Annotated in this window: 52 protein-coding genes, 1 tRNA gene, 1 pseudogene and 1 riboswitch (1 of these 55 only partly in view); of the genes and pseudogenes, 32 read left to right on the plus strand and 22 right to left on the minus strand. The window is 58.3% G+C overall.

Annotation, left to right across the window (positions count from 1 at the left end; all coding sequences use genetic code 11):
- The 5 genes and pseudogenes from ACR0JG_RS00005 to ACR0JG_RS00025 form a co-directional block, all read right to left on the minus strand.
- A pseudogene (locus ACR0JG_RS00005) lies at positions 1 to 145 on the minus strand (glutamine synthetase); the annotation flags it as partial.
- A gap of 90 nt (positions 146 to 235) precedes the next feature.
- On the minus strand, positions 236 to 1,270 hold the full coding sequence (locus tag ACR0JG_RS00010; protein ID WP_170391784.1) for a TRAP transporter substrate-binding protein: 1,035 nt from the start codon (positions 1,268 to 1,270) through the stop codon (positions 236 to 238).
- A gap of 51 nt (positions 1,271 to 1,321) precedes the next feature.
- Entirely contained in the window at positions 1,322 to 2,641 is a 1,320-nt protein-coding gene (locus ACR0JG_RS00015) for a TRAP transporter large permease (protein WP_170391787.1), read from the minus strand.
- The gene (locus tag ACR0JG_RS00020; protein WP_480567138.1) at positions 2,638 to 3,222 is read right to left on the minus strand and encodes a TRAP transporter small permease subunit; all 585 of its coding nucleotides are present in this window, start codon (positions 3,220 to 3,222) and stop codon (positions 2,638 to 2,640) included. Before ACR0JG_RS00020 ends, ACR0JG_RS00015 begins: the two co-directional genes overlap by 4 nt.
- Positions 3,219 to 4,010, minus strand: coding sequence for an N-formylglutamate amidohydrolase (locus ACR0JG_RS00025; RefSeq protein ID WP_170801825.1), 792 nt, complete (start codon positions 4,008 to 4,010; stop codon positions 3,219 to 3,221). Before ACR0JG_RS00025 ends, ACR0JG_RS00020 begins: the two co-directional genes overlap by 4 nt.
- A 128-nt stretch (positions 4,011 to 4,138) precedes the next feature.
- Here ACR0JG_RS00025 and ACR0JG_RS00030 point away from each other — a divergent pair, with 128 nt between their 5' ends.
- Positions 4,139 to 5,002, plus strand: coding sequence for a MurR/RpiR family transcriptional regulator (locus ACR0JG_RS00030; protein WP_255611699.1), 864 nt, complete (start codon positions 4,139 to 4,141; stop codon positions 5,000 to 5,002).
- Between the two features lie 844 nt (positions 5,003 to 5,846).
- Here the strand turns inward: ACR0JG_RS00030 and ACR0JG_RS00035 are convergent.
- On the minus strand, positions 5,847 to 6,521 hold the full coding sequence (locus ACR0JG_RS00035) for a TIGR04283 family arsenosugar biosynthesis glycosyltransferase (RefSeq protein WP_170401181.1): 675 nt from the start codon (positions 6,519 to 6,521) through the stop codon (positions 5,847 to 5,849).
- 73 nt (positions 6,522 to 6,594) lie between these two features.
- On the opposite strand from ACR0JG_RS00035, the gene ygfZ reads away from it, so the two are divergent.
- Complete coding sequence (ygfZ, locus tag ACR0JG_RS00040) at positions 6,595 to 7,332, plus strand: CAF17-like 4Fe-4S cluster assembly/insertion protein YgfZ (protein ID WP_480567139.1); 738 nt, start codon at positions 6,595 to 6,597, stop codon at positions 7,330 to 7,332.
- A 106-nt stretch (positions 7,333 to 7,438) separates the two neighbouring features.
- Positions 7,439 to 8,374 carry an ABC transporter transmembrane domain-containing protein gene (locus ACR0JG_RS00045; RefSeq protein ID WP_170391799.1) on the plus strand — a complete coding sequence of 312 codons (936 nt, stop codon included), beginning with the start codon at positions 7,439 to 7,441 and terminating at the stop codon, positions 8,372 to 8,374.
- 44 nt (positions 8,375 to 8,418) lie between these two features.
- Here ACR0JG_RS00045 and efp read toward each other — a convergent pair whose 3' ends face one another.
- Positions 8,419 to 8,982, minus strand: a complete 564-nt coding sequence (efp, locus tag ACR0JG_RS00050; protein WP_170391801.1) for an elongation factor P — start codon at positions 8,980 to 8,982, stop codon at positions 8,419 to 8,421.
- Between the two features lie 219 nt (positions 8,983 to 9,201).
- On the opposite strand from efp, the gene ACR0JG_RS00055 reads away from it, so the two are divergent.
- Positions 9,202 to 9,522, plus strand: coding sequence for a DUF6280 family protein (locus ACR0JG_RS00055; RefSeq protein ID WP_008757056.1), 321 nt, complete (start codon positions 9,202 to 9,204; stop codon positions 9,520 to 9,522).
- A 73-nt stretch (positions 9,523 to 9,595) separates the two neighbouring features.
- Here ACR0JG_RS00055 and ACR0JG_RS00060 read toward each other — a convergent pair whose 3' ends face one another.
- Positions 9,596 to 10,165 (minus strand): cobalamin biosynthesis protein CobQ, encoded by a 570-nt coding sequence (locus tag ACR0JG_RS00060; RefSeq protein WP_170391803.1) that lies wholly within the window; start codon positions 10,163 to 10,165, stop codon positions 9,596 to 9,598.
- Positions 10,166 to 10,225: 60 nt separating this feature from the next.
- Here ACR0JG_RS00060 and ACR0JG_RS00065 point away from each other — a divergent pair, with 60 nt between their 5' ends.
- Positions 10,226 to 11,683 (plus strand): cobyric acid synthase, encoded by a 1,458-nt coding sequence (locus tag ACR0JG_RS00065; protein WP_480567141.1) that lies wholly within the window; start codon positions 10,226 to 10,228, stop codon positions 11,681 to 11,683.
- Positions 11,684 to 11,686: 3 nt separating this feature from the next.
- Here the strand turns inward: ACR0JG_RS00065 and ACR0JG_RS00070 are convergent, their stop codons facing one another.
- The 3 genes from ACR0JG_RS00070 to ACR0JG_RS00080 all read right to left on the minus strand — a co-directional run bounded on the left by ACR0JG_RS00070 (position 11,687) and on the right by ACR0JG_RS00080 (position 14,665).
- Positions 11,687 to 12,424, minus strand: a complete 738-nt coding sequence (locus ACR0JG_RS00070) for a hypothetical protein (RefSeq protein WP_480567142.1) — start codon at positions 12,422 to 12,424, stop codon at positions 11,687 to 11,689.
- A gap of 73 nt (positions 12,425 to 12,497) precedes the next feature.
- Complete coding sequence (locus ACR0JG_RS00075; RefSeq protein WP_170391809.1) at positions 12,498 to 13,916, minus strand: TolC family outer membrane protein; 1,419 nt, start codon at positions 13,914 to 13,916, stop codon at positions 12,498 to 12,500.
- A gap of 95 nt (positions 13,917 to 14,011) precedes the next feature.
- Positions 14,012 to 14,665: a protein-L-isoaspartate O-methyltransferase family protein gene (locus ACR0JG_RS00080; RefSeq protein WP_170401191.1), complete on the minus strand. Its 654-nt coding sequence runs from the start codon at positions 14,663 to 14,665 to the stop codon at positions 14,012 to 14,014.
- 225 nt (positions 14,666 to 14,890) lie between these two features.
- Between ACR0JG_RS00080 and ACR0JG_RS00085 the strand changes: the two genes are divergently transcribed.
- A tRNA-Cys gene (locus ACR0JG_RS00085) sits at positions 14,891 to 14,964 on the plus strand.
- 263 nt (positions 14,965 to 15,227) lie between these two features.
- On the opposite strand, the gene ACR0JG_RS00090 is transcribed toward ACR0JG_RS00085, so the two are convergent.
- The 5 genes from ACR0JG_RS00090 to ACR0JG_RS00110 form a co-directional block, all read right to left on the minus strand.
- On the minus strand, positions 15,228 to 15,995 hold the full coding sequence (locus ACR0JG_RS00090; protein WP_480567143.1) for a citryl-CoA lyase: 768 nt from the start codon (positions 15,993 to 15,995) through the stop codon (positions 15,228 to 15,230).
- Positions 15,992 to 17,179: a CaiB/BaiF CoA transferase family protein gene (locus tag ACR0JG_RS00095; RefSeq protein ID WP_480567144.1), complete on the minus strand. Its 1,188-nt coding sequence runs from the start codon at positions 17,177 to 17,179 to the stop codon at positions 15,992 to 15,994. The genes ACR0JG_RS00090 and ACR0JG_RS00095 overlap by 4 nt, the downstream gene beginning before the upstream one ends.
- Positions 17,169 to 18,680 (minus strand): tripartite tricarboxylate transporter permease, encoded by a 1,512-nt coding sequence (locus tag ACR0JG_RS00100; protein WP_170391820.1) that lies wholly within the window; start codon positions 18,678 to 18,680, stop codon positions 17,169 to 17,171. Before ACR0JG_RS00100 ends, ACR0JG_RS00095 begins: the two co-directional genes overlap by 11 nt.
- A gap of 1 nt (position 18,681) precedes the next feature.
- Positions 18,682 to 19,164 carry a tripartite tricarboxylate transporter TctB family protein gene (locus ACR0JG_RS00105; protein ID WP_170401217.1) on the minus strand — a complete coding sequence of 161 codons (483 nt, stop codon included), beginning with the start codon at positions 19,162 to 19,164 and terminating at the stop codon, positions 18,682 to 18,684.
- Positions 19,165 to 19,230: 66 nt separating this feature from the next.
- On the minus strand, positions 19,231 to 20,208 hold the full coding sequence (locus ACR0JG_RS00110) for a tripartite tricarboxylate transporter substrate-binding protein (RefSeq protein WP_170391824.1): 978 nt from the start codon (positions 20,206 to 20,208) through the stop codon (positions 19,231 to 19,233).
- Positions 20,209 to 20,316: 108 nt separating this feature from the next.
- Between ACR0JG_RS00110 and ACR0JG_RS00115 the strand changes: the two genes are divergently transcribed.
- Genes ACR0JG_RS00115 through ACR0JG_RS00125 form a run of 3 tightly spaced genes read left to right on the plus strand, consistent with a single transcriptional unit; the run spans position 20,317 to position 23,319 of the window.
- Positions 20,317 to 20,985 (plus strand): response regulator transcription factor, encoded by a 669-nt coding sequence (locus tag ACR0JG_RS00115; protein WP_170420955.1) that lies wholly within the window; start codon positions 20,317 to 20,319, stop codon positions 20,983 to 20,985.
- Positions 20,975 to 22,342 (plus strand): sensor histidine kinase, encoded by a 1,368-nt coding sequence (locus tag ACR0JG_RS00120; RefSeq protein WP_480567145.1) that lies wholly within the window; start codon positions 20,975 to 20,977, stop codon positions 22,340 to 22,342. Before ACR0JG_RS00115 ends, ACR0JG_RS00120 begins: the two co-directional genes overlap by 11 nt.
- Entirely contained in the window at positions 22,321 to 23,319 is a 999-nt protein-coding gene (locus tag ACR0JG_RS00125; RefSeq protein ID WP_480567146.1) for an ABC transporter substrate-binding protein, read from the plus strand. The genes ACR0JG_RS00120 and ACR0JG_RS00125 overlap by 22 nt, the downstream gene beginning before the upstream one ends.
- Positions 23,320 to 23,443: 124 nt before the next feature.
- Here ACR0JG_RS00125 and ACR0JG_RS00130 read toward each other — a convergent pair whose 3' ends face one another.
- The 3 genes from ACR0JG_RS00130 to ACR0JG_RS00140 form a co-directional block, all read right to left on the minus strand.
- Entirely contained in the window at positions 23,444 to 24,055 is a 612-nt protein-coding gene (locus ACR0JG_RS00130) for a class I SAM-dependent methyltransferase (RefSeq protein ID WP_170420951.1), read from the minus strand.
- On the minus strand, positions 24,048 to 25,055 hold the full coding sequence (locus ACR0JG_RS00135; RefSeq protein ID WP_480567147.1) for a glycosyltransferase family 2 protein: 1,008 nt from the start codon (positions 25,053 to 25,055) through the stop codon (positions 24,048 to 24,050). The genes ACR0JG_RS00130 and ACR0JG_RS00135 overlap by 8 nt, the downstream gene beginning before the upstream one ends.
- 114 nt (positions 25,056 to 25,169) lie before the next feature.
- Positions 25,170 to 26,156: an NAD(P)-dependent oxidoreductase gene (locus ACR0JG_RS00140; RefSeq protein ID WP_480439222.1), complete on the minus strand. Its 987-nt coding sequence runs from the start codon at positions 26,154 to 26,156 to the stop codon at positions 25,170 to 25,172.
- 105 nt (positions 26,157 to 26,261) lie between these two features.
- Positions 26,262 to 26,468, plus strand: a riboswitch (cobalamin riboswitch).
- 86 nt (positions 26,469 to 26,554) lie between these two features.
- On the opposite strand from ACR0JG_RS00140, the gene ACR0JG_RS00145 reads away from it, so the two are divergent.
- The 7 genes from ACR0JG_RS00145 to cobJ are packed head-to-tail and all read left to right on the plus strand — an operon-like array spanning position 26,555 to position 34,519.
- Complete coding sequence (locus tag ACR0JG_RS00145; RefSeq protein WP_170391837.1) at positions 26,555 to 26,935, plus strand: DUF1636 family protein; 381 nt, start codon at positions 26,555 to 26,557, stop codon at positions 26,933 to 26,935.
- A complete protein-coding gene (gene cobW, locus ACR0JG_RS00150) occupies positions 26,932 to 27,987 on the plus strand; it encodes a cobalamin biosynthesis protein CobW (RefSeq protein WP_480567149.1) in 1,056 nt (351 codons plus the stop codon). The genes ACR0JG_RS00145 and cobW overlap by 4 nt, the downstream gene beginning before the upstream one ends.
- Positions 27,988 to 27,992: 5 nt before the next feature.
- A complete protein-coding gene (cobN, locus tag ACR0JG_RS00155) occupies positions 27,993 to 31,286 on the plus strand; it encodes a cobaltochelatase subunit CobN (RefSeq protein WP_480567150.1) in 3,294 nt (1,097 codons plus the stop codon).
- On the plus strand, positions 31,283 to 32,410 hold the full coding sequence (gene cobG, locus ACR0JG_RS00160) for a precorrin-3B synthase (protein ID WP_170594884.1): 1,128 nt from the start codon (positions 31,283 to 31,285) through the stop codon (positions 32,408 to 32,410). The genes cobN and cobG overlap by 4 nt, the downstream gene beginning before the upstream one ends.
- Complete coding sequence (locus tag ACR0JG_RS00165; RefSeq protein ID WP_170391845.1) at positions 32,410 to 33,039, plus strand: precorrin-8X methylmutase; 630 nt, start codon at positions 32,410 to 32,412, stop codon at positions 33,037 to 33,039. The genes cobG and ACR0JG_RS00165 overlap by 1 nt, the downstream gene beginning before the upstream one ends.
- Positions 33,036 to 33,764 (plus strand): precorrin-2 C(20)-methyltransferase, encoded by a 729-nt coding sequence (locus ACR0JG_RS00170; protein WP_170420941.1) that lies wholly within the window; start codon positions 33,036 to 33,038, stop codon positions 33,762 to 33,764. The genes ACR0JG_RS00165 and ACR0JG_RS00170 overlap by 4 nt, the downstream gene beginning before the upstream one ends.
- Positions 33,761 to 34,519, plus strand: coding sequence for a precorrin-3B C(17)-methyltransferase (gene cobJ, locus ACR0JG_RS00175; RefSeq protein ID WP_480567151.1), 759 nt, complete (start codon positions 33,761 to 33,763; stop codon positions 34,517 to 34,519). Before ACR0JG_RS00170 ends, cobJ begins: the two co-directional genes overlap by 4 nt.
- Here cobJ and ACR0JG_RS00180 read toward each other — a convergent pair.
- Entirely contained in the window at positions 34,516 to 35,247 is a 732-nt protein-coding gene (locus ACR0JG_RS00180; protein ID WP_170512165.1) for a cobalt-precorrin-6A reductase, read from the minus strand. The two genes, cobJ and ACR0JG_RS00180, sit on opposite strands and share 4 nt — an antisense overlap.
- Between ACR0JG_RS00180 and cbiE the strand changes: the two genes are divergently transcribed.
- The 13 genes from cbiE to mdoH all read left to right on the plus strand — a co-directional run bounded on the left by cbiE (position 35,246) and on the right by mdoH (position 49,948).
- Positions 35,246 to 36,445: a precorrin-6y C5,15-methyltransferase (decarboxylating) subunit CbiE gene (gene cbiE / locus ACR0JG_RS00185; RefSeq protein ID WP_480567152.1), complete on the plus strand. Its 1,200-nt coding sequence runs from the start codon at positions 35,246 to 35,248 to the stop codon at positions 36,443 to 36,445. The genes ACR0JG_RS00180 and cbiE overlap by 2 nt on opposite strands.
- Positions 36,442 to 36,810 carry a cobalamin biosynthesis protein gene (locus ACR0JG_RS00190; RefSeq protein ID WP_170391855.1) on the plus strand — a complete coding sequence of 123 codons (369 nt, stop codon included), beginning with the start codon at positions 36,442 to 36,444 and terminating at the stop codon, positions 36,808 to 36,810. Before cbiE ends, ACR0JG_RS00190 begins: the two co-directional genes overlap by 4 nt.
- Positions 36,807 to 37,601, plus strand: coding sequence for a precorrin-4 C(11)-methyltransferase (gene cobM, locus ACR0JG_RS00195; RefSeq protein WP_170391857.1), 795 nt, complete (start codon positions 36,807 to 36,809; stop codon positions 37,599 to 37,601). Before ACR0JG_RS00190 ends, cobM begins: the two co-directional genes overlap by 4 nt.
- Positions 37,588 to 38,910 (plus strand): cobyrinic acid a,c-diamide synthase CobB, encoded by a 1,323-nt coding sequence (locus ACR0JG_RS00200; RefSeq protein ID WP_480568976.1) that lies wholly within the window; start codon positions 37,588 to 37,590, stop codon positions 38,908 to 38,910. Before cobM ends, ACR0JG_RS00200 begins: the two co-directional genes overlap by 14 nt.
- Positions 38,907 to 39,635 carry a uroporphyrinogen-III C-methyltransferase gene (cobA, locus tag ACR0JG_RS00205; RefSeq protein WP_480567153.1) on the plus strand — a complete coding sequence of 243 codons (729 nt, stop codon included), beginning with the start codon at positions 38,907 to 38,909 and terminating at the stop codon, positions 39,633 to 39,635. The genes ACR0JG_RS00200 and cobA overlap by 4 nt, the downstream gene beginning before the upstream one ends.
- Positions 39,628 to 40,371, plus strand: a complete 744-nt coding sequence (gene cobF, locus ACR0JG_RS00210) for a precorrin-6A synthase (deacetylating) (RefSeq protein ID WP_480567154.1) — start codon at positions 39,628 to 39,630, stop codon at positions 40,369 to 40,371. The genes cobA and cobF overlap by 8 nt, the downstream gene beginning before the upstream one ends.
- A gap of 76 nt (positions 40,372 to 40,447) precedes the next feature.
- Positions 40,448 to 40,912 (plus strand): DUF302 domain-containing protein, encoded by a 465-nt coding sequence (locus tag ACR0JG_RS00215; RefSeq protein WP_480567155.1) that lies wholly within the window; start codon positions 40,448 to 40,450, stop codon positions 40,910 to 40,912.
- Between the two features lie 79 nt (positions 40,913 to 40,991).
- Positions 40,992 to 42,611 carry a thiamine pyrophosphate-binding protein gene (locus ACR0JG_RS00220; protein ID WP_480567156.1) on the plus strand — a complete coding sequence of 540 codons (1,620 nt, stop codon included), beginning with the start codon at positions 40,992 to 40,994 and terminating at the stop codon, positions 42,609 to 42,611.
- Positions 42,598 to 43,782: a CaiB/BaiF CoA transferase family protein gene (locus ACR0JG_RS00225; protein WP_480567157.1), complete on the plus strand. Its 1,185-nt coding sequence runs from the start codon at positions 42,598 to 42,600 to the stop codon at positions 43,780 to 43,782. The genes ACR0JG_RS00220 and ACR0JG_RS00225 overlap by 14 nt, the downstream gene beginning before the upstream one ends.
- A 180-nt stretch (positions 43,783 to 43,962) precedes the next feature.
- Positions 43,963 to 45,333 (plus strand): tetratricopeptide repeat protein, encoded by a 1,371-nt coding sequence (locus ACR0JG_RS00230; RefSeq protein ID WP_480567158.1) that lies wholly within the window; start codon positions 43,963 to 43,965, stop codon positions 45,331 to 45,333.
- A 33-nt stretch (positions 45,334 to 45,366) separates the two neighbouring features.
- Entirely contained in the window at positions 45,367 to 46,584 is a 1,218-nt protein-coding gene (locus tag ACR0JG_RS00235) for an OpgC family protein (protein WP_480567159.1), read from the plus strand.
- The gene (locus ACR0JG_RS00240) at positions 46,581 to 48,080 is read left to right on the plus strand and encodes an OpgD/OpgG family glucan biosynthesis protein (RefSeq protein ID WP_480567160.1); all 1,500 of its coding nucleotides are present in this window, start codon (positions 46,581 to 46,583) and stop codon (positions 48,078 to 48,080) included. The genes ACR0JG_RS00235 and ACR0JG_RS00240 overlap by 4 nt, the downstream gene beginning before the upstream one ends.
- Entirely contained in the window at positions 48,077 to 49,948 is a 1,872-nt protein-coding gene (gene mdoH, locus ACR0JG_RS00245) for a glucans biosynthesis glucosyltransferase MdoH (RefSeq protein WP_480567161.1), read from the plus strand. Before ACR0JG_RS00240 ends, mdoH begins: the two co-directional genes overlap by 4 nt.
- Here the strand turns inward: mdoH and ACR0JG_RS00250 are convergent, their stop codons facing one another.
- On the minus strand, positions 49,949 to 50,764 hold the full coding sequence (locus tag ACR0JG_RS00250) for a PHB depolymerase family esterase (protein ID WP_170391879.1): 816 nt from the start codon (positions 50,762 to 50,764) through the stop codon (positions 49,949 to 49,951). It lies immediately after the preceding gene.
- Entirely contained in the window at positions 50,761 to 51,234 is a 474-nt protein-coding gene (locus tag ACR0JG_RS00255; RefSeq protein ID WP_480567162.1) for a rhodanese-like domain-containing protein, read from the minus strand. Before ACR0JG_RS00255 ends, ACR0JG_RS00250 begins: the two co-directional genes overlap by 4 nt.
- Positions 51,235 to 51,454: 220 nt before the next feature.
- On the opposite strand from ACR0JG_RS00255, the gene ACR0JG_RS00260 reads away from it, so the two are divergent.
- The 3 genes in view from ACR0JG_RS00260 to ACR0JG_RS00270 are tightly spaced (each overlapping or abutting the next) and all read left to right on the plus strand, a layout consistent with a single transcriptional unit that may run on beyond the window.
- Entirely contained in the window at positions 51,455 to 54,325 is a 2,871-nt protein-coding gene (locus ACR0JG_RS00260; RefSeq protein WP_170401275.1) for a monovalent cation/H+ antiporter subunit A, read from the plus strand.
- On the plus strand, positions 54,325 to 54,684 hold the full coding sequence (locus ACR0JG_RS00265; protein WP_170391885.1) for a Na+/H+ antiporter subunit C: 360 nt from the start codon (positions 54,325 to 54,327) through the stop codon (positions 54,682 to 54,684). Before ACR0JG_RS00260 ends, ACR0JG_RS00265 begins: the two co-directional genes overlap by 1 nt.
- Positions 54,681 to 56,043, plus strand: partial view of a monovalent cation/H+ antiporter subunit D gene (locus ACR0JG_RS00270; protein ID WP_480567163.1) — the 5' portion only. It continues 176 nt past the right edge of the window; the window shows 1,363 of its 1,539 coding nt (coding positions 1-1,363); it begins with the start codon at positions 54,681 to 54,683; the stop codon falls past the right edge of the window. The genes ACR0JG_RS00265 and ACR0JG_RS00270 overlap by 4 nt, the downstream gene beginning before the upstream one ends.

Consider the following 56,043-nt stretch of genomic DNA (forward strand, 5'->3'; position numbering starts at 1 on the left):
GCGTCTCTTCCCACGCCCCCGCAACAAAATGACCCGCATGAAACCGCTTCCCCATCAAACGGCCCTGCATGTCAACCAGACAAACCAATACGGTGTCGATTTCCCCGGCAGAAATCTGCGCCTTAAGATGCTCGAATGTCAGCATGCAATACCTCTGTGATATGCGAGAATTTTCGACGAAAATTCTTTGTCCCTGTAACGACCGGCCCGCGAAAGAACGGGCCGGTCCAGTGTTTTATCCGTAACGATAGGGCCGCCCGGCCTTGAGCATTTCAGCGTTGTAGCGCTTGAAGATATCCACGACCTTTGCCTTGGTCTCGGATTCCGCAGCAATTTCGTCCCAGAACTTAACAGCAGCTTCTTCAACCGTCGCCCACTCTTCATCCGGGATGGTCGTCAATTGCATCTTGGTACCGTTAACCCGCAGGTTGGCCTCGCCGCCCCAATACCACCACTGGCGGTAGTAGTGCGACTGGTCACAGCAGACCTTGAACAGAGTTTGCAGATCTTCCGGCAGCTCGTTCCAGCGATCCATATTGGCAAAGAAGTGGCCGGCCCAGGCCCCCGAAATGTTGTTGGTTAGGAAGTAGTTAGTCACATCCGCCCAACCCACGGTGTAGTCTTCGGTGATGCCCGACCAGGCAATACCGTCCAACTCGCCGGTTTGAACTGCAACTTCGATGTCTTCCCACGGCAGCGTGACGGGAACAACGCCAAACTGGCTGAGGAACCGGCCTGCTGTCGGGAAGGTGAAGATGCGTTTGCCCTTCATATCCTCCAGCGAATTGATCGGATCCTTGGTCGCAAAGTGACACGGGTCCCACGCGCCGGCGCTGATGTGTTTAACGCCAACCTTCGAATACTCTTCGTCCCAGATTTCGTTCAAGCCCCACTGGTTGAACAGCACCGGTACGTCCAGCGAATAGCGCGAAGCGAACGGGAAGTAGCCGCCGAAAACAGTGACTTCGGTGGGCGAAGCCATCGAGTCATCATCCGATTGAACCGCGTCGATGGTTCCCTTCTGCATAGCGCGGAACAGCTCTCCGGTCGGGACCAGTTGATCGGCGTAGAACAGCTCGATCTGCATACGGTCACCAGCGATCTGGTTGAACATCTTGATAGCCGGGTCGATCACATGCTCGGCCAGTGCAGGACCGGCATATGTCTGCATCCGCCATGTAATCGTGCTTTGCGCCAGTGCAGGCGTTGCCAAAGGTGCCGCCGCAACCCCTACCCCCGCAGTTTTCAGAAACTTACGTCTTGTCGTCATGTCAATTTCCTCTCCGTTTAAGTTTGGGTACCCGTGTGTCGGGCCTTCTGGTTAATTTCCGTAAACATACCCGGGCAGCCACAAGGCGATCTCGGGGAATATCATGATTATTGCGAGCGCCAGGATCATCACCCCGACAAAGGGCACGATTGAGCGGTAGATGTCGCGCAGGCTGATTTCTGGCGGAGCCATTGCGCGCATCAGGAACAGGTTATAGCCGAAGGGCGGCGTCATGTACGCGATCTGGGTGGTGATGGTGTAAAGTACACCGTACCAGATCAGATCGAAACCAAGCGCCCCCACGAGCGGCACATAGAGTGGCGCCACGATGACGAGCATTGCGGTGTCGTCCAGGAACGTGCCCATGATGATAAAGCTGAGCTGCATCAGGATCAGGATCAGCCACGGTGACAGCCCCAACTGCTCGGTGAACAGGTTCTCGATGGCCTTGACCGCGCCCAGCCCGTCAAACACCGCGCCGAAGCCCAGCGCCGCAAGGATGATCCACATGAACATGCACGAGATAGCCAATGTTTGCTTGGTACAGTCCTCGAAAATCTTCCACGTCATCCGACGTTTGAGGACTGACGCCACAAGCGCCGCCAACGCTCCGATGGCCGAACTTTCTACCAATGAGGTCCAACCGTTCACGAACGGCAGCATCATCGCAGCGAAAATCATCAATGGCAGTGCCCCGGCCCAGAGCAGACGGAGTTTCTCGGACCTCGGGACCTCGTGCGCGTCTTCCATCGCTGGTCCCAGATGCGGTTGAAGCCGGCAACGAATCCAGATGTAGAGGATGAACAAAGACGCCATCAGCAGCCCCGGCACAATGCCTGCCAGCCAAAGTTGACCGACGGGTTGCCGCGCGATCATGGCATAAAGCACCAGAACTACCGAGGGCGGCACAAGAATGCCCAAGCTCGACCCGGCCTGAATGACCCCCGTCACCATGGTCTTGTCGTATCCGCGCCGCAGCAGTTCAGGCAGCGCAATCGTCGCCCCGATGGCCATACCTGCCACGCTGAGCCCGTTCATCGCCGAGACCAGCACCATCAGGCCGATGGTGCCGATGGCAAGCCCACCGTTCACCGGCCCCATCCAGACGTGGAACATGCGATAGAGGTCATCGGCCAGACGACTTTCGCTCAGGACATAGCCCATGAAGATGAACATCGGCAGGGTCAGCAGCGGGTACCATTTCATCAGCTTCATCGCCGCCGAAAACGGAATATCCTGCCCGCCTGTCCCCCAGAGCGCCAGTGCCGCAATAGCTGCGACGGCACCAATTGCACCAAAGACGCGCTGCCCGGTGAACAGCATCAGCATCATCGAAGCGAACATGAAGATTGCGATAAATTCCTGGCTCATGCCCGCGCTGCCCCGATCTCTTGCCCGTTGATCCGCGCAATGTCTTTGAAAAATTCTGATATCGCCTGCAGCAGCATCAGGAAGAAGCCGAAGACCATGATCGCCTTGACCGGCCAGATGTATGGCCGCCACGCGGTGGAGGATCGTTCTAGCCGTCCGACCTCTTCGCTGGCGGTCAGAAGGCCTGTGAAATAGGCGACAGGCTCATCACCCCAATAGCCCAGGCTGTACGCCGTGGATCCAAGCCCACCGTAGAACAGTACACCCAGATAAAGGATCAGCAGCAGTACCGTGAAGGCATCGAACCAGGCTTTCCGGCGATGGCTCCAATTATGATAAAACAGATCCATTCGCACGTTCGAACCCAGTTGGATCGAATACGGCCCCCCCATGATGTAATAGGTCACCATCGCAAACTGCGCCATTTCTAGCGTCCAGAGCGAAGGCAGAAAGAAGGTCTTCGAGATCGAGGACCACAGCAGGATGCCCATCATCACGAACAGGCCCCACATCATGACCCGCCCGATCCGGTAGTTCACCGCATCGACTACACGCACATATGCTGACATTGCCTTGATCATTCGCCCACCCCGCTACAGAACGGAGCAATGGTACGATTGATCCACGGGGCCAGACAATCGGCCATGACCCGCTGCTGCTCGGCTGTCTGAATCAGATCATTCCGGATCTCGATCATGACGTTTAACAATCCGTTGGGCGCTGCGTGAAGATCCAAAGTGTGCGCCACCCCGTCTGCCGCCGAATAGGGTTCGTTCAATCGAGTAACCAGGGGCAGCTCGTGCGCGGCGCTGGCCAACATCGCCTTGGCAAAGCGGGCGTCCTGGCCATGCAGCAAACCAAGCTCAACATCGCGCGGTGTTCCGCGGTATATCGGCGTGAAACTATGAACCGTCACCATGAGTTTTAGCGTGCGGTGATGACGGATCAGAACATCCTCCAGCCCTTGGCAAAACGGCACATATACGCCTTCGATCCGCTGCTGACGCGCATTGGCGCTCAGTTCAAGGTTCGCCGGGATCGGTGTGTCTTCACTGCATTCCGGCATAGCATCGGGGGCTTCGGGAGGGCGGTTGCAGTCATAAACCAGCCTCGACACCCCGCCATGCACCAGCACGCCGTTCAACTGCTGGGCCAGTGCCTTTGCAACCGGCAGCGCGCCCGGGTCCCACGCGATATGGCTGCGCAGGGCCTCGGCACTTAGTCCCATGTCCCCCAGTCCGTCCGGGATACGATGTGAGGCGTGTTCGCACACCACCACAACCGAAGGCTCTTCCGGCGCGTCGTCGATGTGAACGACGGGACCGAAATCAGGCTGAGCAGAGGTGAGAGTGGCGCTACGTGATTCCATTTGGAAAAAATTCCACAGAGGTTCTTAACCTGTCAATAAATTTCCTGTATAAAATTCCCCAAGTCAGATTGCATTGTCAAATTTTCCACATAAACATGGGTAGAAAGGGAAAGGAGTATTCCGTGCGAGTGACAGAAAGGCTCCTTGCGCATCGCGAAATGATGACACCGACCGAGCGGCAGTTGGTCAACGTGCTGCTGGATGATTACCCCATGGCAGGGCTTGGCAGCATTACCGAGCTGGCCAGTATCGCCTCGGTTTCGACCGCCACGGTTGCGCGGATGCTTCAGAAAACCGGCTTTGATGGCTATCCGCAGTTTCAGTCCGCGATACGCAGCGAAGTGAAAGAGATGATCTCGGGGCCCGTCGCCAAACGGGATGTCTGGCAGAATGACTTACCTGAAGAACACATTCTCAACCGCTACTCCCGCCAAGCGCTTGAGAACCAGCGGCGTTCGATTGATGAGGTCGACCCGGATGAGTTTGACAGTTTCTGCCGTATGCTTTGCGATCCCAAACGGCGTGTTTTCATCACCGGCGGACGCATAACCGGGACCCTGGCGCAATATCTCTACCTCCACCTGCAGATGATCCGTCCTGATGTGAAGCTGCTGTCAGATGCAGCGTCGTGGACTCACGATCTGCTCGAAGTGCGCGAAGGCGACGTGCTGGTGGCCTTGGATGTGCGGCGCTATGAGAACACCACTTTGCTGATCGGACAGCTTTGCCATGAACGCGGGGCCGAGGTTGTCCTGCTGACGGATCAATGGCGATCCCCCATCCACCGGCTGGCCAAACACACCTTTGCGGTAAGGATCGCAGTGCCTTCGGCCTGGGATTCCATGACTTCGCTGATGGTGCTATTGGAATGCGCCATTGCCGAAATGCAGGAACGTCTCTGGGACAGTGTCAAGCAGCGCACGGACGAGTTAGAGCAGGCCTTTGACCGGACGAAGCTGTTTCGCAAGTTCGGCCAAAGCTCGGGGTCCTGACGTCAGGTAGCGACGTTTCATAAGGTACAACTGCGCGTGAGCCCTGTTGTCAGATGCTGCGCAGACCGTACACTCCGGCGTATGACATTCATCGCTGAAAACCAATTACCTCTGCTGATACTGGCCTTTATGATCGGCCTGTTTGGCACAGGATTTCTGTTCCGCAAACCTGCAGGGCATCGGGCGTGGAAACTGGCGGATCTGGTCTGGGTCGTATTGGGTGGGATCGGTGCACTGGTCGCCGTGTTGGCCGGGCTTTACACCTCGGACAGTTCGCGGCTGGACCGGCAGATCGACGTTGCTTATGCCGCCACGCTTGCATTCGACCGTGATGCCGCGCGGTTTCGGCTGAGGTTCTGTGACCCCGCTTACGACCCGGATACAGCTGTTTTGTGCGAAAAGGTAGAGTTTCTGTCCGCCTCAACCGCAAGCAATGCCGATTTACCGTTGTTTATCGCGGTCACGAACGAAGTAGCCCCGCTTCAAGGCCTGCATTTTCTATTCGGCCGCACGTCGAGTGATGACATGGATGAGGCCCGCGAGATGGCCGCGAAAGCGGATGCCTTCAGCATCGATCAATTTCTCGTCTTCACATCTCTGGACGATGATACACAAACCGCAATTGACAACATGCGGCGCAAGGTGCCTGCGATTGCTGGTGATTATCTGATCCTGGCCCAAAGCTATGACGATCTGATCGAACAGGTCGGCAAGCTCAAGGATGAATGGGAATATCTGCAGGCGAATGCGCATATTTTGGTACTGCAGATCATTGCCCTATGTCTGGTAAGTTTTGCTGCACCGTTCCGTCTGGGCAAATCCATCGTTGAACTGCGCACCGCCTTCAACGCCGATACGACTGCGCCAGCAGATGCGGATCAGCCCCCAGAAAGTACCGCGCCAGAGTCCAAAGGTTCCGCGCGCCCCGCCGAATCCAACCCTGACGGATATAGCGTTCCGCACTCGTAACCGCGTCTGCTTTCAACAGCACCGGGCGCGGCAAAGCGCGGATCAAGGCGACATCCTCCATCAGTGGCTGATCTGGGAATCCTCCGACAGAGTCATAATCCCTGCGGCGTACCAACAGCCCCTGATCGCCGTAGGGCAAACCAAACACTCTGCTACGCAGGTTGGCCCAACCAGCAACCCAGCGGGCACCAATCCCACTGACGCGAAACCGCAATCGGAAGGCTGCTGGTCTGTGCGAACGCAGATGCTCTGCCACGATGGCGCTCCAGCCTGACTGCAACTCGGTGTCGGCATGCAGGATCAGCAGCCAGTCGCCAGATGCTTTGGCACACCCCCTTTGCAACTGCCCTCCCCTTGACGCCGGACCTGTTACGATCATGGCTCCGGCTTCATCCGCCATCTCAAGTGTTGGGTCATCTGAGCCGCCATCGGTCACGATTAACTCTCGGATCAGGCCTGAATGAAGCCCTTCCATCAAAGCCTGCAGCGTTCCCGGCAGGGAATGCCCCGAATTCAGGGTCGGAATCACGATGCTGATCGGGGCGGACACGTCTGAAACCCTCTGGTCATGGCGGCGCGATTTCCTATATCACGAAGCCAGACGAATTGACGAGGATCAACCCATGTCCAATCGCCGCATTCTGCGCCTGACCGGCAACGATACTGATAGCTTTCTGCAGGGGCTGATCACAAATGACGTGCAGCGGCTGGACGACGGGCTGGTCTACGCCGCCCTTCTGACCCCGCAGGGCAAGTACCTGGCTGACTTCTTTCTCAAACGAGACGGTGAGTCGGTGCTGCTGGATGTGGCCGAAGTGCTGGCCGACGGGCTTGCCAAACGACTGACGATGTACAAGCTGCGTGCAGATGTGACCATCGACCAGACCGACCTGAACGTACAACGCGGCACCGGCCCCGCGCCCGAGGGCGCCCTACCCGACCCGCGGCATCCTGATCTGGGATGGCGCGCTTATTCTACCGCTCTGGAAAGTGATGACGGTACGGACTGGGATGCGATCCGCGTCCGTCACTGTATCCCCGAAACCAGCATCGAACTGACGCCAGACAGCTATATTCTTGAGTCCGGGTTCGAGGCGCTGAATGGCTTGGACTTCAAGAAGGGCTGCTATGTCGGACAAGAGGTCACCGCGCGCATGAAGCACAAGACTGAGTTGCGCAAAGGTTTGCGCGTTGTCGAGATCGCGGGCACCGCTCCGGTCGGGACCGAGATTCACTCCAGTGGTAAACCCGCCGGGGTGTTGTTTACACAGTCTGGCGGAAAGGCGATCGCATACCTTCGGCTGGATCGCGCGGGGGACGACATGCAGGCGGGTGGCGCGACGCTAAAACTGCCAGGTTGATTTTGTTGCTGAACCGGCACGCCCATTCTTTTGAAACTGTTTGCGTATTTGACGCCGCCGGGCCGCGCGGTATCACTGACTGCAATTGGCCTAACGGGATACTTGCATGTTTCGCCTCTATACCGCGATATGGCGTGTCAGCGCCGGACGGCAAATCATCCTTATTCTGCTGTCATTGGCGGTGGCTGCGCTGGCGGCCGCTCCGCTTGAGTTCCAGCGCGACATCGTCAATCACCTGACATCTGATAGCATCGAAGTGGATCGCCTGCTGTTGCTGGGCGCCGGGATGATGGGCGTCATCCTGTTGAGCCTTACGTTGAAATGGGTGCTCGGGTATCGCTCTGGAACGCTGGGCGAGGACATCATCCGACTGATCCGGGGACGGTTGCTTGCCCGATCAATCGATCTCAGCGAAGAGGGGCAAGACCTTCGTTCGGGCACGATGACAACGGCCGTATCCGCTGAGGCGGAAGAGCTGGGCAAGTTCGCAGGCGGTGCATTTTCTGACCCCGTGGTGCAAATCGGCACATTGATCAGCGTAATCGGCTACATCTCTTCCACCCAACCGGGGTTGGGCTTGATTGCACTTTCCATGATCGTTCCGCAGATCATTATCGTTCTGGCCTCTCAGCGAAAAGTGAACATCTTCGTGGCCGAGCGTGTTCGAATCCTGCGCAGCGCGACCGACCGCTTGACGCACGAGGATATTGAGGCGGCATCGCGAGCGATTGAGAAACAGTTCGACGAGATATTCGAGACCCGCCGCAAGATGTTCATCTGGAAACTCTCGGCCAAGTTCCTGCTGAGTGTCATCAACGGCGCAGGGACTGTTGGGATTCTGATGCTGGGCGGCTGGCTAGTGTTGCAGGGTAAAACCGATGTCGGCACCGTCGTGGCCGCGATAAGCGGTCTCGGACGCATTCAAGGCCCGACCGCTTTCTTGATCGCGTTCTACCGACAGGTCAGCGCCAATCGCATCAAGTACGAACTGATGCTGGAGCTGTTTGGAGATCATCCCGAGCGCTATCGCATTCGGACCTAAAAAAGGGCCGCAGAGCGACCCTTTTGCACCGAACTATCGTCCGCTTACGCGCGTTCGGAATATTCCATGGTCTCGGTATTCACTACGATCATCTCATCCTGCCCGATAAAAGGCGGCACCATGACCTTGACGCCATTGTCCAGAACCGCTGGCTTAAACGAGTTCGCCGCAGTCTGACCCTTCACAACCGGCTCGGTCTCGACGATCTTGCAGGTCACTTTTTGGGGCAGCGTGGCGTTCAGCGCCTCGCTTTCATAAAACTCCACAACGATAGTCATGCCGTCCTGCAGAAACGGGCGGCGCTCACCCAGCAGTTCCGAAGGCAGTTCGATCTGCTCGTAGGTCTCGGAGTCCATGAACACCAGCATGCCATCGGATTCGTACAGGAACTGCTGATCCTTCTGCTCAAGGCGCACGCGTTCGACCTTGTCGGCCGAACGGAAGCGTTCGTTCAGCTTTGAGCCATTGCGCAGGTTGCGCAGCTCGACCTGGGCAAAAGCTCCGCCTTTGCCGGGCTTTACGTGATCCACTTTGACCGCCGCCCACAGTCCGTCATTATGCTCAAGCACATTGCCGGGGCGAATTTCGTTCCCATTTATCTTGGGCATGACTTAAATCCTTCACAAACGGTTGATGCGTCAGTTCTGGTCCCTATATCTGGCGTGACCACACCTGACAAGACAACGAAACCTAGTGCTGCACCTGCAGCGAGCCATGCAAATGACGCAACGCAACTATGCATTTTAGGTGTATCCGAATCGCATGTAATAGGTCATAAGGACCGTCACGCCGAAAATTGCAAGAGCAAGAAAAACAGGAAAGACGAGATGAGAGATTTCGTTGACGGCACTGCCTTTAACAACGAACAAGGCAATCGTGCACGCAAACTTTTCGCAGCCGTTGTACTGGCTGCTTTGGATGATGCCATCGCCGACGACAAGAAGTATGGCAACGGACCGGAACAAATTGCCCGTTGGGCGCGTTCGCGCGATGGGCGCGAAGTACTATCGTGCGCCGGCATCGACCCCAATGAGCGGGTTGTAGGCGGGCTGATGGAATTTGTTGGTCGCGGCGTACGGACGTCTGTCGCCCTGTCCCGCGAAGAAAGCGAACGCCGGAATGCGGCTCAGCAGGCCGAAGCTGCCTGATTGTTCCCCGCATCCGATTGAAAAAACGCGCCCTGACATCGGGGCGCGTTTTTCTTTGGGCTGATTGGTCAGATCAAAAATACATGATCCATTGCCACGCCACCCAAAGCTCGGCCGCCAGTAACAGCGCAAAGAACAGTTTTGCCGAAACCGACAGGCCGCGCTGCCAAAGCACCACATAGGCGGCAATGCAAATCGTCACTGAGATCGGCGCGATCCAAGCCGCATGATGTGTGCTGTCCCAATAGCTGATCGGACTGTGAAAGACCCATGAACTGATCGGCCAGAACTGTGGTCGGCCATCGCCTGCGTGCAATAAGAAATCCATCACCAAATGAAGTATCCCTGCGGATGCGCCAATGGTCAGCAGGTGCCAGCCGCGCCACAGCCCGAGTGCAAGTGCCACTCCCCACAAAATAAACGAGTTATCGATGGCGAATACGGTTTGCCACGCGGGTGAAAAGTAAAGCTGATCAAACACCACCTGTGCCGGGATGTTCAGGATGTGCAGCGAAACGCCGGCCATCAGGTATAGCGACAAATCCGGCAACAAGGACCCAAACAGAGCTGCCCATAGCGTCGCGCCCCGGGCCGGGCGGGCAAAAACAGCAGCACCAATCAAAAGATGCGCAGGCGTATTCATATGGGGCTTTTCCTTTGGCCTTAAATCAGATCATCTGCGCCCGAGCATAGGAGACAGGCCATGGCGCGGTCCATCATGATTCAAGGCACCGGCAGCAATGTCGGCAAATCGGTTTTAGTGGCCGGGTTGGCCCGCGCCTATACGCGACGCGGGTTGCGCGTGGCTCCGTTCAAGCCGCAGAACATGTCGAACAACGCCGCTGTTACGGAAAACGGCGGCGAAATCGGGCGCGCGCAAGCCCTGCAGGCGCGGGCGGCCAAACGACCGACGCATACGGATATGAACCCAATCCTGCTCAAACCCGAAACTGATACCGGCGCGCAGATCATTCTTCAGGGCCAGCGCGCAGGTACAATGAAGGCGGGCGATTATCGCAAGGACAAGTCTAAGCTACTGGGGGCGGCTCTGGAAAGCTTTGAAAGGCTTTGCTGCGACGCTGATCTGGTGTTGATCGAAGGCGCGGGTAGTCCGGCAGAAACTAATCTGCGCAAGGGTGACATCGCCAATATGGGATTTGCCTGTGCCGCACAGGTTCCGGTGGTTCTGGTGGGCGACATTCATCGGGGTGGCGTGATCGCTCAGATCGTGGGGACGCAAGCCGTCTTGGAGGCCGAGGACCTTGCGATGATCCGGGGTTTTGCAATCAACCGCTTCAAAGGCGATGTCTCCCTGTTCGATGAAGGGCGCGACGATATCGCATCCCGGACCGGCTGGCCCTGTATGGGCGTGGTGCCCTGGTTCCATGATGCATGGAAGCTGCCGGCAGAAGACATGATGGACATCCGCTCTCATACCGGAGGGGCATGCAAGATCGCTGTGCCTCAGCTTGAGCGGATGGCCAATTTCGACGATCTCGACCCGCTTTCCGCCGAACCGGGCGTTACGGTCGAGATCATCCCAGCAGGCCGTCCCCTGCCCGGAGATGCCGATCTGGTGCTGTTGCCGGGCAGCAAGTCTACAATCGGCGATCTGGCCTATTTCCGGGCGCAGGGCTGGGATATCGACCTTTATGCCCATGTCCGCCGCGGGGGTCATGTTCTGGGCCTGTGCGGGGGTTATCAGATGCTGGGCAAAACCATCTCGGACCCCGATGGCGTCGATGGACGCCCCGGTCAGGTCGAAGGGTTGGGATTGCTGGATGTCAGCACGACAATGGCCGGAGAAAAGCAGGTTATCCTGCGCTCAGCAACCGCCCTGCCCGGTCATGAACCCGTCAGCGGATATGAGATCCACATGGGCCGTACTGATGGCCCGGATTGCGCTCGGGCCTGGCTGCAGATCGAAGGTCGCCCGGAAGGTGCCGCCAGCGCCAATGGGCGCATACGCGGCAGCTATCTGCATGGGATTTTCACCTCGGACACGTTTCGCGCCAGCTATCTGGCAGAGCTGGGCGTGACATCGGAAACAGCTTACGAAGACGGCGTCGAACAAGTGCTGGACGACCTTGCCGACCATCTGGAACAGCATATGGATCTGGATCTGCTTCTCGCGATGGCGCAGACGCCACGCACCATTTAGACCTCAGTCAACATCCGCTGCGGCGATCGCCCGCGTGATCTCACGCCGAACCATCTTGCGCAGGTTTTTCGTGATCCGTTCGCCCAGCGCGCCCTGCAGCTCTTCCCGGACGATCTGGGCGACGAGTTCGCGCAATTCCTCTTCTCCGATTGTCACATCGGTCGGCTTCTGTGCCATATCTTCCACCACCTCCGGGTCGCGAATAAATGTGGCTTCGGGTTTTGGTTCAGCCGCCTGAGACTGCGCAAAAGCTCTGTCTGCCGGCCATTCAACAGCCTGCGTCTTAGTGCCAGAGTAGTCGTCATCGCTCTCGCCATCGGGCTCCCACTGATCCTCGGTGCGCGCGATAGCAGCTTCCAAAGCTTCAATCTTGGCGCTGAGGCTTCCCGCTAGGTCGCGCTTTGGTGCGTCTGCCTTGGCGTCGACATCACCAGCGCGCACAATATCGCTGGGTTGCAGCCGCATCGGTTCGGCAGGGTTACTTGGCGCATTTGCGGCCTGCTTTGGGGTACTGTCACCCGCGCTATGCTGGGGCATCAGTTTCAAGGGCCCGGCCTTCTTGGCGATCAGCGGTTCATTGCTGACGCGCAGCGCATCCGTTAAAACCAACCGGCCCGGCTTGGCAGCCGGGGCCGTCGGAACAAATATGAATTCTGATTCGTCATGCGCGTCCTCGTCGACCATTCGCTTAACCGACGAAAGAACGTCCTGAATATTGGCGCTTACAACACGATCTGACATTATTTTCTACCGCTCTAACCTAGGCCCGATTGTAGCCAATCTGAGCCAGCGCCACAACAGGTAGCGATGCCCTTTAGTCGCGGCGCAATGCCTTGAGCACTCGATCCAGATCGCGGCTTTGCTTACTGACCTGCGACGGCGCCTTTTTCACGAGGTTGTAATACAGGGTCGGATCATAGATTTGCACTGCAAGACCCAAACGCTCTGCCGTCAACAGCCCCTGGGCCTGCAGCAGTTCATATGCCGCCCGCGACCGCTCGGTCCGGGATGCTACCTCGGCCAATTGCGCGTCCAGCAAATCCTGCTGGGCATTCAGGACGTCCAAGGTCGTCCGTGCACCCAACGTTGCTTCTTCACGAATACCGTCAAACGCCACCTGCGAAGCACGAACCCGTTCCGTTGACGCCCGCAGGCTTGCAGTTGCCGCCTGAAACGCAGCATAGCGATCGGCAACACCTTGTGTGATGTCTTTCTGAACGTTCAGAAGGTTGGCACGCGACGCATCACGAGTTGCCATCGCACGACGCACCGCTGCCGCCAGACCGCCACCAGAATAGATCGGCTGATTGAAGTTCAGTGAGATCGTCGCATCGTTGATGTAATCGTCATTGTCGTAGCTCTCGGTAATGCCCGCATCCGCATTCAGGCTGACATTCGGACCCAGATTTGCACGCTGCTGCTGCACGATCAGGTCCAGCGCACGCACCTGATGCTGTGCGGAAAGAATCGCAGGGTGGTTACGCTGAGCCAAATTCACCGCATCCGCCTCTGAACGCGGCAGGTTGGGCAGCCTTGGCTGACCAGCTGTCCGCCCAGGTGTCTTGCCAACGGCGTTTACGTATTCAGCCTGCGCAATGCTCAGGTTACCACGTGCGACCGCCAAATCGGCCTGAGAGCTGGCCAATTGTGCCTCGGACAGGGCAACGTCGGTACGTGTAACCTCACCTACTTCAAAGCGATCCTGTGATGCGCGCAGTTCTTCCGCCGACACTTCCACGTTGTTCTGGCGGATCGCAACCGTTTCTTCCTGCAGCAGAACACCCAGATAGGCGTTCGCGGCTCTGATCAGGATTTGTTGTTCAATATCAATAAGAGACTGACGGGTGGATAGCACAGTTTCCTGCGCCGATTGCTTGCCAAGGATGGAAGCGCCACCGTCATAGATCAACTGGCTCAGCGTGAGACCGGAAAAAAAGCTCGAAGGCTCGCGCGTCGTGATCAAGCTGCTCGTATTGGTGCGCGTGTAATCCCGGCTCACCCGCACGGTCCAGTTGATGATCGGACGCAGCGCCGAGAGCGCAATGGCGACATCTTCATCCGCTGCGCGTAACAAGGCACGGTTCTGCTCAAGCAGGCCGCTGGTGTTATACGCGCCGATGAATGCATCGGTCAGATTATCTGCCCAAACCGACCTTCCGGGCATCACACTTAATGCAACACCAGCAGCCAAAGTCAGGCCTTTGACCAGCTTTCCTGTCGTCGTCCCGCGCATAACTAAGTCCTCTCAAATCGAAATTACGCAACCACCAGCGCAGTTTGCGCCGGTGTTTTCAAGTAATCAAGGCATCAAAATACTTCTATTACCAACTATAGCGAAAATGCACACTCAGCGCAAAATGCGGGCAAAATCGGTGCGCTAGCATTGAATGCAAATCGCCACGAGACACGGCCTGAGGACTTGAGACCCATACGAACCGTGCCAAGATCACCCTCCATGAACAGGCAAATGATCCGGCCCCCATCCTTGAGTTGATCCAGCAAAGTGTCTGAAAGCTGCTCGACCCCACCCTGAATCATGATCACATCGTAGGGTCCATGCTCAACCGCGCCTTGTTCAAGCGGTCCTTCATGAACAATGGCGTTGTCTACATCAGCTTCCATCAGAAGCGTCTGAGCTTCAGCCGCCAATGCCGGGTCGGATTCCACGGCCACAACCAACTCTGCCATTCGCGCGGCAATTGCGGTTGAGTAACCCAGCCCCGGCGCGATATCCAGCACCACTTCATCATTGGAAATGTTGACTGCGTCCAACATCTTAGCCAGCGTCCTGGGCTCAAGCAAACAACGTCCATCACCCAACTCGACCAGATCACCAACATAGGCTGCCTCACGTTGCGCATCAGGCACGAAATTTTCGCGCGCAACGCTCAGCATCGCATCAATGATAGGGAACTTGGTCACATCCGAGGGCCTGACCTGAGTATCAACCATCGTAAGGCGCCGGGCTGCGAAATCTGTCATGTGATCGCTCATTCCTTATCAGACTGTTATCTGGCTTTTGCCACATCCGCCTGCCTGCAGCAACGGGCCAGATTGCATTTCCGGGCGCGGCAAAAACGTACCATTGGGGTATTGTCAAATTTCCAAACAAGACAGAAATAATCGCCCTCAAGGCTATGGACGTTCAACCTGAAAGCTGATAGAACGCCCCTCACACCACGGCAAGTTATTGATATTGCTTAAAAAGGCGAGTTGGCGGAGTGGTGACGCAGCGGATTGCAAATCCGTGTACACCGGTTCGATTCCGGTACTCGCCTCCAATTCAATCTAGATCATTGACTTAGGGCGATTACGTTTTCCGCCTTGTGCGCATTTTCCTGGAAAACGACAACACGCTATGCCAGTCCTAACTGTGTCAGCTGCGACGTCACTTCACCCAAATTATCCAGCTCCTGTACTACGCAGTTCTGGACGGTGTTGGCTGCAAGGCGAAGGCGCTGGCGACAAACTATGTCGCCGTGTTTCAGAATCTGGATAAAAGGAATCCGAAGCCATGAGGAACGACAGGCGGCATACCTCAACTTCAATCGCCTAGATAAGTCCAGCGGTAGTGGGGCGGCGTAGGACCTTTGTTGCGTCCCCCTTGCTGGGTCTGCTCCCAGGCATGGGCCAGAATACCGACCGACCGCGAAAGGCAAAACAAGCCTCGTGCCAATGGCGGGGCAAAGCCTAGCTCTGCATAGATCACTGCCGTGACACCATCGATATTCATCGGCACCGGCTTGCCTTTCCGGCGCATCAGGTCGGTTTCCAAGGCTTGCCCGACTTTCATGAACCGACCCTCACAGGCGTCCTGTTCGACCGCATCAGCAACCAGGGCCATTAGCCGGGGTGCGCGCGGGTCCGTCGGTGTATGGAACCGATGCCCGAAACCCGGCAGTATCTTCCCTCGTTCGGCGATCCAGTCGTCCAATGCCTGTTCTGGGCCTTCGGCATGGGCGTCTACAAAGTGATAAAGCTCCATCGCCTGCTCGCCGGCACCACCATGGATGTCACCCAGCATGTTAACAGCACTCGCCATCGCGTTGTTAAGAGACAGCCCGCAGGTCACCGCCATTCGTGCAGCCGCGATCGAGGGGGCTTGCGGGCCGTGATCCACGGCGGCGACCAAAGCGGCCTCGAACAATCGAGCCTGCGCAGGTGTCGGTCTGTCACCCCGCACCATCAACCAAATCATTTCAGCGAAACCCAGATTGCCGATCAGGTCTTGAATCGGCTGGCCACGCAGTTCAATGCGCCCGGGCTCCATATCGATGATGGCGGTGTGCCACCAATCGGCAACATCGCTCATATCACCCTCTCATGTCGCAACGTTTCGATCTCTGCGTCCGACAGTCCAAGCTCGGCCCAAATCGAGAGGTTGTCGGCCCCAATATCCGGTGGTGCGGATCGTGGCATGCAGCGTGCGCCATCAATGACCACTGGGCTGCCCGCAAGGCGTAAACTCTCTCCGTGCGCCGACAGAGTTCCAATCAGCCCGCGACCTGAGAGTTGGTCGTCGGACAAAGCCTGCGGCACCGTCATCACCGGCCCGGCCGGTACACCCAACGCATTCAACTCTTGGACCCAATCACTGGCTGGACGGGTAGAAAGAGTGCGTTCCAGTTCTTGGCGCAATTCATGCCGGTTGGTCTTGCGATCCTCGCGGGTTAGATAGTCCGGATGCGTCAAAAGGTCGGCGCGGCCCAGATGTTGGGCGAGCGCATGCCATTGTTCGTCGCGATTGGCGGCGATATTAATAGGGTTGTCGGATGTGGCAAAAGTTCCGGACGGGGCCGAGGTTGTGTTTTCGTTCCCATGCGGCGCAGGAGTCACACCACCGACCAGATAGTTGGACACCACCCACCCCATGGTCGAAACCACCGCCTCGCTCATTGCGACATCAAGGAATGCCCCGCGCGGGTTGGCATTCAAGGCCGCGCTTATGGCAAAGGCCGCCGTCATCCCGCCGACGGTATCTGCCAGAGGATAGCCGACCCGGTAAGGCGCGGTATCCGACGCACCTGTGATTGACATGACACCGCTGATCCCCTGCACGATCTGGTCATAGGCCGGGTCATCCCGGCGTGGTCCATCCTGACCAAACCCGCTGATGGCACAATAAATCAGTCTGGGGTTCTCGGCACGCAGAACCTGATACCCCAGCCCAAGCCGGTCCATCACGCCGGGCCGGAAGTTCTCGACCAGCACATCGGCAGTCTTGACCAGCCGATTGAGCAGAGCCTTTCCCCGATCAGCCTTCATATCCAAAGTCACGGATTTCTTGTCTGCATTCTGCGCCAGAAAGCTGATGCCCATGCCGGCCTTGTTCCGATCAGGATCCGCCCCCAGCACACGGGCCAGATCTCCGCTGCCGGGGCGTTCGACCTTGATCACTTCGGCCCCCATCAGGGCCAGTTGGTAGCAACAATACGGCCCGGCCAGGACATTAGTCAGGTCAAGAACCCGGATGCCTGAAAGTGGCTCAGTCGCCATCGGCCACGCCTGCCGCTCGAGCCTTGGCGCGACGTGCGCGGTAACTGGGCAACAGCACCAGAAGGAGGGCAATCACCAACAGGCCCAGCGTCATCGGACGTTCCCAGATAAAGGCGATGCCGTCATACAGCTGCATGGAGCGGGCAAAGTTATCCTCCATCATGCCACCAAGGATGAAACCGATCAGCAGCGGTGCCAGAGGGTAATCGGCAAATTTCAGTGCCGTGGCGCAGACGCCAAAGCCCACCAATATCAGCAGTTCCGTGGCATTGTTCTGCCCGATATAGGCCCCCATGAGGGTGAAGAACAAAATGAACGGGATCAGATAGTTGCGCGGTACTGCAAGCACCTTGGCGATATAGGGGATCAACGGCAGGTTCAGGATCAGCAGCACCAGATTGCCAATGAACATCGACATGATGACAGCCCAGAATACCTGTGGCTCGTCGATCATCAGGCGCGGACCCGGTGTCACATTCAGCGCGATCAGTGCGCCCAACAAAATGGCCGTAGTTCCGGAACCTGGAATGCCGAGCGTCAGCAACGGAACAAAGGAACCGGTACAGGCAGCATTGTTAGCTGTCTCGGGTGCTGCCAGACCTTTGATCGAGCCTTTGCCGAACTCTTCCTGCTCTTCTTTCGGGGCAATATTGCGTTCAACCGCATAGCCAAGGAAACTGGCAATCGTTGCCCCCGCCCCCGGAAGCACACCGATAAAGAAACCCTGCACAGATTGGCGACCAACCACCGGAGCGATGGCCTTTGCCTCGGATCCTGTGATGCGCAGGTCCTTGATTTCGCCTTCGTCGCCTTGCAGGTCCTTGGGTTTGAGAACCAGAAACAGCGCTTCGGGCAGGGCAAACATCGCCATTGCAAGCGTGATGAAACCAAAGCCGGACTGCAGATCCATGATCCCCATCGTGAAACGCGGCAAGTTGAACAGCGCGCCCTCGCCGACGGTGGCCATGATCAGCCCGAGAATGGTCATGACAATTGCCTTGGCCACCTGTCCGGTTCCCGCAAAAGCGGCGATGGCGGACAGACCCACTACCATCAAGGCAAAGTACTCAGCCGAGTGGAACAGCAGTGCGACCGAGGATAATGCAGGCGCAAAGACCATCAGTAGCAGCGCGCCTATCGTACCCCCGGCGAAACTGGCGATAGCGGCAACTGTGAGCGCCTTCCCGGCTTTGCCCTGACGAGCCATCGGATAGCCGTCGAAGCTTGAGGCCACGGTTCCCGCGACCCCCGGCGCGTTCAGAAGAATGGAAGATGTCGAGCCACCAAAGATCGCGCCGTAATAGACACCGGCAAGCAGGATCAATGCGGCGGACGGATCGCCCATCGAAATGGCGACCGGAATCATAATGGCGATGATCGACATCGGCCCAAGACCGGGCAGCATGCCGATGAATGTACCAATCAGACAGCCCGCTATGACCATCAACAGGTTTTGGATGGAGAATGCCGTTTGTAGGCCGATCAACAATCCTTCAAGCATGTCAGCCTCCGAAAACGCCCGGCAAGGGTCGCATGTAGATGCCAAGAACCTCTTGCACGAGGTACCAGACTGAACCTGTAGCGATTACGGCAACCGGCAGCATGACGTGCCATTTGCGTTCGCCCAGAATGAAAGAACCGAGGATCAGGAACCCGGATGTCGAGATCAGAAATCCAACCGGACGCAGGCACAGCGCATAGGCAACCATCAAAGCCAGTAACAGCAGCGCCTGGCCTAGGTGATATTCGCCCAGCCTCCGATAATCGATATCAGCCTCTTTGGGCTCAGCCTTTTCAAAGCCCAGCAGAATAATCGTTGTGGCAATTATCCCCAAAATCGACAGCACCTTGGGAAAGGTGCTCGGCCAAATGGGGTTGCGCTGCATGAAGGGGGGCAGACTGCCATCCATCGTGAACCAGGCGGTGTAGCCATATGTCAGGCATATGCCCAGCAAAACGAGCGCGATCCAGCGATCCAACGCCATGTTTCCCCCTCCTTTGATTTATTGTTGGTTGAGGCAGAGCGGTTGCCCGCTCTGCCCGAGGTATCCTTACAGGAAACCCAACTTTTTCATCAGATCGCCGATCTGCTTTTCCTGCTGTTCCAGGAACGATTGGAAATCAGCACCCGAGTTGTGGATGTTCACCCAACCGTTACGGGCGCGGACCTCTTCCCACTCAGGTGTGTCATACATCTTGGCGATGGCTTCTTGATAAGCGACCAGCTTGTCCTCGGGCAGACCAGGAGCAGCAAAGAACCCACGCCAGTTCACGAAAGTTGTGTCGATGCCCTGCTCTTTCATGGTCTGCGCATCAGGGGCTGCATCCACGCGCTCTTCCGCGGTGACGCCAATGATCTTCACCTCACCCGCATTCGCCAGATCGACAGCCTCCGAGAAACCGGTCGACAGCGCGGCAATCTCACCGGACAGAAGCGCGGCCATCGCTTTGCCACCTGCATCATAGGGGATGTACTTCACGCCCAAAGCGTCCTTGCCTGCCGCTTCCATAACCATGGCCGCGACCAGATGGTCCATCCCACCCGGCACAGAACCGCCGCCAATGGCCGTTGTACTTGGATCGGCGTCATACGCGGCTAGCAGGTCCGCCATTGAATTGATGGGGCTGTCTTTGCCCACAACAATCGCGGCGTAATCGCCAATCGTGCCCGAGACCAGTGTCAGGTCGCGGAAATTGTGCGGGAACACTCCGGTCAGAGAGCGGATCACGATCGGGGTCGAGTTGACCATAAGCGTGCCGTGGTTGCTGTCGGCGTTTTCGATCAGATATCCTATGGCTTTACCACCGCCGCCGCCCGACATGTTTTCGTAGGATGCAGTTCCCACGAGACCCGCATTCGTCAGCGCCTCACCGGTGCCACGGGCCGTGCCGTCCCAGCCGCCTCCTGCGCCACCGGGGATCAGAAAGTGGATGCTATCTACGACCTCTTCAGCGAAAGTCGGTCCAGCCAGACCAATAGCGGTCACAGCCGCGATCAGGGCGCGACGGCCCAGTTTGATTGTCGTCATGAATTCCTCCCGTTTGACAACCGGCCGCAGTGCGGCTCAGATTATTCGAAACCTAAACACATCAACCTGACATCAACCTGTCATGGGTGAAATTACTATTGGATCCCGATGAAATTCCTCTTGGTCGAAGACAATCTGGACCTCGCCAATGCCATAAGTTCGCGCATGCGACTGGACGGGCATGTGGTTGATCACGCAGAGAAAATAGAAGATGCTGTGGCCTTTGTTGAAATCGATGAGTATGACCTGATCCTGCTGGACATCATGCTTCCCGACGGGGACGGGCGCGATTTCCTCAAACGGCATCGCGCCAGCCATCTGGACACACCTGTCATCGTTCTGACCGCCCGCAGTCAAGTGTCGGATCGAATCGGCTCACTCGATCTTGGGGCGGACGATTATGTCACCAAGCCCTTCGACCATGCCGAACTTGAGGCGCGCTGCCGCGCAGTGCTTAGACGCAAATCCGGCAAGACCAAAACGACGATTGAAATTGGCGGCGTCGTCTTTGATCCGGTTGCGGGTCATTTGACGGTGGGCGACGACATCGTCTCGCTTCGCAACCGCGAACTGCGCTTGTTGGAACTGCTGATCAACGCCCCCGGTCAGGTGTTTTCTAAGCAGAAGCTGGCGGACCGGTTGTTCTCCTACGACGACAATGTTTCGGACAATGCCATCGAGGTCTATGTCGGCCGACTGCGAAAGCATCTGGAAAAATCGGACCTCAGGATCACAACGTTGCGCGGTTTGGGCTACAGGCTGGATCATGGCAACTAATCCAAACGTTTCCGGATCACTACGAAACCGTCTTGCGCTAACGCTAATCGGCGGTGCCGCGATTCTGGCCCTTGTGCTGTTCTTTGCTGTCCGCGACTATGCAGTTCAGGTTGCCCAGCAAGGTCAGGACAACATTCTGGGTGCCTCAGTCACCTCGATCCTCGACGCCGCGGCGCTGCGCGGAGGCGAGCTTGAAGTCGATATCCCCTATGCTGCCTTTTCAATGCTGAGCACGCCGTCGGACGACCGGGTGTTTTATGCGATCTTTCAGGATGGCGAGTTCCTGTCCGGCTACGAAGACCTGACCCCAACTCAAGGACCCGCTGATGGAAAGTGGACCTTTCGCTTCGGTGAGGTGCGTGGTGAAAACGTTCGTCAGGTCAGTGCCAGCCGCACACTGGTCGGGCTGGGAAATCAGACAGAAATCGAAGTGGCCTTGGGACAGACCCAAGATGCGCTGTCGGAGACGCTGGATCAAATCTCACGCAATGCCGGCCTTTTGGGATTGGGGTTCTTTGTGCTTGCGGCTGTATTGTCCTTCTGGGTGAGTTCGGCCACCATTGGTCAGCTCGACAGATTAACGACATCCGTCACCCGTCGGGGACCGCAAGATCTCAGCCCATTCAAAAAACCAGTACCGCGTGAAATGGCGCCTTTGGTGTCATCGCTGAATTCGCTTATGGGACGCCTGGACCAGTCTCTCAGCCAATCCGAGGACTTTATCGCCGAGGCCGCCCATAGGGTCCGCACCCCGCTGGCAACGGTCAGGTCTTATGCCGAGGCGACGCTGCAACGGGTCGAGAGAGAAGACAACCGCGAGGCGTTAAGATCAATGATGCGCGCCATCGACGAAAGCTCTAGGGCTGCGGGGCAACTACTGGATCACGCCATGATCACATTCCGCGCCGACCATCTGGAGCGCGAGGATATCGATCTGGTGACTCTGATCCGAGAGCTTGTCCAGCGCTTGACGCCCATCGCTGAAATGAAAGACCTTTCGCTTGCTTTGACCGGCGATCCGCAGGTCATGTATTCGGGCGACCCCATCCTCATCCAAAATGCGGTGCGGAACATGGTAGACAATGCGCTTAAATATGCGCCAGCGGACAGTACCGTGGTCATCGATGTCGCAGGATCACCCAGAGCCCGGATCACGGTCAGCGACCAGGGGCCAGGCTTTCCGCCCGATGAAATCGAAACGCTCACAAGACGTTTCGAACGTGGTCAGAACGCGGCAGGAACCATCGGATCGGGCCTCGGGCTAACCATTGCCCAGGACGTCGCGGTCGCCCATGGTGGCACGCTGGTACTGTCAAACAAAGCGGAGGGCGGCGCATGCGTTATCTTGTCACTCTGATCCTATGCCTGTTCGCCAGCGGCGCAGGGGCTCAGGATTGGGAAGACCGACAAATATTCAACGAAAGTGCCGACGGCCCCCGACTGCGGGTCATTTCCAGCACCGATACCGCCCTGTTTGCGCCGCTGATCGAGGATTTCGTCGCCCAGAATCCAGCGATATCGGTCGAATATCTGGTGACCGGCACGGCCGATATCGACCGACGCGTCCGAGCCACGCCAGAAGCGTTCGACATTGTCGTTTCCAGCGCGATGGACCTGCAACTGAAGCTCGCGAATGACGGATATGCGCTGGCGCTTAACGATCTTCCGCACCCCCCTTGGGCGCAATGGCATCAAAGCCTGTTCGCCTTCACTTCGGAACCCGCAACCATCGTTGTCAACCGCACCGCGTTCGAAGGACAACCAATGCCGCAAACGCGGCAGGAACTGATCGAAGCGCTGCGTGCCCGCCCGGATGATTTTCGGGGCAAGGTCGGCACTTATGACGTGCGCCAGTCGGGATTGGGCTATTTGTTCGCGACGCAGGACGCCCGCGCCTCGGAGACCTATTGGCGACTGATGGAGGTATTGGGCGGCCTGGATGTGCGGCTTTATTGTTGTTCGGGCGACATGATTAACGACCTGGCGGATGGTACAATCGCGGTGGCCTACAACGTGCTTGGCAGTTATGCGGCGGTACGAACAGAAGGAAAGGATGCCCTTCAGATCATTCTGCCTTCGGATTTTCAGACGACGATGATGCGAACCGCCATGGTAACTGGCAAAAGCCGCTTGCCGGAGGAAGCGGAAACCTTTGTCCGGCACCTGACCACGCTGAATCCGGAATCACTGGCAGCACTGCCACTTCTGGACACGCAGGACTCCACGACCGAAAGCGCAGCGATAGCGCTGGACCCTGCGTTGTTGACGTTCCTCGATGCGCTGAAGCGCAGAAAGTTCCTGTCTGCCTGGGAAAGTGCCGCTATTCAAAGATGATCGGACTTAGACAACAACCCTATCCGTCATCGCTGAACTTGTTGCTTAACACTGTTGACGCTGGAAGACACTAGCCAGCCTGGGTTACGTCGCACGAATCTATAATCAGAAAAATGATCTCGGCTCAAAGTTTCTCGACGGCCACCTGCGCCCCCATGATGGCCTTGAGCCGCAGCCCCGCAGAATTTGCCCCGAGGAATTCGTGGAACGCACGCATCACGTCATCTTTCCACCAACCGCGCCTGTGATAATCGTCAAGCATGATTACGCCGCCTTCGATCATCTTGGGCAGCAAAGCATCCAGATCCGTTTTTACGCCCTCGTAGGAATGGTCGCCGTCCAAATAGGCAAACCCGATGCTCTGATCTTCAAACAGGCTTAGCGCCGGTCGCGAATAGTCGCGAATGATCGAAATTTGCCCCTTGGCGATCTCGGTGCTGTATTTACCCGTTACTGCCTCGTATATTCGATCCATATCCTTCTGCGTGCGCGCTCCGGCAAGCGAAGCACCGCCATCTGGGTCTTGCTGTACTTGCCAGGGATCGATGAGGCACAATTTCGAGGGCTGCAGCTCTTCCAGCAGAATCCGCGAAAATTCGCCCTTCCAAACGCCAATTTCAACGCTCAGCCGTCCATGCGGCATGGTCTTGAGCATTTCGCGCCGCAGGGAATCCTTCCGCTCGCGCTGCTCAGCTTGCTTCTTGCGGCGATCCTCAGCAGATACAGCTTCACCCATAGACGTCTTCTCCGGTTGAGGAATTTTGCAACGCTTCAACCAGATCAACCCAGTCCGGTCTGGCTCTCAATTCTTCGGCTTTCGACCTGTGCCACTCACATGCTTGGTGATGGAGGTCTGCCAATTGCGGATCTGCCATCATCTCAGCTTTGATGTCGTGCATAGCCGGCATATGTTCCAGAATTGAGCGATCCTCAACATCATTGTGGTTCATCATGAGCCAGTATTTGAGCCCTTGATCCTGCCCCACATGATTGGTGCGCCCACGGTCGCGCTTGACCAAAAAGCTATCAGTGCTGCGCACAGCATAATGATGAATGCGCGCGAATTCATGGCTGAAACCACGCCATGCTTTCCATTTCACTTGGTCTGCTGGGTAGAGGTTCCCGCCCGAATCCCGCCACAACACGCCTTCGTATGGCGCGTCAGGGTTCGGTGCATCTTCTGGATTGATCCTGGGACGATGGGCGCGAAAACGGCTGAATTTTCCGTTGTTGCGGAACAGCGTTTTGAACCCTTTGGTCCGGTGATGCGGATAGCCGTCTTCCGTGGCGGCCAGAAAGAAAGTCTCAGGTACAGGTCGATCAACGAAATCGTTCTGACCCGCGTTTCCGAACATGCGCCAGCAGATCGAGATCGCATCCGCCACGCCGCTGGCCTCAACGAGGCTTCTTATATCACTATTGGGCAAACGGATATTGATATACTCGTCCACATCCAAACTTAGAATCCAATCCGATGACAGATAGCTTGGGTGATTCCGCGCAAGCGAAAATGCACGAACCTGCGGCGCAGCGCGCGGACCCAGTCTGTTTCGTTGGTGGTGAGCCCAGCCAAGCACTTGCAACCGTTCGCCCATGGCATCGGTACCATCAGCGCAATCATTGGTATAAATCAGAATGTCATCAAAGCCGATTGCGTGGTTGTAGGCCACCCAATCGATCATGAAAGGCCCTTCGTTTTTCATCGTTGTTACGATGAGAAAGGTCTCATTCGTCATAAGTTGTTCTCTTGCCTGTGCCGGTGTCGGACTCCTGTCGACCTATTTAGAATAGCACCAGAATTTTGTCCAACCAGGTCGCCAGACAGCCGCAATGCTTGCCGATTAATCTATCTACCGATTCTGTGGGATCACCTCGTAACCCGGTTCTTCTGGCTCGTCGTCCAGCATCTCGGTTGGAAACCCTGGCGCCTGGATCTCCAGTCCGGTCGCGTCCTCTAGCCGCCTGATGATGTTCGGGGACAGTTCACGCTCACCATATCGCGCGATGCCATCTTCGAAAATCTTGATCATCAATGGGTTTATCTCAAGGGGAACTCCGGCACGGTCGGCGACCTCCTGAAACAGACCGATATCTTTTTTCACCAGGTCCATGGTGAAGGAAATATCGCGCGAGCCGTTCAGGATGACCTGACTTTCGGTCTCGTGCACGAAGGATGTGCCTGACGATATCTTGATCGCCTCATAGGTGGTTCCAAGGTCCATGCCGGCGGCCTTGGCTGTCACCAATGCCTCGGCGCAGGTGATCAGGTTGGCGGTCGCCAGATAATTGGTCAACACCTTCAGAACAGAGGCCGAGCCCAGATCGCCCGTGTGCAAAATGCGCCGCCCCATGGTGGTCAGGAATGGCAGGATACGTTCAAAAGTCTCGCGATCACAGCCTGCGAAGATCGAGATATTACCCGTCGCTGCCCGGTGACATCCGCCCGAAACCGGGCAATCCACCGCTGCGCCGCCTCGTTCGATGACCATTGCGCCAAGGCGTTTGACTTCGGCTTCGTCAGTGGTCGACATTTCCATCCAGATTTTGCCAGGGCCGACCTCTGGCAACATTTCCTGCATCACCGCATCCGAGGCCGCAGGAGAAGGCAAACAGGTTATAACAGCATCGCAATCGCGCATCAGTTGCGCCGGGCTTTTGGCGGCTTTGGCACCCTTGGCGACGAATTCGGTCACCAGATCCGGGTTCAGGTCATGAACCGTCAGATCGATACCGTTTCGTAGCAGCGATCCAGATAGCTTGCCCCCTACATTCCCCAGCCCGATAAACCCTACTTTCATGCGCGGTATCCTCCTGTTCGCATCTTGCTGCCATGCCAGCACGTCGTTGCAGAAGTATCATGCCGCCCAGCGACCCCGACAGGTCGCTTTTTATCCGCTTTTTCACGGATCGGCGCGACTCGCTTGACAAGCAACCCTGCCCTGCCGCATGTCCCTTTCGTTGGTGTCTGCGAGAGCAGATGAAAAGGGAATGCGTCAGCGGTTTTTGCCGTCAAACGCAGCCGCCCCCGCGACCGTGACCGGAGAGGGTGCCCAAAGCCACTGGCAGTATGGCCGGGAAGGCGGGACATCCGACAGAGGCCTCCTCTGACATCCGCAAGCCGGGAGACCTGCCAACGCCCGAAGATGAAACCGGACGGGGTGTTCCGGTGTGGGGCTGTGATCGGCCCGCATGAAACCCCGTCCCCCACGAAGAGGATTTTGGGGGGATGAGAGACATGACCGAGACCGCACCGGTCGAACTGCTGGTTTGCACTACCTGCCGTCGCGGGCTGCCTGTCGAGGATGACGCCCAGCGCCCCGGCACGTTGCTGCACAAGGCGCTTGAACAGGCGGGCCTGCCCGAAGGCATTACCTTGAAAGCTGTGGAATGCCTGTCGAATTGCGATGAAGGCTGCTCGATCGTGCTACGCGGAGGACCGGATCGCTGGACTTTCGTGTATGAGCATCTGAACGAGATCGACCATGTCGAAACCATCGTCGAAGGCGCAGCCAAATACCTCGCCACCGAGGACGGTTTGGTCAAATGGCGCGAACGTCCCGAACATTTCCGCAAAAACTGTGCGGCCCGCATTCCCCCGATTGGAGCCCTGAAATGAGCAATCTCGAGAAACTCCCCGTCACTGTGATCACCGGCTTTTTGGGCTCGGGCAAAACCACACTGGTGCGCCATCTGATGCAGAACCCGCAGGGCAAGCGTCTGGCGGTGGTCGTCAACGAATTCGGCGATGTCGGCGTCGATGGCGATATCCTGAAGTCCTGCGCCATTCCTGATTGCCCCGCGGAAAACATCATGGAACTGGCCAATGGTTGCATCTGCTGCACCGTGGCCGATGATTTCATCCCGACCATTGAAGCCCTGATGGCACTAGAGCCGCGCCCCGATCACATCCTGATCGAAACCTCCGGTCTTGCCCTGCCTAAACCGTTGTTGAAGGCGTTCGACTGGCCCGATATCCGCTCGAAAATAACCGTCGATGGCGTGATTGCTCTGGCCGACGCCGAGGCCGTGGCCGCTGGTCGGTTCGCTCCGAATGTCGAGGCGGTGGATGCGCAACGCATGGCAGATGACTCGATTGATCATGAAACTCCCTTGTCCGAGGTGTTCGAGGATCAGATTTCCTGCGCCGACATCATTCTGCTGACCAAGCCTGATCTGGCTGGCCCGGAAGGCGTTGCGAAAGCGAAAGAGATCATCGCCGCCGAAGCGCCCCGCCCCCTGCCCGTAGTCGAAGTGGCTGAGGGTGCCGTGGACGTCCGCGTCGTGCTGGGTCTAGAAGCCGCGGCCGAGGATGACATGGACGCGCGTCCCAGCCATCACGACGGCCATCACGATCACGAGCATGACGATTTCGAAAGCATCATCGTTGAACTGCCCGAGCAAACCGATCCGATTGATCTGGTCGCCAAGATTGAACGATTGGCCAACGAGTTGAATATCCTGCGCGTCAAAGGCTATGCCGCCGTTCAGGGCAAGCCCATGCGCCTACTGGTTCAGGCCGTCGGTGCGCGCGTGCGTCACCAATATGACCGCCCATGGGAGCCCCGCGAAGACCGTCGCTCGCGCCTTGTGGTCATTGCCGAGCATGACGATATCAAAGAGGCCGAGATCCGGGATATCCTCGTGGGTGTAACCGAGGCTGCCGAGTAAGACTTATGCACGTCGTCTTCCGCGAAAGCCATGGGCTCGAACAAACCGAGACCCCGACCGATCTGGGTCAGAGCCCGGCGGACCTGGTGGTGCTGTCCTTTTCCGACAGTGACCTTGGCGCTTTCGCGGCGGGATGGCATCGTGGAGGTGGGCCTGAAAGACGCATGCCAACGATGCGGCTGGCCAATCTGACGGCGCTGAAGCATCCCCTCTCAGTCGACACATATGTCGAGCAGACACTGGAGGGCGCAAAGGGCATTCTGATCCGTCTGATCGGTGGAGTGCCCTATTGGGCCTACGGCTTGCAGCAGGTTCTGGCGCTGGCGCAGGCCAAAGGGATTGCACTGGCCGTGCTGCCCGCAGACGGTCGCGAGGATACGCGGCTGGATGATTACTCTACCCTGCCTGTCTCGACCCTGCGGCGGCTGGCGCATCTGTGCGAAACCGGCGGAGAGGTCGCAGCGCAGGCCGCACTGGCGCAGATGGCACTGGCTGCGGGGTTGTATGCAGGTCCGGTCATGGGCGCGAAGACCATCCCCGAATGCGGCGCCTGGTGCCCAGATCGCGGTGTGATCCCGGCAGAAAACGCTCTGTCAGGTGATACGAAACGTATCATCGTGACCTTTTATCGCGCATACCTGACCTCGGCAGATACCGCCCCAATTGCGGCGTTGATCCGCAGCTTGCGGGCGCGGGGTTTTGAGGCCGTCGGCCTGTTTGCCCCGTCGCTCAAAGCACCAAATGCCGCCGATTGGCTGCGCGAGACTATTGTGGCGCTGAAGCCTTCGGCGATCGTCAACGCCACCTCATTCTCAGGCAAGGGCGCATCAGGCACCTCACCTCTCGATGTGGCAGAGGTGCCGGTCTTTCAGGTGGCGCTGGCCACCTCACGCCGCAAAGCGTGGGCCGAAGCGGAACGTGGCCTTTCACCAGCTGATCTTGCCATGCATGTGGTCCTTCCGGAAGTGGACGGGCGGATCAACGCGGGCATCGTATCCTTCAAAGAGCCGGGCAAACGCGATCCACATCTCGAATATTCCCGTTTTGCTCATCGGGCTGAACCGGAACGGATCGAAGCCATCATCAACCGCATCTCCGGCTGGCTGAACCTTCACGACAAACCCAAAGCGGAGCAGGTTCCGGCGCTGGTGCTATCGACCTATCCCGGCAAAGACTGGCAGATGGCCCATGCGGTGGGTCTGGATGCGCTGGCCTCGGCCGAGGCAATGTTGCTCGATCTGCAAGGCGAAGGGTATGACACCGCACCTGCCGAGCCGATTGCTGAAACTCTTCTTGATACCCGGATTTCATGGCCGCTAGAGGATTATCAGGCGGCGCTGGCGGCGCTGCCGGAAACACTCCGCGCCGATCTCAATAAGGTTTGGGGCACTCCCGAAGACGACCCTGCTTTCACAAACGGCGCGTTCCATTTCACGGCACTGCGTCGTGGAAAAGCGCTGATCGCGCTGCAGCCCGAGCGCGGTACACCCGAACTGCGCGATGACGACTATCACGATCTGTCGCGCACACCGCGCCACGCCTACGTCGCCTTTTACTTATGGCTGCGCAAAGGATTGGTCGCGGATACGCTGATCCATATCGGCGCGCATGGCACGCTGGAATGGTTGCCGGGAAAATCAGTCGCCTTGTGCAACGAGTGTTGGCCCGAGGCGTTAATCGGCGATTTGCCGGTGATCTATCCCTTCATCGTCAACGACCCCGGCGAGGCCGCGCAGGCCAAGCGTCGGATCGGGGCGGTCACGTTGGGCCATATCCCACCCCCGATGAAGGAAAGCGGCACACCGGATCGCATGGTACGGCTGGAATCGCTGTTGGACGAGTTCTCGAACGCGGACGGGCTAGACCCCAAACGCCGTGATCGCCTGCAGGAAGATATCCGGGACGAGGCGCAGGCCATCGGGCTAGAAAGCGATCTTGGCCTCGATCAGGCCACCTGTACCGCCGAGGCGATCACGCGCATTGACCGATTTGTCTGCGACATCAAGGAAAGCCAGTTCGGTGATGGGCTGCATATCTTTGGGCGCGTCCCCGATGAGACGGGCAATTTCGACGCTGCCCCCTCAGCCCAAGCTGAACGCTCTGCCCTGATTGACGCTTTAGCGGGCAAATGGATCGAGGCCGGGCCGTCCGGATCCCCCTATCGCGGGCGTACGGATGTTTTGCCGACCGGGCGGAATCTATATACGACCGACCCACGCTCGGTTCCCACGCGCGCGGCCTACACACAAGGCGTCAAGCTCGCCGAAGAGCTGGTTCGGCGGCATCTGCAGGAAGAAGGCGACTACCCCAAGGGCTTGATCGTCGATCTATGGGGTTCGGCCACTATGCGCACAGCGGGCGAGGAATTCGCCATGGCGCTACACCTGCTGGGAGTGAAGCCGGTTTGGGATAAAGGGTCTGAGCGGGTCTCGGGCATCGAAGTGTTGCCGATCACCGATCTCAGCCGCCCGCGTCTGGACGTAACACTGCGCGTCTCTGGCCTGTTCCGGGACGTGTTCCCGACGCTTTCAGCGCTTTACGGTCAGGCTGTCCGCGCATTGACCAAACGAGATGAAGCACCCGACTGGAATCCTTACGCCGGTCAGGAGCCTGCGGCGCGGGTCTATGGGCCAGCCCCCGGCAGCTATGGTCTGAACATGACTCATCTGTCCGAAACCTATACGGATGAGGCACGCGTGCAAGCGGGTGAGGCTTGGCTTGATGCCAGTTCCTTCGCTTTGGAAGGTGAACACATCGCGCAGGATAAGGACGGTATCTCGCAACGCGTCGCCAACGCCGACAGCTTTGTGCACCTACAGGACCTGACCGAGACGGACTTGCTGCTGGCCAATGATTATGCAACGCACGAGGCCGGATTTGCCGCCGCCAAGAAAATCACCGGCGGTACTGCGCAGCTTTATCATCTGGACAATACCAACCCGGACAACCCGCGCGCCCGCACCCTGCCCGAGGAAATCAGCCGCGTCGTCTATGCCCGCGCCGCCAACCCGGGCTGGATTGCCGGAATGCAGCGGCACGGGTTCCGGGGCGCCGCTGAAATCGCGGCGACGCTGGATCATATGGCATCTTTCGCGCATCTGTCCGGCACAGTCGCACCGCATCTGTTCGATCTGTACCACGACGCCACGCTGGGCAATGAAGAGGTCGACGCCTTCCTGCAACAGGCAAACCCGCAAGCACATCAGGCCATGCAGGATCGGTTCCGGGCACTGCTGGAGGCAGGGCTATGGCATACCCGCCGGAACTCGATCCGCGCCGACCTGGAGGGGTTGGGATGAGTGCGCCCATCGTGCAGGGCTGGTGCCCCGGTGCCCATCGCCCGATGATGTCCGGTGATGGGCTGGTCGTGCGTGTGCGCCCTCGGCTGGCGCGCCTGGATGCCCAACAGGCGATAGGGCTGTGCGAATTGGCGGAACGGTTCGGCAATGGCACGATCGACCTTACCAACCGCGCCAACCTTCAGCTGCGTGGAGTAAAGGAAACCGACCATCAATCCTTGTTGGCCGCGCTTTCCTCGCTGAACCTGCTGGACGCCGAACCCGGAATCGAAATTCGCCGCAACATTCTGGTCTCGCCACTCTATGAAGCCGGTGATCTGACCGCTCGGCTGACCCAGGAATTGATCCAGCGTCTGGCCGAGCTTCCGGATTTACCTGCCAAGTTCGGCTTTGCCATCGACACAGGTTCCGAGCGTTTATTGGCCGATGACTCGGCGGATATCCGGCTTGAACTCGGTTCGGGCAGCCTGATCCTGCGCGCGGACGGGGCCGAAACCGGGCGAGTGGTGTCGGAAGCTCAAGCCATCGACCAAGTGATCGCGTTGGCGAAGTGGTTTGCGCAAACCCACACAACCGAGACCCGCCGCATGGCGCGGACCGTTGCCACATATGGTTTGCCCAACGAGTGGCAAGGCAGCGCGCCCGGCCCCATTGGCGTGCCTCTTCAACCGGGAGCCTGCGTGCAGGGGACACTCTATGGCGCTGCATTTGGGCAGCTACCGGCGCGGCAACTCCATTTGCTGATCGAAAACAGCAACGCCACTGCCCTGCGGGTCACACCATGGCGGCTGTTCCTGTTGGAAGGCGGGGCGGCGATACCCGCCCTTGACTTTGTCACAGATGGCACCGACCCGCTGAGAACAACCGACGCCTGCCCCGGCGCGCCATACTGCCCGCAGGCGCAGGTCGAAACCCGCGGTGTGGCGCGCGCCCTGGCCGCGCGCGTTGCAGGCAGCCTGCATGTATCGGGCTGCGCCAAGGGATGCGCCCGAATGGGTCCGGCCGATGTCACTTTGGTTGGCAATTCCGGACGATTTGACCTTGTCAAACAAGGCCGTGCGGGGGATGAGCCCTGCCAACGCGGCCTGACCGAAGAAACACTCATGACCATGGACTTCACCTGATGCCCTATGAATACGAAACCGACGGCGCGGCGATCTACAAGCAGAGCTTTGCCACCATCCGATCCGAGGCTGATCTGGCCCGGTTCGATGCCGATGAAGAACAGGTCGCCGTTCGGATGATCCACGCCGCAGGGATGGTCGGGCTGGAAGAGTTCGTCCATTTCTCGGACGGTTTTGTCTCGGCAGCGCGTTCCGCGCTGGAAAATGGCGCGCCGATCCTGTGTGATGCCCGCATGGTCAGCGAAGGCGTCACCCGCTTTCGCCTGCCCGCTGATAACGAAGTGATCTGCACCCTGCATGACGAGCGCGTGCGCCCTCTGGCTGCCGAAATGAGCAACACGCGCTCTGCCGCCGCGCTAGAGCTGTGGCGTCCGCATCTGGAAGGAGCACTGGTCGCGATCGGTAACGCCCCTACCGCGCTTTTCCACCTGCTGAACATGTTGGAAGATCCCGACTGCCCACGCCCCGCTGCCATTATCGGCTGCCCGGTGGGCTTCGTCGGAGCGGTCGAGTCCAAGGATGCCTTGTGGGAAGCGCAGCCCGTACCCTCCTGCATCGTCAAAGGCCGTTTGGGAGGCAGTGCGATCACAGTTGCTGCCATCAATGCTATCGCGAGCCGCACGGAATGAGCGGGGGTAAAATATACGGCGTGGGCCTCGGCCCCGGCGATCCGGACCTGATGAGTGTCCGTGCGGACCGCCTGCTGCGCAATGCCCGCCATGTGGCGTTTTTTCGCAAACCTGGCCGCACAGGTCAGGCCCGCAAGATCGTCAATGGAATGATCCCCGGCGATGCCATCGAGTTTCCAATGGAGTACCCGGTAACCACCGAAATCCCGGTGACGGATCCAAGGTATAATGAACTCCTTTCGGTGTTTTACGAAGACTGTGCCGCACATCTGAAGTCGCTTACCGAAAATGGTGAGGATGTAGTGGTCCTGTGCGAAGGCGATCCGTTCTTCTATGGATCATTTATGCACCTTTACAATCGACTACGAGACATATCTGAAGTCGAAGTCGTACCTGCCATAACCGGGATGTCCGGCGCTTGGACCGCGACCGGTGACCCGATAACTTGGGGCGACGATGTCCTCACGGTTCTTGTTGGAACCTTGCCCGAGGATACGCTGACTGAACGCATGACCCAGACCGACGCGCTGGTTGTCATGAAGATCGGGCGGAACTTCGACAAGGTAAAGCGCGCGCTGAGACAGGCCGGGCTTTATGATCGCGCGTGGATCGTCGAATACGCTCAGATGCCGAACCAACGGGTCTGCAAACTGTCTGACAATTGCGAAGGGATCACGCCCTATTTCTCAATCATTCTGGTTCATGGACAGGGACGCCGACCATGAGCGGTTGGGTCAAGATCGCTGGCATTGGGCCTGGAAACGAAGCACTGGTCACTCCCGAAGTCACTGCCGCGCTTGCAGAAGCGACAGACGTGGTTGGCTACATCCCTTATGTTGCTCGGGTGGCCGAGCGTGAGGGGTTGACCCTGCACGCCAGCGATAACCGGGTCGAGATCGACCGCTCTCAGCACGCTTTGCAAATGGCAGCCGACGGTAAACGCGTCGTTGTGGTTTCATCTGGCGATCCCGGCGTGTTTGCGATGGCCGCAGCGGTGTTTGAAGCGCTTGAAAACGGGCCGAATGACTGGCGCGACATACAGATCGAAGTGTTGCCAGGGATCACTGCGATGCTGGCGGCTTCGGCCCGTGCCGGGGCACCGTTAGGGCATGATTTCTGCGCCATCAACCTGAGCGACAACCTGAAGCCATGGCCACTGATCGAAAAGCGCCTGCGACTTGCCGCGCAGGGCGATTTCGCCATGGCGTTCTATAACCCTCGCTCGAAGTCTCGACCGGAAGGGTTTGAAAAAACGCTGGAAATCCTGCGGGAAGAATGTGAGCCGGAACGCCTGATCCTGTTTGCACGCGCTGTATCCCGCGAGGATGAGGCTTTGCGGATTTCAACTCTGGAAGAAGCCACGGCAGATATGGCGGACATGCAGACCGTCGTCATCGTCGGCTCGTCCCTGACCCGCATAGTCGAGCGCAACAGCGCCCCGATCGTCTACACCCCGAGATTCACGCTGGCCAAGGATTAAGTATGCGCCAGCCAGTCCAAGACCTGCGTGGCATTTGCCAACTCGGTCCGCTTCGGCAGGGTCGGACGGTCTATCATCAGAACCGGCAAGCCCAGCGCCCTGGCGGCATCGAGTTTGGCCCGCGCGCCGGTGCCACCCGCATTCTTGGATACAATCAATTGCGTATGGTGACGTTCCATCAAGGCCCGGTCCTCTTCAACAGAAAACGGGCCCCGCGAAACGATCACATCGCTTTTCGGAAGCGGCAATGCGTCCGGATCGTCTACAAGCCGCAAAAGATAGTGATGCTGAGGTTGGGCTGCGAAGTCATGAAGATGCATGCGGCCAACTGCCAGGAAGACGCGGCGGGCTGGACCGGCCAGAGCTTCAACCGCACCTTCAATATCCGGTACGTGCTGCCAGTTGTCCCCGTCTTGCGCTACCCAAGCAGGTCGCGTCAAAGCGGCCAAGGGCGTTGCGCCCCCCGCACAGGCTTCCACCGCATTTCGGCTCATCTGCGCCGCAAAGGGATGAGTCGCATCGACAACATGGCTGACGCCGTGCTCGTGAATGTACCGCGCCAGTCCCGCTGCACCGCCAAACCCGCCCACGCGCATCGGCACGGGTTGCGAGCGCGGGTTATCGACACGTCCAGCGTAGGAATATGTAGCGGGAATGCCTTGATCGGCAACCGATTTTGCCAGAGCATTCGCCTCGGTCGTGCCACCAAGAATCAGGAGGTTGGGCATGTCTGAAACTCCGTGGCTGACTGTATTGGGTTTGGGCGAAGATGGACTGGATGGCCTGTCCCCTGCAAGCCGTCAAGTGCTGGACCGCGCTGAGATTGTCATGGGCCCGACACGCCACCTGTCGTTGATACCAGACAGCGCGGCGGAACGGATTGAATGGCCGGTCCCATTTGCCGATGGCCTGCCAATTCTGACCGGATTGCGCGGTCAGCAAACCGTTGTGCTGGCCTCGGGTGATCCGTTTTGGTTCGGGGCCGGGTCCGTTATCGCGCGTAATTTCGATGCGAACGAATGGATTGCCCTACCCGGCCAGTCGACCTTTTCGCTTGCTGCTGCGCGGCTTGGTTGGCCGCTTGAAAACACGTTGACCTTCGGGCTACATGCCGCGCCTCTTACGCGCCTTCGCCCTCACTTGGCACCCGGCCTGCGCGCGATTCTCTTGCTGCGCGACGGCAAAGCCGTAGCTGAGCTTGCGACCTATCTGGGCGAAACCGATTTTGCCGATTGCACTCTGCACGTCATGGAAGCGCTCGGTGGCCCCCGTGAACGCGCGCGCAGCGTGTCGCTGACCGAGGCGTTGCTTGGAACATTCGAACATCCGGTTTGTGTCGGTCTTGATGTCGCGGGTACTGGGCGTGCCTTTCCCAAAGCCTCGGGAAAGCCCGATGACATCTTTGAAACCGACGGCCAGATCACCAAGCGCCCCATTCGCGCGCTAACCCTGTCGGCGCTTGCTCCTCAGCGGGGTGAGCATCTGTGGGATATTGGCGGCGGCACCGGTTCGATCAGCATCGAATGGCTGATGTGCGATCCGACGCTAACTGCAACGACTATCGAGCCGCGTGCTGATCGGGCCGAACGCATTCGCCGCAATGCCAATACGTTAGGGCAGGATCGGTTGTGCGTTGTGCACGGTTCTGCACCAGAGTCGTTGGCTGATCTTGACCGACCCGATGTGGTGTTCATCGGTGGCGGTCTGAGTTCGGATCTGCTGAACTGGCTACACGCTAATCTTCAGGCCGGCACGCGGCTGATCGCCAACGCGGTGACATTGGAAAGCGAAGCGTTACTAGCTGAATGGCACGACAAGCTGGGCGGAGACCTGCTGCGTATCGAACTTGCGCAGGCAGCTGCGCTTGGTCCGCGGCGAGGATGGAAATCTGCATATCCCGTGGTGCAGTGGAGCCTCACGTTATGATCGTCGCGGGGTTAGGTTTCTCATCCTCTGCTACGCTGGCCAGTCTTCGTGCCGCTTTCGAGCTTGCCTCGACAGGAAAAACTGTCGATGCCCTTGCGACTGTTGCGGACAAGGACGGACACACCGCACTTGCCGCGCTTGCAGAAGCAACTGAGCTGCCGGTACATTTCATTCCGGCAAATGATCTTGCCGAACAACGCACACTTACTTGCTCAACCCGCAGTCGCGCCACATATGGCACCGGCAGCGTGGCCGAAGCATCCGCTCTTGCTGCCGCCGGACATGGCGCGCGGCTGATTTCACCCAGACAAATCTCGGACGACCGGCTTGCAACCTGCGCCGTCGCCATCGGAGGACAGACATGACCGTTCATTTCATCGGCGCCGGACCGGGCGCCGCCGACCTGCTAACCCTGCGCGGGCGCGATATCATCGGCTCCTGCCCGGTGTGCCTCTATGCGGGTTCATTGGTACCCGAGGAGATTCTGGGCCACTGCCCCGAAGGCGCGAAGATCGTAAACACCGCACCCATGGATCTGGATCAGATCATGGCCGAAATCGAAGCAGCGCATAAAGCTGGACAGGACGTGGCGCGGCTGCATTCCGGGGACCTCTCGGTCTGGTCGGCGATGGGTGAGCAAATCAGACGTCTGAAAGAGATGGGTGTCCCGGTCAGCGTCACGCCCGGTGTACCCTCGTTTGCGGCTGCGGCTGCAGCGCTCGGGACCGAGCTGACATTGCCCGGTCTGGCGCAATCAGTGGTCTTGACCCGCACGCCCGGGCGTGCGTCTTCGATGCCGGAAGGCGAGACACTGAAAAACTTCGCTAAAACAGGTGCGACTTTGGCTATCCACCTTTCGATCGGAAATCTGGACAACGTCATCGCCGACCTGACACCTGCCTATGGGGCAGACTGCCCGGTCGCCGTGGTCTACCGCGCTAGTTGGCCAGATGAGAAGATCATCCGCGCAACGCTTGCCACGTTGAAGGAGGCGCTGGACAACAGCATCTCGCGCACCGCACTGATCATGGTTGGTCCGGCGCTTGCAGGTGAAGGGTTTGACGAAAGCTGTCTGTATTCCAAGACATATGACCGCCGCTATCGCCCTCAAAGCGCCGACAGTCCGTGGTCGAGCTGGAGCCATGGTGATGACTAACCCCCCCGGAATACTGATTTCCGCTCCGTCGTCGGGTACAGGCAAGACCACTGTCATGCTGGGATTGCTCCGGGCTTTGGCCGAGGACGGCTTGACCGTACAACCGTTCAAAAGCGGACCGGACTACATCGACCCGGCTTTTCACCGGGCTGCGGCAGGCCGTGCCTCGTTCAATCTGGATAGCTGGGCGATGGGGGAGCCGCTGCTAAGCGCGATCTCTGAGCAGGCGACGGGCGCGGATATTGTGGTGGCCGAAGGCTCAATGGGTCTGTTTGATGGTGTCGCCAATCCCGGAGAGCTGGGGCATGGGTCAAGCGCTGAAACGGCGCTGCGCATGGGATGGCCGGTCGTTCTGGTCCTGGATGTCGGAGGACAGGCGCAATCGGCGGCGGCGACCGCGCTTGGCTTTCGGATGTATAACCCCGATCTACCTTTTGCCGGGGTGATCCTGAACCGCTGTGCCAGCCCAAGACATGAGCGGCTGACGCGGCTGGGCATGGAACGGGCTGGATTGCCGGTTCTGGGCGTTCTTCCGCGCCGAGGTGATCTGACCCTGCCCGAAAGACATCTAGGCCTGATCCAGGCGGTTGAGCATCCGGATCTGGAAACGGCAATCGCCGGATATGCCGCATTCCTGCGTGAACATGTCGATTTGGTTGCGATCAAACGGGCGGCCTCCTCAGGCCCTGCTGGGCCATCGTCAGCCGCGCTGCCGCGACCCCCGGCGCAGCGGATCGCACTGGCCCGTGATGCAGCGTTTTCATTTACCTACCCGCATCTGCTGGAAGGGTGGCGCAGCGCCGGTGCAGAAATACTGCCCTTTTCGCCACTGGCAAACGAAGCGCCAGCTGCAGACGCTGAACTGGTCTGGCTACCAGGGGGCTATCCCGAGCTTCACGCAGGAATATTGGCGGCAGCAGATACTTTCTTGTCGGGGCTGCGCAAACACGCGGAAACGCGGCCCGTGCATGGTGAATGCGGGGGGTACATGGCATTGGGGGAAGTTCTGGTCGACAAGGAAGGCGCGCCACATCAGATGGCGGGGTTGTTGGGTCTGCAAACCTCATACCAAAAGCGCAAATTCAACCTTGGCTATCGTAGGGCTGAACTTTTGGCGTCGATGCCTGGCTTTGCCAAGGGTACCGCCTTGCGCGGACATGAGTTCCACTATTCCTCGATCATCGAACAACCTGACGCTCCTCTTGCGCGAGTCTTCGATGCCGAGGGGGCCGAAGGCCCTCAGACAGGATCGCGACGTGGCAATGTCACCGGCACATTTTTCCATCTTATTGCAGAGGCCTCGGCATGACCGGTTTTGTCTCTTTCATTGGCTCCGGTCCGGGTGATCCGGAGCTACTAACGCTCAAGGCCGTGGACCGGATGCAGAAGGCCGATGCAGTGCTGTTTGATGATCTCAGCAGCGGCCCGATCCTGACCCATGCGCGTAACGATGCTGATCTGGTTGGTGTTGGCAAACGCGCCGGTCGCCCTTCGCCCAAGCAGGATCACGTCAGCCGATTGTTGGTGGAGTATGCGCAGACCGGTCAGCAGGTGGTACGCCTGAAATCCGGTGATGGAGGATTGTTCGGTCGACTGGAGGAAGAACTGGTCGCGTTGCAGGCAGCCGGCATCAAGTACGAGATTATTCCCGGCATCCCCTCTGCCGTCGCGGCGGCAGCTGCAGCTGGTATTCCTCTGACCCGACGCCTGACTGCACGTCGTGTTCAATTCGTCACCGGGCATGACGTAAGTGGCAAATTGCCGACCGATCTGAACCTTTCAGCCCTGGCTGATGCTAGCGCGACGACGGTCGTATTTATGGGCAAGCGCACTTTTCCCTTGCTGGTCGAAGCCCTGAGCGCGCATGGCTTGCCTTTGGAGACGCCTGCATTGATGGCCGAATCTGTTTCAACTCCCGAGCAATCCTTGCATCGCTCCACAATCGGAGACCTGTCCGACAAGCTGCGATCCGAGGTTGGAACCGCCCCGGCCCTGATCCTGTATGGCCCGCTGGCAGAGTTCGAAGATGTTTGAACTGATTCTGATCGGAATCGGCACGGGTAATCCCGACCACCTGACCTTTCAGGGGGCGAAGGCGATCAGATCAGCGGATCTGATCCTGATTCCGCGAAAAGGAGAGAATAAAGCCGATCTGGCCGGTTTGCGCGAAGACATCATCTCGCAGGTCACCGACAAACCTGCACGGATCGCCTATTTCGACGTTCCCAAACGCCGGGCAGATGACGGTTATCTCCGAGGCGTCGACGAATGGCACGACGCAATTGCCCTGCGCTGGCATGAGGCGATTTCAGCCTACCCGAACGCGCAGAAGGTGGCGTTGCTGATCTGGGGTGATCCGTCGCTGTATGACAGTTCGCTAAGAATTGCAGCACGGCTGGACCCGCAACCGCAAGTCCAGGTTATGCCGGGAATCACAGCGTTACAGGCGTTGACTGCAGCCCATGCGATCCCGATCAATGATCTGGGCGCGCCCTATGTCGTGACCACAGGCCGTCGCATCCGCGATGATGGATGGCCTGAAACGGCGTCGAAAGTGGCCGTAATGCTGGATGGCGAATGCTCGTTCCAGAGCCTGAAGATGACCGATTATGACATCTGGTGGGGGGCATATGTGGGCATGAAAGAAGAGATTCTGATCAAAGGCCCATTGGCGGATGTGGCGCAAGACATTCTGGATACCCGCACGCAGGCCCGCTCTGATCACGGCTGGATCATGGATATCTATCTGCTGAAGAAACGAGCGGCCTGAGGCGCGCACAGGATTGTGAGCCCCGTTTCAGCGCTTTTCTGTCATCAATTCCCCAGTCAACAGGAAGGGAAAGAACATGAGGGCGCTTTGGGCTGCAATCTGCCTGCTGACGATGCCTGCTTGGGCCGGCGGCATCGAACCTCTTACTGGATGGGCGGTTTACTCCAGCGGAAAAAGCTATGAGACCCTCGTGGAAGACACAAAGGCCTCGGTAAAGGAAAACGGCCTGATCGTTGTGACACAAGCTGGGCCGACCAAAGCGGCGGCCTCGCGCGGTATCACCATTCCGGGCAATCGGGTGATTGGCGCATTCAACAACGATTACGCAGTTCGGGTTCTTGAAACCTCGACCAATGCGATGATCGAAGCGCCCATCCGTTTCTACGTGACCGAGAACGAGGACGGCACTGCAACCCTTTCTTACAAGACACCAAGCTTCGTCTTTGCCCCTTACGCAGACGAGGGCGGAGACGCTCTGCGCGAGATTGCCACAGAATTGGACGCAAAGTTTCAGGCCGTAGCGGAAAACGCCGTCAAATAGTCACACTGACGTGAACCTGCTTGCGTCCGGACGCGTCCTCCGCAATCTGCTGACAGATAACTTTGTCGGAGCTTGATTAATGCAGGACCTGTCTCCCCGCGCTGCGGATTTGTTGGCACAACGCCTTTTCGAGGCCGGATGCCGCCATGCGTTCGGAATGCCCGGCGGCGAGGTTCTGACATTGGTGGATGCGCTGGAAAGCGCGGGCATTGCTTTCCACCTTGCAAAACACGAAAACTCTGCAGGTTTCATGGCCGAAGCAGTCCACCATCGCGATGGTGCACCTGCAATCCTCGTGGCCACACTCGGGCCCGGAGCGATGAACGGGATCAATGTGGTCGCCAACGCCCTGCAGGATCGGGTGCCGATGATCGTGCTGACCGGATGCGTCGACGCGGATGAGGCGTTGACCTACACCCATCAAGTGATGGATCACGCGCAAGTCTATCGCTCGATCACCAAAGGCAGCTTTATGCTGACGGCCGACGGGGCCGATATCATCGCCGACAAGGCGGTATCGCTTGCCAACCAAGCGCGCCCCGGCCCGGTACACATCGATGTGCCTATCTCGGTGGCCGATACGCGCGTATCAGGGGTTAAACGTCGTCGACTGGCAAAAGTTGCTCCTGTCGCGCCTGGCGCGGAATGTCTGGAAAAGGCCCGCCGCTGGGTGGCCGAGGCTGAGCGACCTTTGGCGATCATCGGTCTTGATGTTCTTTACGACGACTCGCGCTGTGTGGTGCGAGCATTTTTAGAGCATTTCAACATTCCCTTTCTCACCACCTACAAGGCCAAGGGGGTGGTGCCCGAGGATCATCCACTCTGCCTGGGCGGGGCGGGTTTGTCTCCGCTGGCCGATAAGCACCTAGTCCCGCTGGTGGAACAGGCTGATCTGGTACTGTGTTTGGGATATGACCCTATCGAGATGCGCCCCGGCTGGCGCGAGATCTGGGACCCAGAAACCAAGCGCGTGATCGACATATCAGCCGTGGTGAACGATCATTACATGCATCAGGCTGGGCTAAATCTGGTCGCCGACACCGGCGCAACGCTTGAGGCCATTGCCAAGGGCAACCCTGCCGGCAAGACTTGGCCGAATGGTGAGCCTGAACAGGTCAAGGCTGCGCTGGCGAATGCTTTTCCGACAGATGAAGACTGGGGACCGGCGGCGATCATCGCAGAAACTCGTGCCGTTCTGCCACCCGAGACGCTCGCCACGGCCGACAGCGGCGCGCATCGCATTCTGCTCAGTCAGATGTGGGAGTGTTCGGAGGCACGAGGGTTGATCCAGTCCTCGGCGCTCTGCACCATGGGGTGTGCCGTTCCGATGGCGATCGGTCTGAAATTGGCCGAACCGGATCGCTCCGTGATCAGCTTTTCAGGCGATGCCGGGTTTCTGATGGTTGCCGGAGAGCTGTCGACTGCCGCCGAATTGGGTGGCAACCCAATCTTTTTGGTCTTTGTCGATGCCAGCCTTGCGCTGATCGAGCTGAAACAACGCCAGCGCCAGATGGGCAATCGCGGAGTGGATTTTGACCGCCATGACTTTGCGGCTTTAGGCCGCGCATTCGGCGGTTATGGTCACACAGTTCGTAGCCGCGACGATTTGCGGGCTGCATTGGATCAAGCGTTGAAAGCAGACAAGTTCACTGTCATTGCTGCGGAAATTGACCGTGGAGGATATGATGGCCGCATCTGAAGGACCGCTGAAAGGCGTCAAGGTACTGGACCTGTCTCGCATTCTGGCGGGACCCACTTGTACGCAGTTGTTGGGCGACCTTGGCGCTACCGTCATCAAAATCGAAAACCCGGCGACCGGTGGTGATGATACGCGGCAATGGGGCCCTCCTTACGCCGAGGATGCGGATGGCAACCGCTCAGACCTGAGCGCATACTTCATGTCCTCCAACCGCAACAAGAAATCGGTCGCATTGGATATCGCAACACCCGAAGGACAGGCAGAAGTCCGACGCCTAGCCTCGCACGCTGATATTCTGATCGAGAATTTCAAGCCCGGTGGACTGGCAAAATACGGGCTCGACTACGCAACCTTGTCCAATGAGTTTCCTGACCTCGTCTACTGTTCGATCTCAGGCTACGGGCAGACAGGCCCAAACTCATCGAAGCCCGGATATGATCTTATGGCGCAAGGATATGGCGGGATCATGTCTCTGACCGGAGACGCCGACGGCGCGCCGATGAAAGTAGGCGTCGGAATTGCTGACGTGATGTGTGGTATGTATGCCTGCGTTGGTATTCTGGCTGCGCTGCGTCATCGCGACATGACTGGCGAGGGTCAGCAGATCGATCTGGCGCTGGTGGATGCACAGATCGCTTGGCTGATCAATGAAGGCGTGAATTATCTGACCTCGGGCGAAGTGCCTCAGCGGCGCGGCAACGGGCATCCCAATATTGTGCCTTACGAGGTCTATCAGACGGCGGATGGGCACGTGATTCTGGCCGTTGGAAATGACAGTCAGTTCAAAAGATTTTGCAGCTTCATCGAAAAGCCAGAGCTTGCCGACGATCCCCGATTCGCCACCAACCCGGCCCGTCTTGAAAACCGGGACGCGTTGAATACAATCCTGCGCCCGGCAGTTCAGGCGCTGGATACAGGCAGCATCATCGCGGGGCTTGAAGACCTGAAAGTCCCTGTTGGCCCGGTGCGGACGCTCGATCAGGTTTTTGCCTCGGATCAGGTCGCTGCCCGCCAGATGCAGATCTCGATGCAAGCTGAGCCTGGCGAGGTGCAACTGATCGGGAATCCCCTGAACCTGTCACGCACGCCTGTAACATATCGCAGCGCACCACCGGTCTGTGGGGCTGACACACAGGCTGTTCTGAACGCGGAAAACCCCTTCGAAGATTGAAACACTCTGCCCGTTTAGGCGGCAAGTTGCTGAAACATGCCCTTGAATCGGCGGTTTTTTTCGCGTTTCTCACACACGGGATTTCACCAATTCGAGAGCAGGGTCGATACTGTTACGACCCGGCTGCACACTCTGTTACATCGAACAGTGTAGAACGTCGCAATCAGATTGGATCCGAGTATGAAACAAGACGTCTTTGGACAGATGAACACCCTGAACCAGCCCGCAAGCGTCGAGGCATGGGATGGTGTTCTCCTTGGGTTCATGGCGCATGCCGCTGTAACACCGCAACATCTGGGCAAGGTGCTGGAGCTTGAGCCGGACTTTGCGCTGGGCCATGCGGTCAAAGGGTTGTTCATGGTTCTGCTGGGCCGGCGTGAGATGATCGCGGTCGCTGCCGAAGCGCTGAGTGCCGCGAATGCAGCGATGGAGCGTCAGACAGTTTCAGCCCGGGAAAGGCGATATGTCGAGGCGCTTGGTTTGTATATGGCCGACCTTCCATCACAGGCCGTTCAGAAATTTGAAGAGATTCTGCGAGCGCACCCAACGGATACTCTGGCCATGAAGCTCAGTCATGCGACGCGTTTCGTTCTGGGCGATGCGGCGGGGATGCGTCGGTCGATCGAACGGGTGATGCCAGCGTATGAACCCGACCACGCCGGACGTGGATACTTGCTGGGATGCCACTCGTTCGCGCTGGAGGAAACCGGCGCCTACGAGAAAGCCGAAATCGCCGGTCGTCAGGCCCTATGGATGGTATCGGACGACGCCTGGGGATTGCACGCTGTAGCGCACGTGCACGAGATGACGGGCAACGCGCAGCTGGGACTGGACTGGCTCGCGGGACGTGAGGACGCTTGGGCGCATTGCAACAATTTTCGCTATCATGTCTGGTGGCACAAGGCGCTGATGCATCTGGATTTGGGGCAAGTCGATCAAGTTATGGCGCTTTACGATCATCACATCCGCCAGGACAAAACCGACGACTATCGCGATATCTCGAATGCAACCTCGCTGCTGTCCCGGCTAGAGCTTGAGGGCGTTGATGTTGGCAACCGCTGGGAAGAACTGGCCGATCTCAGCGCAGCACGAACCGAAGACGGATGCTTGATCTTCGCCGATCTTCACTACTTGCTGGCATTGACCGGGGACAATCGTTCGGAGGCTACAGCAAATATGCTGCAGCGTATTCAAAATGACGCCCAGCGCAATCAGGGTGACACGCCGATCCGCATGTCCGACCCGGGCATTGCCGCCGCCAAGGGGCTTGAGGCCTTTGGAGAAGGCCTTTACGGCCAAGCCTTTGATTTTCTTTCAAATGCCCGGGGTGGGATGCAACTGGCGGGTGGCAGCCACGCCCAACGTGATGTATTCGAGCGTATCACCATTGATTCCGGCCTGCGCGCTGGCCGCCTGGATGCTGTCGAGCGCATCCTGGACGACCGCCGCGCCAAACGTGCCGGGGGAGAGGACAATTACGCCCTCGCCCGCCGAGAATTGATCGAGGCCGCACGCGACAGCGGCGACGCACAAAGCGTCCCCGCCGAATAACAACAATAAAAGACCAAGAAGGACAGAAACCGTATGGCGACCGCATCGCCCGCTTCTGATTTTGCTCCGGTGGCGTCTCAGGTCGCCGCCCCCGCCGCTACGCGCGATCCGCGGTTGGATTTCTATCGCGGCATCGCGATGTTCATCATCCTGATTGCCCATGTTCCGAACGATCCGTGGGCCAAATGGATACCTGCCCGCTTTGGCTTTTCGGACGCAACCGAGATCTTCGTATTCTGTTCAGGCATGGCTTCGGCAATTGCTTTTGGGGGGGCGTTCATGCGCAAAGGCTGGTGGATGGGCACCGCACGCGTGAGCTTTCGCATCTGGCAGGTCTACTGGGCGCATATCTGCCTGTTCTTCTTTGTCGCGATGACAATGGCGGCCCTGAACCAGAGTGGGCTGTTCGAGAAAAACTATATCTCCTCTCTCAATCTACAGCATTTCTTCAACGATCCGGCGTCACAGATCGTCGGACTGTTCACCCTGACCTATGTGCCGAACTACTTCGATATTCTACCGATGTATCTGGTGGTACTGGCGATGATGCCCCTGTTTATGGGGCTATATCGGATCGGATTCTGGGCGGTCGCCATGGCCTCGGTCACGATCTGGCTCGTTGCACAATTCGACTACCTTGACCTGCCGGCCGAGCCCTGGTCAGAGCGCCAGTGGTTCTTCAACCCATTCGGGTGGCAATTGCTGTTCTTCACCGGCTTTGCGTTCATGCGAGGTTGGATTCCAGCGCCGCCGGTGTCGAAAACTCTGATCTGGGCGGCAGCATTGTTTTTGATCTTCTCGATGCCGTTCGGCTCGTGGAAGGTATTCACTTGGATCAATGCAGCAGCCCCTGATCTGGCTGAAGAGATTCGCAAGGTCTGGCCAGTGACCAAAGAATTTCGCGATAAGACCGACTTTGGTCTATTCCGGTATCTGCATTTCCTGTCACTTGCCTATTTGGGTTGGGTTATCGCTGGTGAGCACGGCCACCGCCTGATCGCGACTGGTCAGGGGGCAGCTGCAAAAGTCTGGCAGTTCCTGCTGACCATCATCACCAAAGTGGGTCAGCAATCGCTCGCGGTGTTCGTATTTTCTATGGCAGCAGCACGACTTATCGGCGTCGGACTGGACCTGAGTGGGCGGGATGTTGCCAGTGTGTTCATCGCCAACATGATTGGCTTTGCCATGATCATCGGCGTGGCTTATCTGGCCGCCTGGTTCAAGTCACAACCTTGGAAATCAAAGAAATGAACTTTACACGTCGCGCTTTTCTCGCCTCATCAACCGCTCTGGCCTTCGCCCCAGCGGCATATGCCACAGGTGGAGAGACCCCGTTCAGCCGAGACGACGTCATCGCAATGGCCCGCGACCTGGCCAGACGTGATTATGCCGAACGTGAGATGGTTCCGCAGGAGTGGCAGGACCTGACGTATCAGCAATACCGTTCAATACGGTTCCGGCTGGATCGCGCGCTGTGGTACGAGACCGAGACGCCCTTCAACGTCGATTTTTTCACGCCGGGCCTGTATTTTCCACGCACAGTGAAAGTATCGACCGTCGAGGACGGTATGACCAAGCCGGTCGCCTTTGATCTGGCCATGTTCGATAAGTCTGAAGACGTACCTGAGCTGCCCATTGACGACACGCTGGGCTTTTCAGGTCTACGCCTGCGTACTGAGATGCACCGCCCTGGCGAGACAGACGAGTTCTGCGTTTGGCAAGGGGCCAGCTATTTCCGCGCCATCGGTTTGCACGAAGTCTATGGCCTTTCGGCCAGAGGGCTCGCCTTGAAGACCGGCGATCCAGATGGCGAGGAATTCCCCGAATTCATTCGTTTCTGGTTGGAGCGTCCAGAACCGGATCAACGTAACATGGTCGTTCATGCGCTCATGGACAGCCCAAGCGTTACAGGGGCCTATCGCTTCCACGTTACCGCCGGTTCAGATTGCGTGATGGATATTGAAGCCACCCTGTTCCCACGTACCGAACTGCCCCATGTCGGCATCGCGCCCGGCACATCTATGTTCCTGTTCGATCAGACTAATCACAGCCGTTTCGATGATTTTCGCCCCGCAGTGCACGACAGTGACGGGTTGATGATCCGCAACGGCGCAGGAGAGGTTCTGTGGCGCCCGCTTGCGAACCCGACTCGCCTGCAGATCTCGTCTTTTGTCGACACAAACCCCCGCGGCTTTGGCCTGATGCAACGCAAGCGCAAGTTCTCGGACTATGCGGATCTTGAAGCCAATTATCACAAACGCCCAAGCTTGTGGGTCGAACCCAGCGAAGACTGGGGTAAAGGCACTGTCACGCTTGTCGAAATCCCAGCGGATCAGGAGATTTATGACAACATCGTCGCCTATTGGCGCCCGATGGAACCCTACGCAGCAGGCAGCCAGATTGATCTGTCCTATCGCCTGATCTGGGGCGAGGAACCGCAGCACACCCCTATGGCCCGCGTGATCAACACCGCGATGGGCGACAACACGTTCGGCGAGGGCCGTTTGGCTGTGATTGATTTCGAAGGCAGTGAGCTGCTTGACGATCCCGAGGCCATCACGGTGTTTGTCGACTCGCCCCATGCCGAAACTTCAGAAGGCGTTCTGCAGCGTAACCCAGACACGGGCGGGTTGCGGCTGGCGTTCTCATTCGAACCAGGCGAACGCAACCACGTGGAACTGCGCGCGCAGTTGCTGAAAGACAAACAACCAGCCTCTGAAGTCTGGCTTTACCGTTGGACCATATGAACCGCGATCTTCATATCATGCCGCCCGAGGCCCCTCTAGCGATGCCGGCCCAGAACTTTGCGCAGGGATTCCGCGATGCGCAGGTACCTGCCGGGGGTCGAAATCCCTCTGTCGGGTTTTGGCGCGCGCTGGTCTTCTCACCTGCCATGGCGGCGGCTTTGGGTCTGCTCTGGGTCATGTCCGACTGGTTCAGCGCCGAAGGGATCAATCTGGTCGAAGGTATCCTGCTGACGCTAATCTCGTTCAATTTCTTCTGGATTTCCTTCACGGTCTGCACCGTACTGCTGGGCATGGTCTCGCTGTCCCGGCAAGAGCAGCCAAAGCGTGAAGGACGCTCGCAACCGTTGCGCGTGGCGCTGTTGACGCCTGTCTATAACGAAGTGCCGTGGAACGTGCTGGGGAACGCCCGTACGATGCTGGAAGACCTGCAGAAACGCGGTGGTCAGCACCACTATGCCATGTTCATTTTATCCGACACGCGCGACCCCGAGATCGCCGCGCAGGAACAGGCCAGCGTTGAGGCGTTGCGGACCACGCTGGCACCGGGGCTTGAACTCTATTACCGCCGCCGCCCCCAGAATACGGATCGCAAGGTCGGTAATATTGCCGATTGGGTCAGCCGCTGGGGCGCGGACTGGGATGCGATGTTGGTGCTGGATGCCGACAGCCTGATGACGGGTCGCGCGATCTCGCGCCTGACCGATGCTTTGGCCCGCGATCCCGGCGCAGGCCTGATCCAAAGCTATCCGCAGCTGATTGGCGCGCAATCGGTCTTTGCCCGGATGCAGCAGTTTGCCAACGGCGTCTATGGTATCGCCTTTGCCGAAGGCCTCGCGCGCTGGTGCGGGCAAGAAGGCAATTATTGGGGCCACAACGCCATCATTCGCACCTGTGCATTTGCTTCTAGCGCAGGTCTGCCCAAGTTGCGGTCGCTCAACGGACAAGACAAGCTGATCATGAGCCACGATTTCGTCGAGGCCGGATTGCTGCGCCGCGCAGGATGGGCCGTGCGCTTTCTGCCGCGCATACGCGGATCATATGAGGAAACGCCCCCCACCCTCATTGACCACGCAATGCGCGATCGCCGCTGGTGTCAGGGCAACCTGCAGCACCTGAAACTGCTGGGTTCGACCGGCTTCCGCGCAGTCTCGCGGTTCCATATGTTCCACGGTGCGGTCGGATATCTGATGTCGCCGCTATGGTTCGCACTTTTGGTGATGTGGGCCTTGATCGGTCAGGGCAAGGACGCCTCGGTCCTGCATTACTTCAGCCCGGACAATCCGCTGTTCCCGCAATGGCCAGAAATGTCCGAAACACGCCATGTGCTGATCATTCTGGTGATGTATGCGATGCTATTGGCGCCCAAGGTTTTGGGCGTCGCTGCCCTGCCCCTCAGCGGTGTGCGCTATTCCGATTTCGGCGGAACGCGAAAATTCTTCACTTCATTTCTGTCCGAAGTCATCCTGTCGATCCTCTATGCCCCTATACTTATGGTGCAGCAGATGATTGCAGTGTTCCGCACCGCGTTGGGCATTCAAAAGGGCTGGTCCCCGCAAGCGCGCGATGGTGGCAGCTACGGGCTGCGCACGCTGATCCTGTACCACAGCCTTGAGACTATCATCGGCGTCGCGCTTAGCGTTGGCATCCTCGCCGGTCTGGTCTCGGTCTGGCTGGCCCCGATTGCGATCAGCCTGGCACTGGCGATCCCACTGTCCGCGCTCAGCGGCGTATCGGCAGGCACCGCGCGCCGTATGGTTGGTATGCGCGAAGATGTCAGTGAGCCTGCAATTACGCGCTCGGCCCGGCGCTATCGCGATGAGTTGAAGCGATTGATCGAAGGCAAGGGCGTGGTCACACCGGCGGAATGATCACCCGCCGGGCAGGCCCTCGTACCAGTCTACCATCATATCGGCCCAGCCGTTTGGCACGGTATGGCCGCCCGGGAACAGCGCAAATTCCAAGGCGCTACCTTCGGCACATCCCATCCAGTTGCGACGCATAAACTGGCCCGTGGTAGAAAACCCGCTGGGCTTGGTATCGGCACACTCATTGGCGACCCGCCAGATTTCCAATCCGGCAAAGATATCGCCCTGGTGGAAACGGCCTCCGCCCAAAAGGCGGCCCTCCAGCGGTACCACATTGTCCGTCCAACCATGGGTGTGGAACATGCGTACCGGACCATCACAGCTTTCGGGATGTGGCCGCCAGAACCCGCCTGAAACCGGGACATAAGCAGAAAATGAATCCGGCGCAGCGCAGGCGAGGTAATAAACCATGAACGCGCCAGCCGAGAAGCCGCCCAGCACCACGCGATCCGGGTCGATATCAAACCGGTCGGCAGCGTCCTGCACTACTTCACGAAGAAACGCGGGTTCATCCCGACCTTCCCAACCGGGAAAGAAGTTCCAGCTTTTTCGGCCGTTTCTCTCGGACCCTTCCGGTGCCATCACCGCGTAGCCGCGCGCCAGCAGTGGCTCGACCATGGATCGGTTCTTGAGCGTACCGGTGGCGCTGCCGCCATAGCCGTGCAGGAACACAACCAGCGGAGGGTTCTCCGCTTTCGGCAGTTCGATGTGATATCCGCCTGATGCGGTTTCGCACATCCCCTCGGTATCGCCACAAGCCGCAAGGCCGGGTTGCCCGGCAAAAACAAAGCACGCGGCCAACCAGTGTCTGACACTCATCCCGTTTCCTCTTCATAAGCGTTGACAGGCAACCCAGCCCGCACCCAACCGGGCCCGGCCGCCGAACCCAGCATGCCCTCGGGCACGTCGATGATATTGGTAAATCCAGCCTCGGTCAGTCGATTGCTTAATCGGGCCGAGCGCACCCCGCGTGCACAGATCAGTGCGACAGGTGCAGATCGGTCCCCCCCGAGCAGATGGTCCAAGGCCTGCACGAAATCCTCACGGCGCATGTCGAGCGGATGGGCCGCTTCGGCGACCCCGGTCGCCCGCCATTCGCGTGGAGTTCGGATATCAATAAGATGGATCGCGCCGTCGAGAGCCTGTTGATGGGCTGTGGCCGCCGCAATCTGACCACCAGTATAGGCCTGCGGGATCAGCCGGTATTCGCGGATTGCGAAACCCGCTGCAATGGCGGCCCCTCCGCCCAATAGGACCCATCTGCGGGTTCGGCGTTTCCCTTCTGCCATGCGGCACTCTCCTGCATTGTCAGATCGGTATTATCATATGGCAATTCGCGACGCTTTCAGGAAATCCAACCCTCAGATCAAGTTCGCGTCATAGTTACACAGGTGGATCCCGTCCAATATGTGCGCTTTAGGACCTTTCGGAACCTTGCAATTTCCGAACAGTCAATAAATTATCCCTAGCAATTCAGTCATATTGACCGCACAGACCGGAGTATCGCACTTGTCCCTATTCCTTATCGCGGCCCTTCCCTTCCTCGGAGCTGTCTTTCCGGCCCTCCTGATCCGGGCAGGACGAAACGCAGCAGCATCAGCGGCTGGGTTGACCACCTTCCTCGCGTTGATGGGATTGCTGATCCACATTCCCAGCGTCATGCGCGGTGATGTTGTGACCGCGCGGTTCGACTGGATACCCGGGCTTGGACTAAACGCGAACTTCATGCTGGACGGCCTGGGTTTTTTGTTCGCCCTGCTGATCCTGGGCATCGGTCTTCTGATCATCCTCTACGCACGATTCTACTTGTCGCGCGAGGATCCGATGGGGCAGTTCTATACCTATCTGCTGCTGTTTCAGGGCGCGATGGTGGGAATTGTTCTGTCTGACAATATCCTGCTTCTGCTAATATTCTGGGAACTTACGTCGCTCAGTTCATTCTTGCTGATTGGTTATTGGAAGCACCTGCCCGAGGGTCGTCAAGGCGCGCGTATGGCTTTGGCCGTGACCGGTTCGGGCGGGCTGGCGATGATCGCAGGGATGCTTATCCTCGGCAATATCGTGGGATCTTATGACCTGAGTGTCATTCTGCAGAACAAAGAGCTGATCCAGTCCTCGCCGTACTACCTTCCTGCGCTGATCCTGATCTTGCTTGGCTGTTTCACCAAATCGGCGCAATTCCCGTTCCATTTCTGGCTGCCGCACGCGATGGCGGCTCCGACGCCAGTGTCGGCCTATCTGCACTCGGCCACAATGGTGAAGGCAGGCCTGTTCCTGATGGCCCGGATGTGGCCGGTTCTGGCGGGTACGGATGCGTGGTTCTACATCGTCGCCACTACCGGTTTGATCACCATGCTGCTGGGTGCCGTGATTGCGCTGTTCAAGGATGACCTAAAGGCGCTGTTGGCGTTTTCGACGGTGTCCCATCTGGGTCTCGTGACGATGCTACTGGGCTTTGGCACGACGATCGCCGCTGTTGCAGCCGTCTTCCACATCATCAACCACGCGACGTTCAAGGCGGCCTTGTTCATGACCGCCGGGATCGTGGACCACGAGACCGGCACACGCGATGTCAAACGGCTGGGTGGTTTGCGGCATCTGATGCCGATCACGTTTACTATCGGCACAATCGCTGCCCTGTCGATGGCCGGTCTGCCACCGCTGAATGGTTTCCTCTCGAAAGAGATGATGCTGGAAGAGACAGTCCACACGACTTGGCTTAACTCGCCTTACTTGGTACCCGGCTTGGCGCTTTTGGCTGCGCTATTTTCAGCGGCCTACTCCTTTCGCTTTGTCAGCCATGTCTTCCTTGGGCCCGAGCGGGACGATTACCCCGCGCATCCGCATGACCCGCCTGTCGGTCTTTGGTTGGCGCCGGCGTTCCTTGTGGTGCTGGTTGTCCTGATCGGTCTTTATTCCGCAGCCATCGTTGGCCCGCTTGTCGCGGTTGTCTCCAGCGCGGTGATCGGGGGCGAGAAGCTGCCTTATTACTCGCTGAAACTGTGGCACGGCTTTACACCTGCGCTTTACATGTCGGTGGTCGCGACGCTGGGAGGCCTGTTCCTGCTGTCGTTGCACAAACGCGGCGACCAGATATGGAACGCCCTGCCCCGGCCCGAGGCAAAGGTGATCTTCGAGGCAATCATCGACGCGCTGACCCGTCTCAGCCGCTGGATTACGGACGAACTGCATAATGGTGTGCTCAGCCGGTATGCGATCATCTTCGTGGCTTTTGTCGTTGGGCTTGGCTACTACGCCTACACCACCGGCACCATTGGCGTTGAAACACGCGTACCGCTTGAGGCTCAGGTCATCCCGATCATCGGCTGGATCTGTCTGGTGGGTGCGACGCTGGCGATCATGTGGTTCCACCGCAACCGTCTGCTGTCACTGGTGTTGATCGGGGTGGTTGGCCTGATCGTTTCGATGGCATTCAACTACCTTTCTGCCCCCGATCTGGCGCTGACACAGATTTCGGTCGAAGTGGTGACGATGATCCTGCTGTTGTTGTCGCTGAACTTTCTGCCGACCGACACACCCTGGGACAGCAGCGCGGCACGGCGTTGGCGTGATGCGGCAATTTCGGTGGTTGCCGGGATCGGCTCAGGCGCTTTGATCTATGCGCTGATGATGCGGGATTTTGCTTTCCCAACGATCTCGGAATTCCATCTGGCCAATTCGTACAAAGGTGGCGGTGGCACCAACGTCGTGAACGTGATCCTCGTCGACTTCCGGGGTTTTGATACCTTTGGCGAGATCATCGTGCTGGGCATCGCAGCCCTGATCATCTACGCCCTGACCGAAGCAGTGCTGAGCACCAACGTGCGCAGTTACTTGCTAAACCGTAAACCACATTGGCCGCAGTCGGGTGACTCTCACCCATTGATGATGGTGGTCGTCACCCGCGTGATGATGCCCATCGCATTAATGGTCGGGGCCTATATCTTCTTCCGAGGCCACAACCAGCCCGGCGGCGGCTTCATCGCAGGCCTCATCGTCGCGATCGCCTTCCTGATGCAGTACATGGCCAGCGGCTATACCTGGGCGATTGAACGGCAGAGATTCTATTATCACGGCACCATCGGCTGGGGCGTATTGATCGCTGCTGCCACCGGTTTGGGCGCATGGTTCAATGAACGCCCGTTCCTGACCAGCGATTTCGGCTATATCCACTGGCCCCCGCTAGAAGAATTCGAATGGGCCACCGCCATCCTGTTTGACACGGGCGTGTTCCTCGCTGTGCTTGGGGCGGTGATGCTGGCGCTTGACAGCTTGTCACGGTTCGCCTGGCAGCCGGGAATGGCACAAGAATTCCCGATGGATATCAACCCGCTGCGGGATAGCCCTCAGGATGAAGATAACGAGAAGGAGCAGGCCTGATGGAAGCGCTCGTAGCCTCTGCAGTCGGCGTCATGACCGCCGCCGGGATATTTCTGATCCTGCGCCGCCGTACATTCCCAGTCATTCTGGGCCTGTCCCTGATCACCTATGCGGTGAACGTGTTCCTATTCGCCACCGGGCGGCTGGCGCTGAACGCACCTGCCGTTCTGAACAAATATGAAGATGTCCCCTATACCGACCCGCTACCGCAGGCGCTGGTGTTGACGGCCATCGTGATCTCATTCGGGATGACGGCGGTGATCGTGATGATCTCGCTGTCTGCCTATCTGTCCTCGAAGGATGACCATATCGATATGAGCGCAAGCGATAGCGTGGACGCGCCGGGAGAAGACGCATGAACCATTGGATCGTCGCGCCGATCGTCCTGCCCGCGATCCTGGCCCCGTTTATCATTATGGTGTTGCGATATCATTTGGACCTTCAACGCATCTTCTCGGTCGCCGGCGTCGTGGGATTGCTGGGTATCGCCTTGACCATTACCGCCCAGGCATCGGGTGGCGAGGTTCAGGTCTATGAGCTCGGCAACTGGCCCGCACCGTTCGGCATCGTAATGGTGTTGGACAAACTTTCGGCCATGATGGTGTTGTTGACGGCCCTGCTGGCCCTGCCGGTTGTCCTTTATGCCATCGGCTCTGGCTGGGATGAGAGAGGCAAACACTTCCATGCTCTACTCCATTTTCAGCTAATGGGTGTCTGCGGTGCTTTTCTGACCGGCGACGCCTTCAACCTCTTTGTGTTTTTCGAGGTCCTGCTGATTGCCTCTTACGGCCTCATGACGCATGCAGGTGGCGCAGTGCGGTTGAAGGCCGGTGTTCAGTACGTCGCCTATAACCTGCTCGGCTCGACCTTGTTCCTGTTTGCATTGGGCACGATTTATGCTGTGACCGGCACGCTCAACATGGCTGATCTGGCCGTTCGCGTGGCCGATATCCCACCCGAAGACACCGCCTTGCTGCGGGTTGGAGCAGTCTTGCTATTACTGGTTTTCTGTATCAAGGCTGCAGTGTTGCCACTGCATTTCTGGCTTCCTGCAAGCTACGCAAATGCGCCGCTGCCCGTTGCGGCGCTGTTCGCGATCATGACCAAAGTCGGTGCTTATTCGATCCTGCGGGTCTATACGCTGGTCTTTGGGCCCGATGTAGCCGCAACCGAAGGGCTAGTCGGTAGTTGGCTACAACCTGCAGCACTGCTGACATTGGCCGTTGGCGCTATTGGCATTCTGGGCTCGCAACATATCGCGCGAATGGTGGCCTTTTGCGCCATCGCGTCGATGGGCACATTGCTGATTGCGATCTCGTTGTTTAGCGAGGCCGCGACGGCGGCAGCGCTCTACTATATCTTCCATTCGACGCTGGCGACAGCCCTGCTGTTCCTTGTCGCGGACATGGTAATGGAGCGCCGTGGCGGAGCCATAGCCCCTTCGACGCCGATGCCGCAATCCGGTCTGATCTCAGCCCTGTTCTTTGTCGGCGCCATCGCGATGGCTGGCATGCCGCCACTATCGGGCTTTGTGGGCAAGCTGCTGGTACTGGACGCCTCACGTGACGCGCCCGATGCAAATGCGGTCTGGGCCGTGATCTTGATCGGGTCGTTCGTCACAATCGTGGGTCTGGCCCGCGCGGGAACGCTGATCTTCTGGAAAAGTCACGACGCCCAACATAATGTGACGCCTGAGCCAACCGAAGAAGCCGGCCTAC

The sequence above is a fragment of the Ruegeria sp. AD5 genome (assembly GCF_056542345.1).

What these genes read in the sequence shown, in the direction of transcription:
- ACR0JG_RS00010 (WP_170391784.1), bottom strand. Translation starts at nt 1,270, where the DNA reads ATGACGACAAGACGTAAGTTTCTGAAAACTGCGGGGGTAGGGGTTGCG.
- ACR0JG_RS00015 (WP_170391787.1), bottom strand. Translation starts at nt 2,641, where the DNA reads ATGAGCCAGGAATTTATCGCAATCTTCATGTTCGCTTCGATGATGCTG.
- ACR0JG_RS00020 (WP_480567138.1), bottom strand. Translation starts at nt 3,222, where the DNA reads ATGATCAAGGCAATGTCAGCATATGTGCGTGTAGTCGATGCGGTGAAC.
- ACR0JG_RS00025 (WP_170801825.1), bottom strand. Translation starts at nt 4,010, where the DNA reads ATGGAATCACGTAGCGCCACTCTCACCTCTGCTCAGCCTGATTTCGGT.
- ygfZ (WP_480567139.1), top strand. Translation starts at nt 6,595, where the DNA reads ATGTCCAATCGCCGCATTCTGCGCCTGACCGGCAACGATACTGATAGC.
- ACR0JG_RS00045 (WP_170391799.1), top strand. Translation starts at nt 7,439, where the DNA reads ATGTTTCGCCTCTATACCGCGATATGGCGTGTCAGCGCCGGACGGCAA.
- efp (WP_170391801.1), bottom strand. Translation starts at nt 8,982, where the DNA reads ATGCCCAAGATAAATGGGAACGAAATTCGCCCCGGCAATGTGCTTGAG.
- ACR0JG_RS00055 (WP_008757056.1), top strand. Translation starts at nt 9,202, where the DNA reads ATGAGAGATTTCGTTGACGGCACTGCCTTTAACAACGAACAAGGCAAT.
- ACR0JG_RS00060 (WP_170391803.1), bottom strand. Translation starts at nt 10,165, where the DNA reads ATGAATACGCCTGCGCATCTTTTGATTGGTGCTGCTGTTTTTGCCCGC.
- ACR0JG_RS00065 (WP_480567141.1), top strand. Translation starts at nt 10,226, where the DNA reads ATGGCGCGGTCCATCATGATTCAAGGCACCGGCAGCAATGTCGGCAAA.
- ACR0JG_RS00070 (WP_480567142.1), bottom strand. Translation starts at nt 12,424, where the DNA reads ATGTCAGATCGTGTTGTAAGCGCCAATATTCAGGACGTTCTTTCGTCG.
- ACR0JG_RS00075 (WP_170391809.1), bottom strand. Translation starts at nt 13,916, where the DNA reads ATGCGCGGGACGACGACAGGAAAGCTGGTCAAAGGCCTGACTTTGGCT.
- ACR0JG_RS00080 (WP_170401191.1), bottom strand. Translation starts at nt 14,665, where the DNA reads ATGACAGATTTCGCAGCCCGGCGCCTTACGATGGTTGATACTCAGGTC.
- ACR0JG_RS00090 (WP_480567143.1), bottom strand. Translation starts at nt 15,995, where the DNA reads ATGAGCGATGTTGCCGATTGGTGGCACACCGCCATCATCGATATGGAG.
- ACR0JG_RS00095 (WP_480567144.1), bottom strand. Translation starts at nt 17,179, where the DNA reads ATGGCGACTGAGCCACTTTCAGGCATCCGGGTTCTTGACCTGACTAAT.
- ACR0JG_RS00100 (WP_170391820.1), bottom strand. Translation starts at nt 18,680, where the DNA reads ATGCTTGAAGGATTGTTGATCGGCCTACAAACGGCATTCTCCATCCAA.
- ACR0JG_RS00105 (WP_170401217.1), bottom strand. Translation starts at nt 19,164, where the DNA reads ATGGCGTTGGATCGCTGGATCGCGCTCGTTTTGCTGGGCATATGCCTG.
- ACR0JG_RS00110 (WP_170391824.1), bottom strand. Translation starts at nt 20,208, where the DNA reads ATGACGACAATCAAACTGGGCCGTCGCGCCCTGATCGCGGCTGTGACC.
- ACR0JG_RS00115 (WP_170420955.1), top strand. Translation starts at nt 20,317, where the DNA reads ATGAAATTCCTCTTGGTCGAAGACAATCTGGACCTCGCCAATGCCATA.
- ACR0JG_RS00120 (WP_480567145.1), top strand. Translation starts at nt 20,975, where the DNA reads ATGGCAACTAATCCAAACGTTTCCGGATCACTACGAAACCGTCTTGCG.
- ACR0JG_RS00125 (WP_480567146.1), top strand. Translation starts at nt 22,321, where the DNA reads ATGCGTTATCTTGTCACTCTGATCCTATGCCTGTTCGCCAGCGGCGCA.
- ACR0JG_RS00130 (WP_170420951.1), bottom strand. Translation starts at nt 24,055, where the DNA reads ATGGGTGAAGCTGTATCTGCTGAGGATCGCCGCAAGAAGCAAGCTGAG.
- ACR0JG_RS00135 (WP_480567147.1), bottom strand. Translation starts at nt 25,055, where the DNA reads ATGACGAATGAGACCTTTCTCATCGTAACAACGATGAAAAACGAAGGG.
- ACR0JG_RS00145 (WP_170391837.1), top strand. Translation starts at nt 26,555, where the DNA reads ATGACCGAGACCGCACCGGTCGAACTGCTGGTTTGCACTACCTGCCGT.
- cobW (WP_480567149.1), top strand. Translation starts at nt 26,932, where the DNA reads ATGAGCAATCTCGAGAAACTCCCCGTCACTGTGATCACCGGCTTTTTG.
- cobN (WP_480567150.1), top strand. Translation starts at nt 27,993, where the DNA reads ATGCACGTCGTCTTCCGCGAAAGCCATGGGCTCGAACAAACCGAGACC.
- cobG (WP_170594884.1), top strand. Translation starts at nt 31,283, where the DNA reads ATGAGTGCGCCCATCGTGCAGGGCTGGTGCCCCGGTGCCCATCGCCCG.
- ACR0JG_RS00165 (WP_170391845.1), top strand. Translation starts at nt 32,410, where the DNA reads ATGCCCTATGAATACGAAACCGACGGCGCGGCGATCTACAAGCAGAGC.
- ACR0JG_RS00170 (WP_170420941.1), top strand. Translation starts at nt 33,036, where the DNA reads ATGAGCGGGGGTAAAATATACGGCGTGGGCCTCGGCCCCGGCGATCCG.
- cobJ (WP_480567151.1), top strand. Translation starts at nt 33,761, where the DNA reads ATGAGCGGTTGGGTCAAGATCGCTGGCATTGGGCCTGGAAACGAAGCA.
- cbiE (WP_480567152.1), top strand. Translation starts at nt 35,246, where the DNA reads ATGTCTGAAACTCCGTGGCTGACTGTATTGGGTTTGGGCGAAGATGGA.
- ACR0JG_RS00180 (WP_170512165.1), bottom strand. Translation starts at nt 35,247, where the DNA reads ATGCCCAACCTCCTGATTCTTGGTGGCACGACCGAGGCGAATGCTCTG.
- ACR0JG_RS00190 (WP_170391855.1), top strand. Translation starts at nt 36,442, where the DNA reads ATGATCGTCGCGGGGTTAGGTTTCTCATCCTCTGCTACGCTGGCCAGT.
- cobM (WP_170391857.1), top strand. Translation starts at nt 36,807, where the DNA reads ATGACCGTTCATTTCATCGGCGCCGGACCGGGCGCCGCCGACCTGCTA.
- ACR0JG_RS00200 (WP_480568976.1), top strand. Translation starts at nt 37,588, where the DNA reads ATGGTGATGACTAACCCCCCCGGAATACTGATTTCCGCTCCGTCGTCG.
- cobA (WP_480567153.1), top strand. Translation starts at nt 38,907, where the DNA reads ATGACCGGTTTTGTCTCTTTCATTGGCTCCGGTCCGGGTGATCCGGAG.
- cobF (WP_480567154.1), top strand. Translation starts at nt 39,628, where the DNA reads ATGTTTGAACTGATTCTGATCGGAATCGGCACGGGTAATCCCGACCAC.
- ACR0JG_RS00215 (WP_480567155.1), top strand. Translation starts at nt 40,448, where the DNA reads ATGAGGGCGCTTTGGGCTGCAATCTGCCTGCTGACGATGCCTGCTTGG.
- ACR0JG_RS00220 (WP_480567156.1), top strand. Translation starts at nt 40,992, where the DNA reads ATGCAGGACCTGTCTCCCCGCGCTGCGGATTTGTTGGCACAACGCCTT.
- ACR0JG_RS00225 (WP_480567157.1), top strand. Translation starts at nt 42,598, where the DNA reads ATGGCCGCATCTGAAGGACCGCTGAAAGGCGTCAAGGTACTGGACCTG.
- ACR0JG_RS00230 (WP_480567158.1), top strand. Translation starts at nt 43,963, where the DNA reads ATGAAACAAGACGTCTTTGGACAGATGAACACCCTGAACCAGCCCGCA.
- ACR0JG_RS00235 (WP_480567159.1), top strand. Translation starts at nt 45,367, where the DNA reads ATGGCGACCGCATCGCCCGCTTCTGATTTTGCTCCGGTGGCGTCTCAG.
- ACR0JG_RS00240 (WP_480567160.1), top strand. Translation starts at nt 46,581, where the DNA reads ATGAACTTTACACGTCGCGCTTTTCTCGCCTCATCAACCGCTCTGGCC.
- mdoH (WP_480567161.1), top strand. Translation starts at nt 48,077, where the DNA reads ATGAACCGCGATCTTCATATCATGCCGCCCGAGGCCCCTCTAGCGATG.
- ACR0JG_RS00250 (WP_170391879.1), bottom strand. Translation starts at nt 50,764, where the DNA reads ATGAGTGTCAGACACTGGTTGGCCGCGTGCTTTGTTTTTGCCGGGCAA.
- ACR0JG_RS00255 (WP_480567162.1), bottom strand. Translation starts at nt 51,234, where the DNA reads ATGGCAGAAGGGAAACGCCGAACCCGCAGATGGGTCCTATTGGGCGGA.
- ACR0JG_RS00265 (WP_170391885.1), top strand. Translation starts at nt 54,325, where the DNA reads ATGGAAGCGCTCGTAGCCTCTGCAGTCGGCGTCATGACCGCCGCCGGG.